This is a genomic window from Flavobacterium sp. C4GT6 (assembly GCF_036347315.1).
Classification (GTDB): Bacteria; Bacteroidota; Bacteroidia; order Flavobacteriales; family Flavobacteriaceae; genus Flavobacterium.
Map to the genome: position 1 here is coordinate 1 of NZ_JAZGZU010000009.1, position 57671 is coordinate 57671.

Genomic DNA, 57671 nt, shown 5'->3' on the forward strand with positions numbered 1-57671 from the left:
ACTACTGGTTTAGTGTAACCTACCGTGAACTGGTAAACGGAGAACCTGTAGAGAAAGAGTTTAAAGCTCACTTCTCACTGAAGAGATAATATTTTTAACAAACTATAAAACAGAAAAGGCAGCTATCGGCTGCCTTTTCTGTTAACATAAAATTAAGGTTTGATTAGTGATATATTGTTAAATTTGAGTTGAATCAAAAAATCAATATTGACATGGGAAAATTTGTTAAGAAAGTAGCCAAGAACGGAGACTTCTATTTTAACCTGAAAGCAGGTAATGGTGAAGTGATTTTATCAAGCGAAATGTATAAAAGCAAAGCGTCTTGTGATAACGGAATTTCATCTGTAAAAGAAAATTCACCAAGTGATGAAAGATATGACAGAAAAACGGCCAATAACGGTAAACATTATTTCAATCTAAAAGCCAGAAACGGACAGGTTATAGGGAGTAGTGAAATGTATGAATCGGCAGCCGGAAGAGATAAAGGTATAGAGTCTGTTAAAAAGAATGCTCCGGACGCTTCTGTAGTCGAAGAATAAGAAAATTTTTAAGACTTAAAAGCGGTGTTGTTTTGACTAAATAACACCGCTTTTTTTATTTAAATTTTAAATAAATTAAGTGTTTATAAAAGTAATCTTGTTAAAGTATTGTTAACATTTTTATTAACATATTTTGCTTGTTTTATTTAAAAAATAAATTTTTTATCTAGTTTTTTTCGTTAATTATTTAAAATATGTTTTTTAAGTAAATGTTAAATTTAAACTTTAACATAGTCGTATTGCGTCTAAAAAGTGTTTTTTATCGTATTTAATGAGTGTTTTGTCGATTTGTTTTTTTGATAAGAATTTGTTTACATAGGTTTATTCTTGAAAGTTGAAATTCGCCAAAAACATCAACTAGAAATGCACAACCCTTTTGTAAAAAAATATTTACTATTCTACTTTTTTGTAGTTTGGATAGGATTTGTTGGCTGCGCAAATGCGCAAATAACAATTTCTACTCCATCTATAGGGTTTACACAGGCATGTGCTTCGTCTACTTTTAATAGCTATAACTTTTCGTTTTCATTCTTCCCGGCTTCAAACCTTGGTGCCGGTAATCAGTTTATAGTAGAGCTTTCTGATAATGCCGGGAGTTTTACTTCTCCAACTACAATAGCTACATTAACCAATACCTCTTCTCCTGTTATAAGTAGTTTTGCATTACCTACAACAGCCTATGGCGAGGGTTACAGGATTAGGGTTAAAAGTACAAATCCGGTACAAATAAGTGCATCGAGTGCTGTTTTTGCAGCTTACTATGCTGTGCACAATCAACCATTTGCTATAAACAGTAATATAAGTACTGTTAGTTTGTGTGGTGGTGGTTCTTATGATTTAACTATTGATGATTTAGGTACGCCGGCCTCTCCGGTTTACTATCCTCAGTTAAATTATATATGGTATAAGGATTATGTTGAGATTCCTGGTGAAACAGGTTCGACTTTAACAGTGACCGAAGCCGGTTCATACTATGCAGTAACCGATTATGGGTCGTGTAATATGGATTCCTATTCTAATATTGTACAGGTTACGGTCCAGGAATTACTTACTCCAACCATACAATCGCAGGGAGGGCAAACAACAATATGTCCGCCCGGGGGTATAGATCTCACAAGTGTACTCCAGGATCCGGGGTATACATATAAATGGTTTAAAGACGACATAGAAATACCTGGAGAAACGGGGTCTGTTTACACTGCTACTGAAGGCGGTGTTTATCATTTAGTACTGACAAGTAACGGATGTGAATTTGAATCAAATGCTATAACACTTGATTCAAATGACTTTACACTTGATATAGATCCGTCTGTAACTACTTCAATCATACCGGGTGAAACATTAACTCTTACTGCAATTACCGATGCTAATTCGCCAACTGTACAGTGGTATAAGGATAATGTGCTGATTGCCGGAGAAACAGGACTTACACTTAATATCACTGAACCGGGAGAGTACAGAGTCTCGGTAAGCCAAACGTCGCCATGTTCAATTACTAAAGAAGCTACGGTTAATATTGAATACCCTACAAGCTTCAATTTGCTTATACAAACATCGGCTTACACCTCATGTGTAAGTACGTCGGTTACGCTTTCTATTTTCCAGTTTGATACCACTCTTTTAAACGGAGATGTAATTAATCTTATCGGTAATTCATACGGATACGGTTACCAGTGGTACAAAGATGGTGTTGCGGTAGCAGGTGCAACAGGTACAACACTTGCATTAAACGATCCGTCATTAAACGGTAGTTATGTGCTTAAAATTACTTTACCGGGATATGGTGTTTTGGTTTCAAACACTATCAATATAAACTTAGGAGTTCCAACTCCTGTTATTTCAGGAAATACTACACTATGTGAAGGTGGTACTGTTTTATTTACTTCGAGTATCAGCAGTGCAGGTTATACCTATCAGTGGTACAGAAACGGGACTGCTATTCCAGGTGCAACAGCTTCAACTTATACGGCAGATGCTGAAGGAGGTTACTATCTTAGGGTAACAGGAGGTTCATGTATGCAACAGTCCAATTCGTTATCATTGGTTCAGGATGTGATTACAGTGAGTAGTAATAACCCTGTTGTAGATGTAATCCTTCCGGGGGAAACAAAAGTACTCACGGTAACTACCGATGCTAATGGCCCTCAATACGACTGGACTCTTAATGGTAGCCCTATTGCGGGTACAACAGGAACAATCAATGCAACACAGGCAGGAGAGTATATAGTAACGGTAACACAATTGGCAGGTTGTACGGCAACAGCTCAATATACTTTTACACTAGAGGCTCCTACCAGTTATGATATTACTATTAATCCTGATGCAGGTTATATGGCCTGTACCAGCACATCGGTTACGCTTGATATAAGTAGCTTTACAGGAACAACCACTTCGGGTACAGTTGCCGTGATAGATTTTGGTTATACTTACCAGTGGTATAAAAATGGAGTTGCAGTTGCAGGTGCAAATACAACAAGTCTTATTTTAAACAGTGCTTCAGAAAACGGTAACTATTATTTAGTGGTTACCCTGCCGGGGTATGGTCCTGTAACTTCAAATACGGTAACGGTAAATTTAGCTGTGCAAACTGTTACCATTACAGGAGGAACTACTATATGTGAAGGATCTACTACTGTATTAACATCCAGCTTAACGGCACCAACGTATAGCTTCCAGTGGTATAAAGATAATGTTGCTATACCGGGAGCTACTGCATATACTCATACGGTAGATTCTGACGGTGATTACTATATAACCGTAGGTAACGGTACCTGTAATATGCAGTCTAACATAATGACAATAACAACTGAGGTTGTAAATATAACGAGTACCGATCCGGTTTTAGATGTAATAATACCGGGAGAGACAAAAACACTAACTGTTAATACTGATGCCAATGGTCCGCAATATTCATGGACCCGAAACGGAGCGCCGATTGCAGGCACTACTTCAACAATCAATGCAACGCAGGATGGTGAGTATGTTGTAACAGTAACGCAAACAGTAGGCTGTGCTGCTACGGCACAGTATACTTTTGTGCTGGAATACCCAACAAGTTTTAATGTTTCTATAGCTACGGGAGCAGGTTACATAGCCTGTACCAGTACATCGGTAGTACTTAATATAAGCAGTTTTACGGCTACAACCACTTCGGGTACTGTAGCTATAACTGATTTAGGGTATGCTTATCAATGGTATAAAAACGGAGTTGCCGTTGCAGGGGCTACATCACAAGTATTAACTATTAACAGTGCTTCAGAAAACGGAAACTACTACTTAGTGGTAACGCTACCGGATTATGGACCTGTAACTTCAAATACAGTAACTATTAACCTGGCAGTAGAAACAGTTACAGTAACGGGTGGAAATACTATTTGTGAGGGAGCAACTACTGTGCTTACATCAAATTTAACGGCGCCAACATACAGCTTCCAGTGGTACAAAGATAACGTTGCCATACCAGGAGCTACAACTTATAATTATACGGTTGATGCCGAAGGTGATTACTATGTAACTGTTGGTAATGGTACCTGTAACATGCAGTCTAATATTGTAAGTATAATAACAGAGGTTGTAAACATAACCAGTACCGATCCGGTTTTAGATATAATCATGCCGGGAGAGACAAAAACATTAACTGTTAGTACCGATGCCGACGGTCCGCAATACTCATGGACCCGAAACGGAGCACCGATTGCAGGCACTACTTCAACAATCAACGCAACGCAGGATGGCGAGTATGTAGTAACAGTAACACAAACGGTAGGCTGTGCTGCTACGGCACAGTATACTTTTGTGCTGGAATACCCAACAGGATTTAGTGTAACTATAAACCCTGATGCAGGCTATACGGCTTGTACCAGTACAATAGTAACGCTTGATATTACCAACTTTATAGCCATAACATCTGAAGGTAACGTGGCAGTAACAGATATGGGTTACGGATACCAATGGTATAAAAATGGTGTTGCTGTAGCGGGTGCTACTACACCAAGCCTAACATTAAACAGTGCATCACAAAATGGTAACTACCATTTAGTAGTAACATTACCTGATTATGGTCCGGTAACCTCAAATATAGTGGCTATAAATCTGGCATTGACATCTGTTACTATATCCGGCGGAAGTACTATTTGTACAGGTGGTACAACAGTGTTAACATCAAGCTTAACAGCTCCAAGTTATACTTATCAGTGGTATAAAGATAATGTGGCTATTCCAGGTGCAACAGCTTCAACTTATACTGCAAATGCCGAAGGTGATTATTATGTTACGGTAGGTAACGGTAGCTGTAACATACAGTCTAATGTTATGACTATTACTACCGAGTCTATCTCGGTAAACAGTACCAGCCCTGCGGTAGATGTTATATTACCGGGGCAACAAAAATATATTACGGTTACTACCGATGCTATGGGACCTCAGTACTCATGGACAAGAAATGGTGTGCCGCTTACAGAAAATACAGCTACATTAACCGCAACTCAGGATGGTGAGTATACGGTAACCGTTACACAAACCATAGGCTGTAACGCCACAGCACAAATGACATTTGTATTGGGCTACCCAACAGGATTTACCATTACAATAGCTCCTGATAATGCTTATTCGGCGTGTACAAGTGCATCAGTAACCTTGAGTGTATCAGATTTTACGGCAATCACTTCTGAAGGAAATATCGCTATGACTGATTTAGGTTATGCTTATCAATGGTTCCTTAACGGAGTAGCCATACCGGGAGCAACATCACAAACATTAACGGTTAATGATCCGGCTCAAAATGGTAATTATAGGCTACAGGTTATAATGCCGGGATTCTCTGCATTACTGTCAAATACAGTATCAATAACATTAAGTTTAGGTAATGTTACTTTATCTCCTAGTGGCTTATTGTGTCCGGATAACCCTCAGGTTGATTTAACCTGTAATATTTCAGATCCTACCTATACTTATGCATGGTATAAAGACAATGTACTTGTTTCTACTAATAATAACTCTGTTTATACAGCAACTGCCGAAGGTAATTACTATGTAGTGATCACAACTGCAAGCTGTTCGTTTACTTCAGATACACTTAACCTGGAACTTAATGACTTTAACCTTATTCCTGACACACCTTTACAGGATGTTATAATACCAGGAGAGAATAAAGTACTATCGGTAACTACTGATGCTCTTTCTCCGGTATTTACATGGTATAAAGATGGTATTGTTATACCGGGAGGCTCAATACCGTCTATTTATGCCAATACAGCAGGACAGTACAAAATAGTAGTTAAACAAACAGAAGAGTGTAATATCGTTAAAGAGTTGACCTTTACTCTTGTTTATCCTTCCGGATTTAATATCGAAATAGCTCCTGATGGTGATTTTGTTGAGTGTGCCGATACTGCCACAGCTTTAAACATTGTAACCTTTGATGCTTTAACACAGGGAGGACCTATTGATATTCTTAATAATAATTATGGTTACGGATACCAATGGTATATGGATGGAACTCCTATAACAGGTGCTACAGGTACTTCTATAATGGTGTCTGAAAGCGGAACTTATCAGCTACAGGTAACCATTCCTGATTTTGGACCGGTATCCAGTAATATCATTACAGTTAACCTTGGTTTTATAGCTGATGTTGTGATTGAAACCGAAGATGTATTTTGTGATGAAGGTGCAACAATTAATATAACTTCAAATGTTAATGATAGTACTTACAGCTATGCCTGGTATAAAGAGGGTAGTAGTATAGTAATAGGTACAGAAAGCTCTATAACGGTAGATGAATCGGGTAGTTACTTTATGGAAGTGAGCTTTGAAAATTGTACTATATCATCAAATATTATTGAAGTTATCCCTTATGATATGTCGCAAATAGCGGTGAGTACAGGTCCGTTTTACGACTTGCCTGAAGGCACGACATCTACCATTACTGCCAGTGGCGCCGAAAGTTATATTTGGTATCATAACGGGGTGATAGTTTCTTATGGACCGGATGTTGAAGTGACTGAAGCAGGGGTGTACACTGTTGTAGCTACTGTTGGTAACTGTGAAGATTCAAGAGATGTAACTGTATCACTTGTAGAAAATAATGTAATAGCTATACCAAATACAATAACGCCTAATAATGACGGATACAATGATAAATGGGCTTTACCTATTAAGTATGTAAATCAGGAGAATGTAGAAATTGTGATATATGCTGCTGACGGCAAAATTGTTTTCAGGGCATCAAATTATATGAATAACTGGCCGGAAAGTGATTTCACTTATGACACCAAGAGTTTGGTATATTATTATACCATTATGGAAGATAATGAGATTACAAAGCGAGGCTCTATAACTATTGTTGAATAACGGATGATTAAAAATTACTACTCCTTATTTTTCATATTAGTTTTTATTGCCGCTTTTACAAAGGTAAATGCGCAGGATGCGCCCGTAGTAACCTTTAATGTTCCGTACCAGAATAACTTAAAGTTTAACAGGTTCTTATACAATCCGGCTTTTTCTTTTGTAAGGGAAGATAATACATATGTTTCACTATACCACCGTAACCAGTGGGTTCAGTTTGACGATTCTCCTAAGGTATATATGCTTAGTTATACAGGAAGGTTTTCAAAAACATCGGGTCTTGGTTTTGGTATATATCAACAAAATGTTGGGGTAGTTACCAGCTTTGGCGGAGTAGCAAACTACTCATATAACATAAAGCTTAAGGAACGTATGAACCTTACATTAGGATTTAACGTAGCTTATTATAACAGCGGAGTTAATAAAACCAGAACTGTAACGGGTGAACCAGACCCTATTATTATGGAACTGAGAAACAACTCTCTTGTAAGCATTAAGCCCGGTATTAATTTTAATTATAAAGATTTTGATATAGGTGTTTATGCTGAAAACGTGGTAGACTACGATTTCAAATCAGATGAAATGTCAGAGAAGTATACCGATAAGGTGTATTCAGGTCATGTTATGTATACGCATAAAATGGTAGCCATGAGAGATCTTTTTAAAGACAGTGAGTTTAGTCTTGCCCTGAGAGGGAGAATGAGTGAACTGTATGGTTTTACCTTAAACGGTTCTTTACTGGTACACTTCCCAAAATTGGGGTGGTTACAAACATCGTTAGACGATTACTATGGGGTAGGTATAGGTGCCGGTTTTCATCTTACTAAGAGACTATCATTAGGTTATGTGTACGAAAGAACCGTGAAGGAAGGGTTGGTAAACCTTGGACCATCACACGAAATTATAATGTCTTTTAAGCTAAAGGATAAACTGAGTTTAAGAGAACAAAATAAAAAACAGGGAGAAAAAAAGCAGGCTAGTCTTGAAGAACAACTGGAAGAGTTAGAAGACGAGATGCTGGTAGAAGAGAAAGAAGGTCTTTATGAGACAGACGTGGAGAGGGATGCCGATATTGAAAAACTGAGAATGGAACTGGACGATGAGAGTCAGTACCTGTTAGATGCTCTGATTAAGGAAGACTCTATAGCTCAAATACACAAGGCAGAGTTTGATAAAAAGGTTAAAAACCTGCTTGATTATGCTAAAAGAGAGCAGGCAGCAAGGCTTGAAAGAGCAAAAACAGAAATGCTACTGATGAAGAGGGACGACCCGGGAGAGGATGCCGAAGAGAATCCGCAAACGCTGGAAGATCTTAAAAGAGCAAAAAGCGGTTACTATGTAGTTTCCACTCCGCCTGATGCAAGAACAGAAGATGAAGTGATCATTGAAAGATACGAGCGTTTTACCGAAGCAGCTAATGCGCTTGAAAGGAAAAAATCTGAAGGGATAGAGAAAAATCCTTACCTAATACATGTTCAGGATAGTTCGGAAGATGAAGTGGAGAACATCAAAAGGAGAGAAAGAAATAATGAGGTGACAGATGGTAGTGACTCAGGCCGAAGAAACAGTCGTGGTAATTCAAGGGAAACAAGGCAGCCGGCTACAGCTTCAAATTCAAGATCAGCAAACAATAATAGCAGGTCTAATAATAATCCTTCGGGTAATGGTGGCGGTATAAAACTTCCGTCTGTAGGAGTAACAGCAGGTGTGACAACAGGAGGTAGAGGTAACAATACTAATAACAGCAGCAATAATACCGATACAGCACAACAGCCTGCTAACAACGGTAACGAAAGATATAGTGATAATGATAATGTAAACGAAGGAGGATATGCAGATAGCGGAAACCAAAACCAAAATCAAATCAATAATCAGGGGGAGGATAATACAAATGCGACTCCGAATAACACGAATAATAACAATGCTCCCGCAGCACAGGCAGCTACACAACAGCCGCAGGCAAGCAGGGCATCAAATAATAATAACGGGCAAGCGGCAACTGCTCAAAAAACGAATACCAATGCTACAGGTAATAAGCCAACAGCAAACAATAATAGCCAGAATAAAAACACACACTTAACTAATACTAAAAACAATGCTAATGGACAGGGATCACAACAAACAGCGCAAGCGAAAAATGCATCAAAAGCTCCTTCTTCTAAATATGTCAGAAGAGAAGAAGACCTCAGTACAGAGGAGGAGATAAAGGATTACTATGCTGCCAAAACTGATTTAGTAAGGCAGGCACCAAAGAGAAGTGATATATTAACCGTACAGGATGTCGAGCCGGGGTATTATGTTATCGCAAATGTGTTTAGCGAACAGGAAAATACCAATAAGTTTATAAACAGATTGAAAGATAGAGGTATACAAGCCGAATACTTTATTAACCCACAAAATAATTTTAGGTACGTATATCTTAAAAAACATGATAGCTGGAGAGACGCTCTTATTTCATACTATTCAAATGTTAACAATACTTACTTTGATACAGTATGGCTAATGAGCATAAATGTAGATTAATAAGAAGAGACAACTGATTTAATTGTATAAAACCAACTAAAAAATAAACACCAATACAAACACAAATGCATTTAAGAATACACAATTTAAGGATAAAGATCCTGCTAGGATTTTTACTGTCGTGTTTTGCTATGCAGGCACAGTTAGAGGTACCTTTTACAATAAGGTATCAGGACAATATTAAGGGTGATATTACTCAAATCTCCAATAATATTGTTAACAGGGATACTAATTCATATGATCCTAATGATGCTTATCCGCAATGGTGGGAAAGCAGTGGTTATAATGATGATTATAACATGCGTTATATTGATATTGATGGTGATTCGTCTACCTTCAGTTCAAGTAGCGCAACTCTCTCCAGTATTACAGATGTAAGCTGTAGTACGGTAGTTTATGCTGCTATGTACTGGTCTGCAACTTATAGGTATAATAGTAGTTCAGGTAGTGGTAGTAGTACCAGGGTAACTAACTTTAATGAGGTAAAATTAAAGTTGCCGGGAGCTGCTAACTATAATGATATTACCGGGACTGTAATTTACGATGGCTTTGGGAGTGCTTCATTAAGCTCCAATAGTCCATACGTTTGTTATGCAGATATTACAACTCTTGTCTCCGGGCTGGCAGACCCTAATGGTACATATACAGCTGCTAACATACGTGCTACTCAGGGAAGTTTATCAGGAGGTGTTTCCGGAGGATGGACAATTTTTATTGTATATGAAAATCCCAATAAACCAGGTAAATATGTAACTTCTTACGACGGTTTTGCCGGAGTAAACAGCGGGCTGGGAAGTATTGATGTTAATTATACGGGCTTTACAACTGTACCTGCTCCGCTTCCGGTTCGAGCTAAGCTAATGGCATGTGCACTTGAAGGAGATAGGCTTATTACAGGAGACAGATTAAGATTCAAAGATGCTTCTGAAACAAACTATACTAATCTTTCTAACAATTTAAATCCGTCTGATAATTTCTTCAATAGTAATATAACTTACCTTGATGCAGGTGATGTTGAGCAAAATTTCACCAATAGGGTTCCAAATAGTAGTAATACACTTGGATATGATGCCGATATAATTAATATTAATCAGGGATTAATTCATAATAGTTCTACCGGTGCTAACCTGAGAATAACATCTACAGGAGATACTTACTTTATGTTCTTCAATGCGCTTAGTGTAGATATTATTGAACCGGATATCCAGTTGGTAAAAACAGTTGAAGACTTAGCCGGTAACGATATTGGTGGAGCCGATGTAAACCTTGGTGACTTTTTAGAATATGTAATCAGCTTCCAAAACTTAGGTAATGACGATACTACTTCGTTTACCATTACCGATATTCTTCCGAATAATACATACTTTCAGGGTGTAACGTTTAGTCCTGAAAGTGGTATGGATGACAGTAACTATAGTTATGATCCTGTAACAGAAACAATCACTTTCACTATTCCTGATGAACTTGTTGAAGAAAATGATCCTGCTTATGAAATACGCCTTTTAGTTAGAGTAGCAGAAAGCTGTAACGATCTTAAAGATGCCTGTTCCAATATTATCCAGAACAGTGCTTATGCTACATATCAGGGTGTGTTAAACAGTAATGTTATTTCAAACGACCCTAGTATTGCAGGGATTAACGGTTGTGGTCAACCTGTTACAGGACCGGCAAACTTCCTTGTAGATATAGACGATTGTAATTTTGAACGTACAGTAACGCTTTGTTCTACCTCTGTTGATGTTTCGGCACCAGACGGGTACGACAGTTATGAGTGGTATGATAGTGATGATAACTTAATTGGTACTACACAAACCATAACTATAACTGCAGAGGGTGAATACTATGTGATAAACACTGCAGCTGCTCCTTGTGTTTCTACTACAGAACACGTAACAGTAAACAGCTACAGTACTATTATACCAAACCCGGTTATACCATTTGCCGATGAAACACCTATGTGTGCAAATAACGGTAAGGTTATGCCGAATATCTTTTTATGTGGTGCAGATGATGAACGATTAATTCAAACAGGTATTACAGATGCTACAAGTATCAGCTGGCAAAAACTTGATGAGTCAGACTGTTTATCAGCTTGTAGTACGTGTGACGATTTACCATCAGACTGTCCTTGGGTAGGCTGTCCTAACAGTAGTTGGGTTGAAGTAAGCACAGGTCAGGATTATACTGCAGATACTTCAGGTCAATACCGATTAGTAGTAAACTACGACGGATGTTTTGGTACATTCTACTTTAATGTGTATAAAAATCTTCTTGATCCTCAATACACAAAAGAAAATATTGTTTGTGGTAGCGACGGAAATATTACCATTACAAACGTACCGGCAGGTTATGAATATCAGTTAGTAAATCAAAGTACAAATACTGTTATTTATGACTATACCGATGGTATGGGGCCATCATTTGATATTACCGCTTCAGGTATTTATACCGTTAATATAAGACAACAGGGCGTAAATGGCACACCGGGTAATACTTATTGTGAATTCTCGGTAGAAAATATAGGTATACAAAACAATGCTCTTACTGTTAATGTTATTACCGAAAACGCAACGTGTAACGGTTTAGGTAGCATTCGGCTGCAGGCATTAAATGTAGGTCCGCAATATTACTTTGAGATAACAGGCCCGTCAAGTGATTCACATGGTCCTGTAACCGATAATAACCACCTTTTTGAAGGTCTTAATCCGGGGACATATAGCTATTCTGTTACTACAGATGACGGATGTGTGCAAACAGGTTCGGTTACGATTATAGATGAAAGCGATCTTGATTTAGTAGCATCTGTTTCTCAGAATATTTCCTGTAAAGAGGGTAATATTCAAATGAATGCTTCCGGAGGTAAAACACCATACATCTATGCTGTTTACAGTCAAAACGGAGTACTTCAAAATCCTACTGCTTCTGATTTCCAAACCAGTGTGATTTTTGATGTTCTTATAGGTGATGAAGGAGACTATGTATTCATTGTAATGGATGGTAACGGATGTACCAGCCTTTCTAATGAAGTTACAATAATCATTGTTCCTGATGTTGAGTACACAACTTCTGTAAATATGGTGAGTTGTAACGGTGCTAACGACGGATCGATTGTTTATAATGTAACCAATACTAACGGTTACAATGTAGTGTTTGATCTTTTAGATGCTACAGATACTTTAATTACTACAAATAATTCGGGATCCTTCACCTCACTGCCACCTGGTGATTATACAGTAATTTTACGTGAGACTAAAGGTAACAGAACATGTGAATTCCCATTTGACTTTACTATTACTGAGCCAGACCCAATAACAGGAGGTACAGCAGCAGTTACACAGGAATTTGATTGTACTGTAGCAGGATCTTCAGGGGCTACCATAACAGTAGACACTTCTACAATAGCTGGTGGCACACCAACTTACGAATACAGTATTGACGGAATTACTTTTGGAACAGCAACGAGCTTTACCAATCTTACTGCAGGTACTTATACCGTTACAGTAAGAGATGCTAATAACTGTACTCATGTAATAGATACTATAGTGATTGATCCTGTAGTACCGCCGTCAGATCTTACTGTGAGTGCGACTACACCTAGCTGTCCGGCATTGACTTCAGATCTTACTCTTACAGTTACAGGAGGCGAGGCACCGTTTAATTACGAGATTACGGCTCCTGCAGCAGCAGTAACATATAACGGAACAAACAATGTATTTACAGGTCTTGCAGCAGGTACATATACATTTATGGTTACAGACAGTAAAGGATGTACTTACAGCGAAAACTATACAATACAACAATTAACTCCAATAGCGGTTAACGGTCAGCCGGTAAGTAATGTTACTTGTTTTGGCGCTACAGACGGAGCACTTAACTTTAATGTTTCTGGCTTCTCTACAAACTATACTTACGATGTGGTTAACGGAGCATCAACTTCTGTTTCCTCTTCTGCATCGGCTACAAATGCTACAATTGCCCTTACAGGACTTGAAGCAGATACATATACTATAACAGTTACAGATAATGTTACAGGTTGTACAGCAACTGCAACGGTTACTATTAGTGCGCCATCTGCAGCTTTAGCAATTACAACAACTGTTAACCCTATTACGTGTCTTGCAGACGGTAGCTTAAATGTTACTGCAACTGGAGGATGGGGTGGTTATGAGTATACCTTAACACAACCGGACTCCTCTACAGTAGGACCACAGTCGGGTTCATCATTTACAGGACTTACTCAAAACGGTACTTATACTATATCTGTAACAGATGCTAATAACTGTACTGTTACAGATACATTTACATTAACGACACCGGTACCGCCTACGGCTTCAATTTCAGGTTCTGATATTTGTTATGATGCTAATGGTGCTTCACTAACGGTATCGGTAACAGATGGTACGGCTCCGTTTACTTATTCTATTAACGGAAATCCTGGGCAGTCGTCAAATGTATTTGCGAGCTTAACACCTGGTAGTTATACTATAGTGGTTACCGATGCTTACGGATGTACTGATTCAGTTTCACAAACCATAGCACCAACACTTACAGCTATGGCTTCTTTTGTGAAAGGTTTAGATTGTACAGGTTCACCAGATGCACAAATAGATGTGACTATAAACGGAGGTACTGCACCTTATACTTATGAAGTTTCTTCAAACGGAGGTACTACTTACGGTGCTTCTTCGGCTGTAGCAGGATCTTCAATAAGCTTCCAAACAGCTACTGCAGGATCTTACAGGTTCCGTATTACAGATGCTAACGGATGTATTGTACAATCAAACATTATAAACATTGCACCGCTTACATTACCGTCAATTACTTCTGCAACACAGTCGCAGGCAGTATTATGTAACGGAGACAGCAGTGGTGCTATTACCGTTGTTGTGGATAACACAACAGGTACAGGGCCATTTACTATAAACATATATAACGATACTACAAGTACCGATTATGGTACACAAACTACAGGTTTACCTGCAGGCAGTTACACGGTAACTTTAACAGATGCTAACTCTTGTACAGACACAGCTACTGTTGTTATCACAGAACCGGATCCTATTGCATTTGATGTTACCATTATACCAATTCAGTGTAATAATCCAGGTGGTACAACCTATGGTGAAATTATAATTGAAAACACCGCTGGTGGTACCGCAGATTATACTTATTATTTAACAAACAACTACGATAGTTCTGTACAGCAGTATTCAACTACATCGGGTAATGAAGACCATACTTTCCAGGTACTTAACTTTGGTATCTATACCCTTTCGGTTGTAGATGCTAATGGTTGTACGGCTATAGATGATAATATTGTTATTGCTTCTCCACCAACAGATCTTGATATTAGTGTAACGCCTACACCACCTGCAGACTGTATCTCAGGAGGTACGGCATCAGTAACGGTACAGGCAGCAGTAGGTAGTGGTAGTTATGAGTTTGCTATTTTAGAGCAGCTTGACAGTCCTTATGTGGATGATGTTGCAAACGATTATCAGCCTGCTAACTCAGGTACTGATACTAGGATATTTACAGGTTTAATACCTGGTGTAGTATATACGTTTGTTGTACACGATTTGGTGACAGATTGTTACTACTTTAAATCGGCAGATATTGCTATACCACCATTATCTAACCTGACTTCTACTATAGATACAGTTAATAATGTAACCTGTACAGGTAATGCCGACGGTAATATTACCTTCACTATAGATAATTATGACAATGCTACTACTCAGGTAGGGTATGAGGTATGTTATGCACAAACTAATACACCGCTTTCACCGGCAGTAGGAGGTACTATACCGGTATCTGGCGGGCCGGAAACGGTTTCTAATGTAGGGGCTTTAGAGCCGGGTACTTATTATGTATTATTTACTGAGCTTGACGGAGGTTTAGCAGGATGTACTAATGCTTCTGCTCAATTTACAATAGTTCAGTCGGCAGAGCTTCTGGAAGTATCGGCTCAGGTTATAACAAACGATAACTGTAACACTAATGCAGGTGTTATATCGGCAACTGCACAGGGTGGTACAGCACCATACCAGTACTTAATCCAACCAAGTACAGATGCTGCTCCAACAGTAGGAAGTGCCGGGTGGAGTAGTGCTAACAGCTTTAATGTTGAAGGTGGTACTTACACAGTATATGCAATGGATGCTTACGGATGTATTCAGCCAATTGCTGCACCAATTACTCTTGATACAGATCCTTCTCCGGTTATTGCACTGTCTGTTGTTCAGCAATGTAATACTGCCGAAGGTAACTATTCAATTCAGGTAGACCTTACTACAGCAGGCATGCCTCCATATACTTACAGTTTTAACGGAGGTGGATATCAGGCACAGTCGGGCACTACATTTACTTACGACGGTCTTGCTTCAGGAACTTATACGGTAGAGGTTAGGGATGTTAACGGTTGTACTAACCTTCAAAATATTACTGTTTATCCTCCATTAAACCTGTCACCGGCAGTTACTGCACAGCCAACTTGTACAACTAACGATGGAGAGATTACGGTAACAGCATCAGGAGGTTCGGGTAACTATACTTACGAACTTCAGGATTCATCAAACGCTGTGATTGTTGCTGCAAATGCTTCAAATGTATTTACAGGTCAGACATTTGGTGATTACATCGTGGTTGTTACAGATACTACAACAGGATGTAGCGAAACGGCAACTGTTAGCCTTGAAGAGCCTACTCCGGTAGTGTTTACTTACGTTTCACAAAATGTAAGCTGTAACAGTGCAGATGACGGATCGATAGTAATAACTCTTGATGCTTCAAATGATAACCCTGTTTACACTTACACACTTGATGACGGAACTAATCCGCCGGTAGTGCAAAACTCTAATACATTTACAGGATTAGCTGCCGGAACATATGGTATAACAGTAACTTCAGGTAAAAACTGTATAGCTACCGAAACAGTGGTGATTACAGAGCCTTTAGTACTAACACTTAGCGCAGCGGCAACAGATTTTGCCTGTGATGCTACAAACACAGTTCAAACATCGGTAATTACTGCAACAGTAGGAGCAGGTACAGGTACAGCTCCTTACACTTACAGTATAGATGGTACGAACTTCTTTACAACAAATACTTTTGAAGTTGTAGATAACGGTGCTGTACAAAACATTACTGTTACTGTTAAAGACAGTAATAACTGTACAGAAACATTCCCGCTAACAATAAACCCGTTACCGGAAATAATAAGTGTTGTTCCTACACTTCAAACAGCTATAACATGTAATAATGACGAAACAGTTACTATTACAGTAACAGGTGGTTCGGGCGACTTTACTTTTGATCTGCTTCCGTTAGGTTCACAGGCTTCGGTAACACCGGGCCCTGGGGTATACACAACAACATTCGACCTTACGACACCGGGTAGTTATAACTTCCAGGTGACAGATAACGTAACAGGATGTTATGAAGTTACTTCAACACCATACGACATTGTTCCTTTTGATACTATTGCAGTAGAGGCTACAGCTTCTACTCAGGTTACCTGTTATGGTGATGCCGATGGTACTATCACTATAAACGTAACAGGTTATACAGGAAACTACGACTTTGTAGTGACCGATTCTTTAGGAGCTACAGTAGGCAGTGGTAGTAATGCTACAACTACAAACCCTTATACAATAACAGGTTTAGTAGCAGGTAACCATTATGTTACTATTACAGCTACAGACAGTCCTTTCTGTACTGCCGATTCTAATGTGATAACTATTGGTTCTCCATCAAATCCGTTAGTGTTAAATGCTTCTCAAACAGCAAGTGTTACCTGTACAAACGATCAGGGAGAAATTATCGCTACAGCTACAGGTGGTTGGGGTACTTACCAGTATGAACTGGTAAACAATACCACTTCAAGTACCGTTCAGGCTTATGCTTCAAACAGTACTTTTACCGGGTTAGCAGCAGGAAACTATACTGTTTCGGTACAGGATGCCGGAGGTTGTGTCGTTTCTCAAACTATTGATTTGGTACAGCCGGCACCTATTACGGCAAGTATTTCGGCTTCTGCAACAGCTCTTCTTTGTAACGGAGATAATACAGCTACTATAACAGCAACATCTGTTACAGGAGGTGAAGGAGTATATCAGTATATACTTAATACTTATGACGATGCGGGTACTACAATCGTTTACAGTTCAGATGCACAAATAAGTCCTTCGTTTGATAACTTAGGGGCTGGTATTTACAGCATAACAGTAACAGACGGTTGGAACTGTGATGTTACTACGGTAACAATTGAGATTACAGAACCAGACCCTATTCAGGCTTTCCTTAACCTTACAGATTCGTTAACCTGTACAACAGATGCAGAGATTACGGTTTCTGCAACAGGAGGTATAGCACCATACCAATATAGTTTAGATGGTGTTACTTATAGTACTAATACAGTATTTTCAGGCTTATCGGCAGGAACATATCAGGTATATGTAACAGATGCTAATAACTGTACGGCAGTACTTAGTAACGAAGTTACAATACTTGCAGTACCGCCATTAACAATAAACTTAGATCTTACCAATGCAGTGATTAACTGTTTTGGTGAAGCAACGGCTTCTATTACAGCAAACGTAACAGGAGGTTTAGGTAACTACAGTTATGAACTTCTTGATAGTGGAAGTAATATTATTGTAGGCCCGCAGCCTGAAAATACTTTTACAGGTCTTGCAACAGGTACGTACTACATTCATGTGATAAGCGGTGATTGTGAGGAAACTTCTCCGGCTATCAATATTACATCTCCACCGGAATTCATAGCATCAGTATTGCATACAGATGTATTGTGTTATAACGAGGAGAACGGTAGTATTACTGTAACAGCTTCGGGAGGTACAGGAACTGTTCAGTATGCAATCTCTCCAAACCTTGACCAGTTTGTAGATACTAATACATTTACTTCACTGGCAGCAGGTTTATATGATGTTATTGCTCAGGATCAGAACGGATGTTTTGAACTGTTCCAGGTTGAGATTTTAAACCCTGCACTTCTTGAGGCTTCAATAGATACTGCAAGCCTTTTAGATGAGGTTTGTTTAGGAGATTCAAATGCATCAATCACTGTTAATATAACAGGTGGTACGGGTACTTATGAAATCGCTATAGATGACCTTATGGATCCGTCAGACGATGTACTTGTTTATGTATCTGTAACGGGATCTCAGCATACATTCAGTAACCTTGCAGGTGGTACTGCTTATAGCATTCACGTAATGGATACTAACGGATGTGATATCAACCCTGCATTAGAACAGTACATGCCACCGGGAGTTGATATGACTCCGTCGGCTACTGTGGTTGATAACTGTACTAATAATGTACCGGGTAATGTGGTAACTGTTGATTATACTACAACTCAAAGTTTAAATGCAGCAGATATTACATATTCTGTAGACGGTACTAACTATCAGGCTTCAAATACGTTTACTGACTTGGCTCCGGGTACATATACAGCTTATGTACAACATACAAACGGATGTATCAAAACAGTAGACTTTACTATTGATAATCTATTACCTATAACAGCTACTGCAGCAGCTACGCTTGATGTTCTTTGTAAAGGAGATGCAACAGGTGAGATTACAGTTACTGCTTCAGGTGGTACAGGTACACTACAGTACGCTATTTCTCCTGCATTTGTATATGGTATTTCAAATGTATTTACAGGACTTGCAGCCGGTGATTATACCGTTAGGGTAACCGATGACCTGGGGTGTGAGCTTGAAATAACAACTGTAACTATTGATGAGCCAACAGATGCTCTTACAGCTACTATAGACGGTGTAACAAATGAGATATGTTTTAATGACGAAGACGGTACTGTTACTATTACTGTAGCAGGAGGTACTGCGCCATACTTTACAAGTCTGGATTCAAACAATCCGGCCGACTTTACTCAGGATCTGTTTACTTACACTAACCTGGCTCCGGGTACGCATACCATTTATGTAACCGATGCTAACGACTGTACAATCACTACACCACTTACTTTTGATGTGGAGGAAGGTGCAGATATGACTCCGTCAGCAACTGTAGTTGATAACTGTACAGGTAACGTACCGGGTAATGAAGTTACTATTAATGTAGCTTCTTCTCAAACACTAAATGCAGCCGATTTAACCTACTCTGTAGACGGTACTAACTATCAGGCATCAAACGTGTTCAATAATTTAGCCCCGGGTAACTACACTGTTTACGTGCAGCATGCTAACGGATGTATTAAAACAACAACATTTACAATTAATACATTACAGCCAATAGCAATTGATACAGCAACAGTAACTGCCGATGTATTATGTTTTGGTGATGCAACAGGTGAGATTACAGTAACCGCTTCGGGTGGTACAGGTACACTACAGTACGCTATTTCTCCTGCATTTGTATATGGCACTGATAACGTGTTTACAAATCTTACAGCAGGTGATTATACCGTTAGGGTAACAGATGCTCTTGGATGTGAGATTGAAACAACAACATTAACAGTAAACGAACCTACTGCAGCACTAACTGCTTCTGTAGATGGTGTTACCGATGAAATATGTTTTAATGATAGCGATGGTACTGTAACGGTTACAGTAGCAGGAAGTACAGCTCCATACTCAACAAGTTTGGATGGTGCTGCTTATGTTCAGGATCAGTTTGTATATACAGGTCTTGCAGCAGGTACACATACTATTAATGTTATGGATGCTAACGGATGTGTTATTGCTACACCGCTTACATTTACGGTTAATCCGGGTGTAAGCATCCAACCGGTAGCTGATACTTATCCTACTTGTACAAATAATGTACCGGGTAACGTAACCTTTATACTTACTAATGCGTCTATAGATCCTGCTGATCTTCAGTACTCTCTAGATGGTGTTACTTATCAGACAGATAATGTTTTCGCAGATTTAGCTGCAGGAAACTATACTGCTTATGTACAGCATACAAACGGGTGTATCCAAACAGTAAACTTCGTTATAGATGCACTACAGCCTATAGTTATAGATAATTATGCTGCTACTGCCGATGTATTGTGTTTTGGTGATGCTACAGGTGAAATTACTGTAACTGCTTCGGGTGGTACAGGTAGTTTGGTATATGCTATATCTACAGATGCAGCTAACTTTACTACTAACAATGTATTTACAGATCTTCCTGCTGGTACATATACTGTAACAGTAAGAGATGATATAGGTTGTGAAATCACAACAGGTAACATAGTAGTTGATGAGCCAACGGCTCCGTTAAGCTTAGATAATGCAGCTACTACTGATGAGGTATGTTATAATGCAGCCGATGGTACAGTAACTCTAACAATTAGTGGAGGTACGGCACCATACTATACAAGTGTGGATTCTAACAACCCTTCCGACTTTACTCAGGATCAGTTAGTATATACAGGCTTAACAGTTGGTAATCACACTATTTATGTGACCGATGATAACGGTTGTGCTATCACACCGTTTGAAATAACAATTAACGAAGGTGTTGATATGACACCATCGGCTACAGTAGTTGATAACTGTACGAATAACGTACCGGGTAACGAGGTTACAATTAATGTAACTTCATCACAAACCCTTGCCCCTGCAGATATGCAGTACTCTGTAGATGGTACTACTTACCAGTCGTCAAATGTATTCAATAACTTAGCTCCGGGTAACTACACTGCCTATGTGCAGCATGTTAACGGATGTATTGAAACAATAACATTTACAATTAATACACTACAGCCAATAACAATAAATACAGCAACAGTAACTGCTGATGTATTATGTTTTGGTGAGTCAACAGGTGAGATTACATTAACCGCTTCGGGTGGTACAGGTATGCTTCAGTACGCTATTTCTCCTGCATTTGTATATGGTACAGCTAACGTGTTCACAGGCTTACCTGCAGGTGATTACACTGTTAGGGTAACCGATGGTATAGGTTGTGAAGTTGAAACAGCTACTTTAACGATAACCGAGCCAACAGCTCCGTTAAGCTTAGGCAGTGCAGCTACTACCGATGAGGTATGTTACAATGCTGCCGATGGTACAGTAACTCTAACAATTAGCGGAGGTACAGCACCATACTATACAAGTGTGGATTCTAACAACCCTGCCGACTCTACTCAGGATCAGTTAGTGTACACGGGCTTAACAGCAGGTACACACACTATTTATGTGACAGATGCTCATGGTTGTGCTATCACACCGTTTGAAATAACAATTAACGAAGGTGTTGATATGACACCGTCGGCTACAGTAATTGATAACTGTACGAATAACGTACCGGGTAACGAGGTTACAATTAATGTAACTTCATCACAAACCCTTGCCCCTGCAGATATGCAGTACTCTGTAGATGGTACTACTTACCAGTCGTCAAATGTGTTCAATAACTTAGCTCCGGGTAACTACACTGCCTATGTGCAGCATGTTAACGGATGTATTGAAACAACAACATTTACAATTAATACACTACAACCTATTACAATAGATACAGAAGCAGTAACTGCCGATGTATCATGTAAAGGTGAGGCAACAGGTGAGATTATGGTAACTGCTTCAGGTGGTACTGGTACATTACAGTACGCAATTTCTCCTGACTTTGTTTACGGTTCATCAAATGTGTTCACTAACCTTGCGGCAGGTGATTACACAGTGAGAGTGACCGATGGTATAGGTTGTGAGGTTGAGACTGCTACATTAACTTTAGATGAGCCTGTAGACTTCTTAACGTCAGTAATCGATGTTGTAACAAACGAGATATGTTTCAATGCTCAGGATGGTACAGTTACTATCTCTGTAACAGGAGGTACTGCACCATACTACACAAGTCTTGATTCAAACAACCCTGCTGATTTTGTACAGGATGTGTTCTCTTACACAGGCCTTGCAGCAGGTACACACACTATTTATGTTACTGATGCTAACGGATGTAGTATTCCTGTTCCATTAACCTTTGATGTTGAGCCGGGAGCCGATATGAGTCCGAGTGCAAGTGTTGTTGACAACTGTACGAATAACGTACCGGGTAATGAGGTTACTATTAATGTAGCTTCTTCTCAAACACTTGACCCTGCCGATTTAACGTACTCGGTAGACGGTACTACTTATCAGGCGCCAAACGTATTCAATAACTTAGCACCGGGCAATTACACCGCTTATGTTCAGCATGCTAACGGATGTATAGAAACAACAACGTTTACTATCAATACGCTACAACCTATTACAATAGATACAGAAGCAGTAACTGCCGATGTATCATGTAAAGGTGAGGCAACAGGTGAGATTATGGTAACTGCTTCAGGTGGTACTGGTACATTACAGTACGCAATTTCTCCTGACTTTGTTTACGGTTCATCAAATGTATTCACTAACCTTGCAGCAGGTGATTACACAGTTAGAGTGACCGATGGTATAGGTTGTGAGGTTGAGACTGCTACATTAACTTTAGATGAGCCTGTAGACTTCTTAACGTCAGTAATCGATGTTGTAACAAACGAGATATGTTTCAATGCTCAGGATGGTACAGTTACTATCTCTGTAACAGGAGGTACTGCGCCATACTACACAAGTCTTGATTCAAACAACCCTGCTGATTTTGTACAGGATGTGTTCTCTTACACAGGCCTTGCAGCAGGTACACACACTATTTATGTTACTGATGCTAACGGATGTAGTATTCCTGTTCCATTAACCTTTGATGTTGAACCGGGAGCCGATATGACTCCGAGTGCAAGTGTTGTTGATAACTGTACGAATAACGTACCGGGTAATGAGGTTACAATTAGTTTAACTTCTTCTCAAACACTTAATCCTGCCGATTTAACGTACTCGGTAGATGGTGCTAATTATCAGGCGTCAAATGTATTCAATAACTTAACACCGGGCAATTACACCGCTTATGTTCAGCATGCTAACGGATGTATAGAGACAACAACGTTTAGTATTAATACGCTACAGCCTATTACAATTGATACAGCAACGGTAGTTAATAATGTACTATGTTTTGGTGAAGAGACAGGTGAGATTATGGTAACCGCTTCAGGTGGTACAGGTACGCTACAGTACGCAATTTCTCCTGACTTTGTTTACGGTTCATCAAATGTATTCACTAACCTTCCGGCAGGTGATTACACAGTTAGAGTGACCGATGGTATAGGTTGTGAGGTTGAATCTGCAACTTTAACAATAACTACTCCGGCAGAACCTCTAGCTGCAACTTATGTAGCTGTTGATGAAACTTGTGTTGGAGATGTAAACGGTTCGGTTACAATTTCTGTAACAGGAGGTACTGCACCATACTCAACAAGCTTAGATGGTTTAACCTTTGTTCAGGATCAGTTTACTTATACAGATCTTGCAGCAGGTACTCATACTATTTATGTAACAGACGACAGTGGTTGTACAATAACTCCTATTGATTTTGTTATACAACAGGGCGTTAATACTCAGCCAAATGTAGATGTTGTGGCAAACTGTATGAACAACATGCCGGGTAATGTAGTAACAATTAATATTGATGCACAATACTTAGGAGATGTTCAGTACTCTGTAGACGGAATTAACTATCAGGCTTCAAATACATTTATGGATCTTGCGGCAGGAACTCATACAGCTTATGTACAACACATAAACGGATGTATCCAAACGGTTGACTTTGATGTAGAAGATCATCAGCCTGTAAATGCTACGGCAACAGTTACCCAAAACGTAATTTGTTATGGTGATGATACAGGTGAGATTATAGTTACAGCAACAGGAGGTACAGGTCAGTTAGAATATGCTATTTCTCCTATATATACTTATTCAACTAACAACACATTCTCTTCACTAATTGCAGGTACATATACCATTAGGGTAAGAGATGAGTTAGGTTGTGTTCAGGTAATAAACAACGTTGTTATAACTCAGTCTGAAACTCAGATTATAGCATCTGCCGACTGGACAGGAGAGACTTGTTATAACGCTAACGATGGTAGTGTAACAGTAACAGTATCTGGTGGTACTGCGCCATATTCGACAAGTTTAGATGGTGTAACTTTTATCCAGGATCAGTTTACTTATACCAATCTAAGTGGTGGCCAGCATGTACTGTTCGTTCAGGATGCGGCAGGATGTCAAATTGTACCTATAGTATTTAATATAGAGCACGGTGTTGTACTTAATCCGGTAGTTGAGGTAACTCCGATTTGTACAAACAACATATCGTTAAGTATGCTTACGGTTACTAACATCAACCCTGCAATTGTTGATGATGTTATGTACTCTCTTGACGGAGTGAACTACCAGTCTTCAAATGTATTTACAGATCTTCCTGACGGAAGCTATGTGGTATACGTAATGCATGCTAACGGATGTATTACTACAAGAAACGTAATGGTTAGACATGAAAAACCAATTCTTGGAGTAATAACAGTTGTAGATGCGCTTTGTAATGGTGAGGATAACGGTACGATTACAGTAAACGGATCAGGAGGAGTAGGTGCACTTACCTATGGTATCTCTCCTGATTTTGATATGACCGAAAATAACGTGTTTAACGTTGCAGCAGGTCAATACACTGTGAGAGTACAGGATGAAACAGGATGTTATAAAGAATATACAGCGACTTTAAATGAGCCAACGTCGTTAGTACTTACTGAGGTTGAAGTATATCCTGAAATTTGTGAGAACGATGATAATGCAGCAATTCTTATTGATATAACAGGTGGTACTGCACCATACTCAACAAGTATGGATATGGACGAGCCGTTTGAAGTAGGTAAGGATATGTATACAGATCTTGATGGTGGACAAACCTATACCATTTATGTTAAGGATGCTAACGGATGTGTAGCCTCTATAGATGTATGGATTGATGCTCCAATAATGATTAACGCGCAACCGGAACTTGTTTACAACTGTGATGAAAATGTACTTACGGTAAATGTTGAGACAGCCGTACAGGGTGCAGTAACCTACTCATTAAACGGAGGTGCTCCTCAAACAAGTAATACGTTCACTAATCTTGCAGACGGAACTTATGTGGTAGATGTACTTCATGATTCAGGATGTATAGACAGTACTGAACCTGTAACAGTAACAAATACTACTGCACTGGTAATGATACTTGCTGAATCTGATATTAATGAGATTACGGCAACAACAACAGGAGGTTCAGGAGGTTATACTTATACCTTAAATGGTGAAGATATGGGGACTGATAACGTGTTTGAAATTTACTCAACAGGAACCTATGTGGTAACTGTAACCGACAGCAGAGGCTGTGTAGCCGAGAAATCATTATACTATGAGTTTGTAGATATTATCCTTCCGGATGTAATGTCACCAAATGATGATGGTATTAATGATACATGGGCACCTGGCCATGCAGAAAATTACCCTAACCTTGAGTTCTTTGTATTTGACAGGTATGGCCGTAAACTGGCTACACTAAGACAAGGACAGGAGTGGGATGGTAGATATAACGGACAGGAGTTGCCAACAGGAGATTATTGGTATATTGTAAAACTAAATAATCCTGAGGATGACAGAGAGTTTGTCGGACACTTTACTATTTTCAGATAATAAATTCATAAATAGCCATGGCTGCCCTTGCAGCCGTGGCTTGAATTAAATAACAAGGCCAAAATACACACACAATGAAAAAAACTTTTCTCCTACTAACTTTACTACTTACAGCATTTGTAATGCGTGCTCAGGAGTTAACAATACCAACACATACACAGTATCTGGCAGATAACCCTTATATTATTTCTCCTGCTTATGCAGGTATTGGTGACCATGTGAAAATAAGGCTTAACGGACTTACACAATGGGTAGGGATTAAAGATGCCCCTGATATGCAGTCACTGGCTGCAGATTTAAGGATAGCCGATAATACAGGTATTGGTATGTTTTTATATAATGACCGTAATGGTAATACCAGACAATATGGGGGTAAAGTATCTTTTGCTCACCATATTATATTAGATAAGTATACTAATCAGTTCCTTTCGTTTGGTATTTCATATAACCTTAACCAGTTTAAGGTAGATATAGAGAATATCTCAACACCCGATCCTTCTATAAACAACAATCGTTATGTTGTGAACCACAACTTTGATGTTGCATTACTATATAGAATAGGGGAGTTTTACATTAGTGCTACCGGTGCTAATATACTGAATAAGGATCTTGATATTTTTGCAATACAGGAACCAAACAGACTTAGAAACTATCAGTTTTATACAGGTTATACGTTTAAAGGAAGCGGTAATTGGGAGGTAGAACCATCTTCATTTGTTCAGTATTTTGAAAGTGACGGAAGATCTACTACCGATATTAACCTTAAATTCCGTTATATGGACGGTGATGACTACTATTGGATAGGCGGTAGCTACCGTTTTCTTAACGATCAATTAGGAAATCCAATAAATATTGGTCCAATGGTTGGATTAAACGTTTCAAATTTCTATTTTGCTTACTCATATCAGTTAACCACAAATGAGCTTCTTGCTTATAACAGTGGTACACATATGATAACTGTTGGTTTGGATATATTCCAGGGTATCAGTAACTGTCCTTGTACATGGCACTAAACACCTGCATCTGTTAATTGTTATGTTTGGGGGAATAACTAAAAATGCGCTAAAAGAAAAAGAAAAGAAAGCTTAATGTTTCACTTAAAAATCTATGATTATGTATCAGGTTTTATGTTATTCGTTTGGAGCCTTCTTTTTATTAGCATCGGGGAAGCTAATCCTGGCGGGGATAGACAGAAACAATGTACGCTTTAGGAGTATAGGTGTTTGTAACCTGTTTATCTCTGTAATCCTGCTTTTTGTAGGGGCTTATTACCTTTGTTAAGGAAAAACTGCTTAAAAAACAAAAAGAGCTGCCTTATGGCAGCTCTTTTTGTTTCTTTATAATAAATACTTATTGTTACTCTTTAGCATATATAAATAAGCCATCTTCACCTAGATTTACATGAAGTTTTTTGTCTTTCATGTAAAATTCTACATTGTCTCCGGTACCGTCAGCATAAATTATTTTAAGCTTTTGCATATCTTCTTCATTAACAATGCTATATACTCCAGTTTGCTCGTCACCCGGAATACTTTGTTTTATTTCATTTCCGTTTATAATCATTTTCATCTGTTTCAGCATATCTATTGTAGGCCCCATACTTTCTTTCGCCTGAGCAAGGGCTTCCGGTGGAGCCTGTGCTTCTGCTTCTTCCGAAAATTTTACGTCATTATTAGCAAGATCTAAATAAATTCCCTGAGAGCTTAATGCATCTAGAGCTACCAGATTCCATGTGCCCTGTAAGTCTTTATCGGTAATTTTTTGTGCAAACCCAACAGTTGTAGCCATACAAAATGCAAGGCATAGGTAAATTAAATTTTTCATAAATGTTTATTTTTCAGCGAATATAATTAAAAATAATTAGTATAGTGTTTTTGTATTTCACAAAAAAGCCTCACGCTAAGTGAGGCTCTCTCAAATTACAAAACTAACTCAACTTAACTTATTGTTTGTTCAACGATCTTAAATAATTACGGGTTTTAACACCACTTTCTTTCAAATCATTTTCTTTCCACTCACCTGTAGAGGAGGCCGATTTTTGTAGCATACTACAGGTTTCATCCTTGTCGGATATAGACCATGTTATCCAGCTTAACCCGCGCTCTTCCATCCAGTCAATCCATCGTTGCCATTCGTCATAGTTCATTGGTCCGTCACCACTGGCTTCCATACCTGCACTTTCAGATATAAATACCGGTAACCCCGATTCTATTGCCTTATCGGTACGGTCTCGTAGCTCTTGTTTGTGTGTGTCGGCATAAAAGTGAACGGTATACATTAGATTGTCAAAACCTTTAATAGGATCGGCAGCCGGAAGATTAATATCCTGATCCCAGTGTGGGCAACCTACCAGTATAATATTATCAGAATCATTTTTCCTGATAATCTTTATGATCTGTTCGCTGTAAGACTTAACGTCAGCCCAGCTTTCGTCGTCCGGTTCATTAAATACTTCATAAATCACGTTAGGATAATTGCCGTATTTTTTAGATATCTGATCAAAAAACAGTTTGGCTTCTTCAAGATTAATGTTGTGGCTATGCCAGTCTATTATTACATAAATATCGTTTGCAATAGCGCCTTCAACAACAGCCATTGTTTTCTCGGTAGCGAACTGTGGGTTTTGTATATAAGTATCATTACCTACTTCAATGCCCATAGCGGCACGTACTACATTTACTTTCCAATCATCTTTAAGCCATTTTACAGCATCCTGATTGTAAAAACGGGGCCAAAAGCTGTGCCAGCCAAAACTAACACCTCTCAGCATTATATGCTTACCTTTTTCATCTGTAAGTTTAGTGCCCTTTACACTTAACTGCCCGTGCATTGAAACCTGAGCAAAAGTAGTAAAACCACACAGCAGCAAAAAAGCTATATGTTTTATTCTGTTTGTCATTTTTTATTTTTTAGAAAGTCTAAGTACTACAATATCATGTGGAGCAACTTTATCTTTAAATGCTTTTTTTGTTGTACCTATTTTTTTATGATTCCATACATCATAAATATCGTAGGTGGCAGAATCAAATGATGTTTCTAAATTAAAGATGTCGTCTTTAATGATGTGTTCTTTCCAGTTAAAGTTAATGCTTTTGTTTTCTTCGCTTCTGTTAAGGAAAGCAACAGACCAGTCGCCATTTTCAAGTGGTTTAACCCATGTTTCAAGTCCGTTGTCATTTTTGTATCTAAAACCCTGTATACCCAGTTTATCCTGGTTAATGGCAATCATGTCTTTATTGGTAAGTATCTCTAGTGTTTCTTTACTCATACTTCTAAAGTCGTTACCTGCAATAAGAGGAGATGCTACCATGCACCAAATACTAAAATGCGATTTGTCTTCGGTATCGTTCATTTCGTTACCCACTTCCATCATGTCAAAATCATTCCAATGGTCTGGTCCCGAATATTTCCTGATGCCTTTTCTCATGTCAACAATTTTCATGAAACCCCATGAAGACCAGTTTTCAGGGTGTTTGAATTCGCAGTCAAAACAAGGATAGATGTCGCCCGATATTCTCCACATGTTACCCAGTGGTTCTCCCCATTTCCAAGGTTGGTTGTCACCCCATTCGCAAAGGCTGAAAAGTATAGGTCTTCCGGCAGTTTTAAGGGCATTGCTCATTGTTGTATATGCCTCTGTAGCGTTAATACCTTCCGTATTGCACCAATCGTATTTTAAAAAATCAATACCTAATGATGCATAAAAACGTGCATCCTGATATTCATACCCTCTGGTTCCAGGATAACCTGCACATGTTTTAGTGCCTGCACAGTTGTAAAGCCCAAATTTTAAACCTTTTGAATGAACATAATCTATCAGCGCTTTCATTCCGCCAGGGAATTTTTTAGGATCAGGTATTAAGTTTCCGTTTTCATCCCTTTCACGCGCCATCCAGCCATCGTCAAGCACTATGTAGGTATATCCGGCATCTCTCATGCCCGATGATACCATGATATCGGCCGTTTGTTTTACAAGATTTTCGTCAATATTGGTAGCAAAGGTATTCCATGAGTTCCATCCCATAGGTGGCGTCATGGCAAGGCCTTCAAATTTTGTAGGTTCCTGTTTGTAAACATTTCCCTGAGCAAAAGCCGTTACACTTAGTGCCAAACTTAAAATGCTGTAAATAATTTTTTTCATTCTTAAAGCTTTATGCGAGGTTGTACTATATATTAATTATGCGGTTTATTTAAGATGCCAAAAATGTTTGTTTTAAATACTGTTTACAGTATTATTATTTTATGGTTGGTATTCATGCGGGCTATAAATGATTAAAACATTCCCTGATTTATGATTTATAATCAGGGAATGTTTCACAAAAAACAAAATTACAATGTATGAGCTTATTAGTCTACGGTATAACCGAAGTTGTCAAAATAATAATTGTGGGTTGATCCTGTAAATTCCTGGAATGAGATGTTTTGAAGGGCTTCCGGCATTCCGCCAAGCTCTTCCCAAGTGAAACGAACGTCAATCCATTCTTCGGTAGTATCAAACGCAAAGTTTGCATCTCCCCAGTTATTACCATTAAAAATAAGTACCAGTTTACCTGCATCGTCAGAACGTACAGCAAAGTGGATCCCTGTGTACTGAGAGATTTGGTCATCCCAGTTCCAGTTACCCTGTATGTTATCCCATCCGGCAATTTCTTTTTTGATAAAAGTAGTTCCTTGGTATGCATCGGCCTCATTTGTTATGTATTCATGATTGTTCCATGCTTCAATATCCCAAGGGGCGTAGAAAGCATCATCATAAATAGCAGTACCAATGGCAGTATCCCACTCAGAAGAGCCCGAAATGGTCTCAACCTGTACATATTTTCCGTTAGAACCCGCAGGAACAATCGCAACAATCTGGTTAATACTACTTGAAACAATTTCTGCCTCAACGCCATCAATAGTAACTACCGGATCAAGGAAATACCTTCCGTATATGGTGATTTCTTCTCCTTCGGCAGCATTTATCGGCTGGAAGCTTTTTAAGGTTGGAGCAGGTGGCGCAACTACAAACGAATATATTGCCGTACCGCGAGGAGTAACTACCTTAAGTTCGTTAGAAGCATTTTCATAAGGAGTATCTTCATCAATAGTTACAAAAATAACTCCGTCTGTTACAAGAGTTGGATTGAAATAAGTATCAACGTCGTTAAAATATATTTTTTCTGTACCTGTAAAACCGGCACCACGCACTATGTACATGTTGTTAGCATAACCATACTCTACAAGAGAGTCGTTTTCTGCAAAGCTAACGCTTTCAATGCTCGGTTTCCCGGGTGTAATACTGTCGTCATCACTACATGAGACTACAAATAATATTGCGAATACAGAAAGTAAGCCCAATATATGTTTTAATCTAAAGTTCTTCATAACTCTGTTTTTTAATATTAGTCAAATGAATATGGTACCGGATCTTCTAATAGTAAAGGGTTTTTAGCCACTTCATTATCAGGGTAGTCCAGGTAGAAGTCTGATTCATCCGGAGTGAAATGTTCTTCAAGATCTTTATTACCTCTGTTTTGTGCTGCCATTATAGCAATAGCCTGAGATCTTGGTATTCTTCCAAGGTCAAACCAAAAATCACCTTCAAAACAAAGTTCACGTCTTCTTTCAAGGAAAAGTTCATCAAAAGTAAATGAGCTAACACTAGGTAAACCGGCCCTGTTTCTCACAGCATTGTATGAGCTTAGTGCACCAGCATCTGAAGTGCTTCCTGCTCCGCCAAGGGTGGCTTCAGCATGTATAAGTAACAAGTCAGCATACCTCATAAGGTAAGTGTTGTTTTCCATCATATTCCAGGCATCTATAGGGCCTGTAACATCACCATTAACAATACCTATACAGTATTTTTTAATGGCTGCACCGGCTCCCTGACCGCCTATTTGGTCTGCCTCAGGAACAATAAACCCTGTTTGTTCTTCGGTACCGCTGTTAATACGAACTTTTATGTTAGGGTATTCATCACCCGGCATCATGATAGTTTCTTTTCTTCTTACATCACCCGGCTCAGTGTATACATTGAAAATAGCATCCTGAGAAGGACCAAATACACCACCATAAGAAGCATTTGATGTAGTTATTGCTGCTGTACTGATACCAAACTGAGTATTACAGTTACTGGCAGAACCATAGTTGCCATCGGTTACCCACTGGATAGCAAAAATAGATTCTTCATTGTTGTTGTTAGGGTAAGTAAATAAATCACCAAAACTTTTATCAGGTAGCGATTCACCACCAAGTAGTTTAAACTCGCCGCTGTTGATTACTTCCTCAGCCATTGCTTTAGCATCAGAGTATCTTTGCTGATACAGGTAAACCTTAGCCAGCATTGATTTAGCAGATCCCTTAGATACACGTGCATTAGCAGTGTAGTTTGAAGATCTTGTTTTGTCGTATAGATTTTCAATAGCTGCCTGATAATCCATTTCGATTAAAGTGTAAACATCTTCAATCCTGTTTTTATTGATTACAGGGTTTGATGCAAAATCAAGGTTGTTTTCAATAATTGGCACATCACCCCAAAGTCTTACTAAATAAAAGTAAGCAGTAGCTCTCATGAAATAAGCTTCTCCAATAGTGTTTTGAAGTACTTCCGGACTTACACCAGGGCCAACACGCTCTGGTAAGAAATTAATAATAAGGTTCGCCTGAGCTATATTTGCCCATAAAGAGCTCCATCCGTTAACAAGTTCAGGGTCACTACCGTTTAGAGAAAAGGTTCTCATGGCATTAACGTCACTCGATCCTGTATACATATTACCCGAACCTACTTCGGTAACTGCAAAGAAAAACTTGTTGTGAAACTGGAACCAGGTTCTGGCATACATACCGTTTGTGGCCGATGTAACCTGTTCGTTTGTGCTGTAGTAGCTGTCTAGAGAGATGGTGTCTTCCGGCGGGCGGTTTGTAAACTCTTCGGCACAGGAGGCAAGCATTGTAAGTGCTAATGCCAAACTACATATTTTGTATAGATTAAAAAATCTTTTCATTTTCATTTTTTTTAAAATTCTACATTAACTCCTACAGAAAAAGTTCTTGGTGAAGGGTATCGTCCATTATCAATACCTGTTAGTAGCTGATTTTGGTTAAATGAACCAATTTCAGGATCATAACCTTTATATTTAGTAAAGGTATGAAGGTTTTGAACCGAGCCGTAAATACGTACTCTTGACATTTTTACTTTAGAAACGATGTCCTGAGGCAGAGAGTAACCTAAAGTAAGGTTTTGGATTCTGGCATAAGATCCGTCTTCAACATAACGGCTTGATATCTGTACGTTAGTGTTAGCATTACCGGGAACTATCCTTGGGATATTAGTATCAGTATTTTCAGGTGTCCAGTAATTAGCAGCATCGGTAAGTGCATTTTGGTATAGCTGTCCGTTTTGTGTTCCGTTTCTGTAAGTAAGGTTCATTACATCGTTGCCGTAAGATCCCTGTACAAAAACAGAAAGATCGAAGTTTTTGTATTTAAAAGTATTAGTAAAACCAAAAGTAAAGTCCGGGTGAGGGTTACCTATAAATGTTTTATCATTTGCATCTATAACACCATCTCCGTTAACGTCTTTGTACTGAACATCACCAAGCCATGTTTGACCAACGCCCTCTCCAACAGACTGGTCAAACTGTATAGGAGCATTGTTAAGCTGATCCATAGTTTGGAACAGGCCTACTACTTCATATCCGTAGAACATACCAATAGGAGAACCTACTTCGGTATTAGTTACAACTACAGGCTGGTAACCGTTAGTGTTTACTTCCTGAGTTAGTGATAAACCGTTAGACAGGCTTGTTAGCTCATTTTTATAGTGTGAGAATACAAGAGTTGAACTCCATGAAAAATCACCTGAGCCTTTTGTATTGTAGTTTAAGGTAATATCATAACCTCTGTTTTCCATTTCACCAAGGTTAGAGTATGGAGCATCAACACCACCATATTGGCCACCACCACCTGTTAGGTATAAAGGCCACGGCATTTGGAAAAGGAATCCGTCTGATTTTTTAATATAGTAGTCAAGGTTAGCCGATAGCCTACCGCCAAGTACTGTAAAGTCAAGACCAAAGTTTGTTTGTTGCATTGACTCCCAGGTTAAATCAGGATTAGGGAAGTTTGAAGGAAGGAAACCAGGACCAATGCCAGAGTTTTGCTGACCAAGATAAGCAGTATACCTGTTGTTAGGAATTTGCTGGTTACCTGTTTCACCATAACCTATCCTGAACTTAATGTTGTCTATATATTTACGTGTACCTTCCATGAACGACTCGTTAGAAAGCTTCCACGAAACAGCAACTGCAGGGAAGTAACCCCACTGGTTATCTGTAGTTGGGTCAAATTTAGACGAACGGTCTGCCCTCCATGAAGCCGAAAGTCCGTAGCGATCATTGAAGTCATAAATTAAACGTCCGAAAAATGAGTATAAAGCCTGGCTGCCTTTGTAGCTTGTTACTTTATTTTGTGCAGGATCACTAAGGTTTAAACCGTAAACATTGTTAGTTTGGAAACCTGTACCTGTTGCAACAAGACCTTCCCAGTGGCTGTCGTTAGCTTCCTGACCGGCAAGTAATGTGAAGTTATGTTTGCCTAAGCTTTTTGTATAAGTAAGCAGGTTTTTAATGTTAACCGAGTACCAGTTTTGTCTTCTTTCCATTAAGTCGGCACTTGGGTTAGTTTGTACACCCCAGCTGTAAGAAGGAGTAAAATCGGTATTTTCAGAGAATTCAGTATTAGCACCAACTTCAATTCTGTATTTTAGTCCGTCAATAATATCAGCTTCAGCAAAAACATTTCCAAGGAAATTTTTTCGTACCAGTTTGTTGTCTTTAACAAGCGCCTCAGCAACCGGGTTAAAGTAAGTAGAGTTAAGGTCGTTGCTTGTAGGTCCTGCAAAACTTCCGTCAGGATTTCTAACAGGGATATCAGGAGACTGTAGTAGCGTATTACTTATTATACCACCATAACTCTGGTTAATGGTAAGTTTTTCGTTAGTAATACCGGTGTTTGCATTTACACCTACTTTTAACCAGCTTTTAACCTGTGAGTCAAGGTTAACACGCATGGTGTATCTTTTGTATCCTGATCCTAAAAGTATACCTTCCTGGTCAAGGAAACCACCTGATATATAATATCTTGTAGCATCTTTAGCTCCAGAGAATGAAAGCTGATGGCTGTGTGAATATGCTGTTTGGTATACTTCATCCTGCCAGTCAGTACCTGATCCTAAAAGTTCAGGATGCTGGAATTCAGGACGGAAGTCTGATTCGTTAAAACCATAAGCCAGCCATAATGCTTTTTGCTGTCTGGCATAGCCCTGTAAGTCCAAAACGTCTAGTTTTTTGTAAATATTCTGGATAGAAGTGTAGCCTTCGTAAGCAATTTTACCTTCACCCTTTCTACCTGATTTTGTAGTAATAATGATTACACCGTTAGCTCCCCTTGAACCATAGATGGCTGTAGCCGAGGCATCTTTAAGGATGTCTATAGAGAGGATGTCGTTAGGGTTAATCATGGAAAGCGGACTCACAGCGTTGTTACCTGCGCCTCCGTTTGAAGAGAAATCACTGCCTGATATAGGTCTTCCACTGGTAGAAATATTAGTACCGTCACCTGAAATTGGCACACCGTCTATAATATATAAAGGCTCGTTAGTACCTGAAATTGATGTTGTACCACGAACCCTGATTGAAACAGCACTACCCGGCTGTCCGCTATTATTTGTTACTGAAACACCTGCTGCTTTACCCTGAATCATTTGGTCTACAGTGGTTTGTTTTAGGTTTTCAATGTCTTTCGTACGAATGCTGGATACCGCACTGTTTACATCATCTTTCTTTTGAGCACCGTAACCAATTATGACTACATCGTCAAGAAGTTGTGAGTTTTCCGCAAGGGTAACGTTAAGTACGTTACGACCTTTTACCGCTATTTCCTGGGTTTCATATCCTATAAAGGTATATACAAGAACAGCATTTTCAGGCGCTTCGATGGCATAATTTCCATCAATATCAGTAGCAATGGCTGTGTTACTACCCTTAACGCTAACATTGGCTCCCGGTATACCAAAGCCAGTGTTATCTGTCACGGTACCTGTAACAGTGGTTTGCGCCTGCAACGCACTAAAAGAGCAAAACAAAAGCAGGTACAATAATGTATTGCCGCGTTTTAGCCAATTAGTAAAATAAAGTAATGTAATCCCCATAATTAATTTGTGTTAGGTTAGTTACTAATTTCTAAATAAATAAACACTTTAATTTTGCTTTCGGTAATTTTAGAGTTCATTTATTGATAAAAACAAATTTATGGGAGATGTTAAGCGTTTGTTAATATTATTTTATCATTTAATGATAATATTTTCTCTAACGTTTGCGTAAATAATATATCATAAAAATATACTTACTTTTGTAAGGATAATTAATGTATTGAGTGTCAGTGGTTAAAATATCGTAAAGCAAAGGTTTTAAGGTGTATTTTTTAGTCAGCTTTAGCTTATAAAAAGCGTTTCATTCCATAAAATTCGTCCCTGTATTGGCTTGGAGTTGTGTTCTTTATGCTTTTAAATATGCGGTTAAAGTTGGCAATATTGTTAAAGCCCGACTTAAATGCAATTTCTGATATGCTCAAATCTTTTTCTATAAGCCATCTTGCAGCATAACCTACTCTTATATCATTAAGGTAGTTAACAAATGTTTTTCCGGTTCGTTTCTTTATAAAACGATTAAACGATACCGGGCTCATACTTGTAATATCAGACACTTCATCAAGTGTAATCTTGTTAGAGAAATTTTTTTGTATGTGCTCGTATACCAGTTTCATTTTATCATCATCTTCAAAAGTATCATGATCTACGGTGAAGGTGGAAAGTAGTCGCTGGTTTCTGGAATTAGCCATGTCATGAAGTATGGAGATAATTTCCAGAAAGTAATCCATTCCATCCAGTTTAGAAATGCTTATCAGTCTGTTAGCTAGTTCTTCGCCTGTTTTTTTAGAGAACAGTATACCGTGGTTAGATCGGTTAAACATGTCTTTAATAGGCATCATTATACGTCGTGATAATAACGAATCGCTAAACAGGTCGTTGTGAAACTGTATGGTTATTTCGTGTACTTTTTTGTTTTTACAGGTATTCATTTCCCATCCGTGATGCAGGTTTGGGCCAACCAGTACCAGTTCTACATCATCTATTTCCTCTATGTGATCTCCCACAATTCTTTTTACACCTTTACCATTAAGTATAAAGTTAATTTCATACTCAGGGTGATAATGTATAGGGAAGTCAAAACTATCTTTAATCCTGTCAAAAACTAGGAAACTATCACCTTTAGATAGTGGCGGAATTTCTCTGTGAAATTTTTGAGTGTTCATTTGTATGTTTTTATTTGCAATTATATGATATAATATTGATAAAATAATATTAACTTAAATTTAAGACTAAAATTATCTTTGACATTATCAAAAAAGTGCGTTTAAAATTGTGCTTTGTTAAATATTAAGGTCAATAAATTAAGAATTTATCAAGTTTAAAGCATTCTCTTTAAACCAACTACAAATTTAAATGAAAAATAAGATATCGATACTGTTACTTGCTTTAGCTGTAGTTTCCTGCGGGAAATCAGGCAGTAAGGAGGAAGTAACAGCCAGTCAGGAAGAAAAAGAGGTGGCTGTAGGTGTTTTGGCAGATAAAAATGCTACAGTACAAACAGTTACTTTGTATAAAAACCTTTTTAAATTAAGAGAAAAGGGATATATGTTCGGTCATCAGGACGACCTTGCTTATGGTGTGGAGTGGAAATATGAAGAGGGTAGAAGTGATGTTAAAGATGTTACCGGAGACTATCCTGCGGTATACGGTTGGGATATAGGAAGGATAGAGAATAATGTCGATAAAAACCTTGACGGAGTGCCTTTTGATAAAATGAGGCAGTTTATAAAGGAGGTGTACGACAGAGGAGGTGTAAACACCATAAGCTGGCACGTAAACAATCCGTTGAGCGGAGGAGATGCATGGGATAATCCTGAAGGTACGGTAGCATCAATACTTCCTGAAGGTTCTAAGCACGAAGTTTATAAAGATTGGCTGGATAATGCGGCTGCATTTTTCCTTTCCTTAAAAGGTAGTGACGGTAATTTGGTGCCAATTCTATACAGGCCTTACCATGAGTTTACAGGCGACTGGTTTTGGTGGTGTAAAAATACTACCAGTCCTGAGCAATTTAAACAGCTATGGAAATTTACGGTAGATTATTTTGAGCAAAAGGGAGTGCATAACCTTATATATGTATACAATACGTCAGATGCTAATGTGAAAACCAAAGCCGACTTTTTAGAATACTATCCTGGTGATGAATATGTAGATATGATGAGTTTTGATGCTTATCAAACCGGTGAAGGCGAAAAGCTTAAAGAGTATGCAGATAACGTACACAGTTTAATTGGTGTAATGCAACAGGCAGCCCAAGAACACGGCAAGCTTACCGCAATAGCAGAAACAGGTTATGAGGCTATACCTTATGAGAAATGGTGGACAGAAACCTTAACTAACGCAATAGGTGATTATAAAATATCATACGTGTTGTTATGGAGAAATCATGGGTGGAATGAGTACATGAATCCGCCAAGAATGCATTACTATGCACCATACAACGGGCATGTACACAAAGCTGATTTTGTAGAGTACTACAATCAGGACAGGGTGCTGTTCCAAAAAGAAGTGACTAAACAGAATTTATACCAATAAGCTAAAAGCTGTAATAGCAGCTATTTCTAAATATGAGATTAACAGCGATAGACTTAACAATAATAGCAGTGTATTTTTTAATGATGATTGTTATAGGAATCATTATGAAAAACCGTGCAAAAAAGAGTAAGGACAGTTACCTTATGGGGGGTAAAAAGCTCCCTTGGTACATGCTTGGGCTAAGTGATGCCAGTGATATGTTTGACATTAGTGGTACTATGCTTTTAGTGAGTATGGCCTTTTTATATGGTTTTAAAAGTGTCTGGATACCATGGATGTGGCCTGTTTTCAATCAGGTGTTTCTTATGGTTTTTCTGAGTAAATGGCTAAGGAGAAGTAATGCTACTACCGGAGCCGAATGGCTGGGCACCCGCTTCGGGCTTAGTGATAAAGGGGTAAAGCAAAGCCATGCTGTGGTAGTTGTTTTTGCACTTATGCTATGTGTGGGCTATATGGCTTATGCCTTTGTGGGTGTGGGTGAGTTCCTTGAGATATTTATTCCTTATGAAAGCGTAAAAGAGGTATTCCCGTTCCTGGATCAGCATGTAGATGCTTTCCAGGTTGGAACTCCGGCTTATGAAACAGCTCTGTATGAAGCAAAAGATCTTACGGCAAAATTCTATGGTGTAAGTATATGTCTTGTGGCTACATTCTATAGTATTGTAGGGGGTATGCACGGTATCGTTTTGGCCGATTTTATCAAGTACATGATTATGATTGTATGTTCGCTGTTTGTGGGTAGTATCGCTATGATGCACCTGGCCGATTCAGGAATTGCAATTAAAGATATGATGCCTGTAGGGTGGGATAGCCCTATGTTTGGCTGGGAATTGGGTCTTGAATGGCAAAATATCCTTGCTGATGCACAGGTGAAACTGGAAAAGGATGGGTACAAACTATTCTCGGCTATTGTTGGGATGATGTTCTTCTCGGGTGTGCTTAAAAGTTTAGCCGGACCTGCGCCAAACTACGATTGCCAGAAGATATTAAGTACCAAGTCTCCGGAAGAAGCGAGTAAGATGAGCGGATTCATTTCTATTATCCTGCTTCCTATCCGTTATTTTATGACAATGGGACTTTGTATACTGGGTATACTTTACTTTAAAGACTTAACCCTTGGACAAACTGCCGACGGAATTAACTTTGAAAGTATAATGCCGGCTGTAATTAATAAATACCTTCCTGTAGGGTTGGTAGGACTTGTACTGGCGGGTTTCCTTGGGGCATTTATGAGTAACTTCTCGGGGACGCTTAATGCAGGGCAGGCTTATTTAGTAAACGATATTTACCTGAAATTTATAAAACCCGATGCCGACAGGAAGAAAATTATCACAATGAGTTATCTGTCGGGTACGGTGATGGTTATACTGGGTGTTGGTTTAGGGCTTTTGATTAAAGATGTAAACATGATCTTTAATATTATTACTGCCGGACTTTATGGCGGGTTTGTATGTGCCAATGTACTTAAATGGTACTGGTGGCGCTTTAATGCAAACGGATTCTTTTGGGGTATGCTTGCGGGTATTATTGCCAGCGCCATCCCTCCGGCATTATCAGTAAGTGGTGTGACCGATTATTTTGACGGTACCCGTATGCTGTATTACTTCCCTGTGTTTATCATTATTCAGTTTGTGGCTTGTGTAGCAGGTTCTTATGCAGCACCTCCTACGAACCAGGAAACACTAATAGATTTCTATAAAACAGTAAGACCGTGGGGTTTCTGGAAGCCAATTAAAGAGGCGGCTCAGGCTCAGGATCCAACTATTGTGGAAAACAAAAACTTTGGTATCAATATGGCAAATGTAGCCATGGGGATTACCGGACAGATACTGTTAACATTACTCCCTATGTATTTTATTCTTTCAAAATGGACAGGGTTTGCCATAGTGCTGGTACTAATGATGATAATAGTGATGATAATGAAACGTACCTGGTGGAACAGGCTTACCGACTTCTAAAAGAATAAACAAAAACTTGAATTTAATATAGATTATTATATGGCTAGTGAGATGATTACAAATAACCAGGTAAGAATACCTAACTATGAATCCTTGGTTAAAAAACATCAGGAACTGATTGAAAGAAAAAATACCCCGGTAGAAGATACCAATGGTATTTATACAAGATATAAAAACCCTGTAGTTACGGCAGCCCATACTCCTGTAGAATGGAGGTATGACCTTAATGCGGCAACTAATCCGTTTGGCATGGAGCGCATTGGTATGAATGCTGCTTTTAATGCCGGAGCCATGAAATGGAACGGTAAGTATATTTTGGCTGTACGTACAGAAGGAGTAGACAGGAAGTCGTTTTTTGCAATTGCCGAAAGCCCTAACGGTGTAGATAACTTCAAATTTTGGGAAAAGCCGTGTGTAATCCCTCAGCTTGATGAACCGGATACCAATGTGTATGACATGAGGCTTATTGAGCACGAAGACGGATGGATTTATGGTATTTTCTGTACAGAAAGAAAAGACCTTAATGCTCCAAAAGGCGATACCAGTGCGGCAGTTGCTAATGCAGGTATTGTAAGGACTAAAGATTTGGTAAACTGGGAACGATTACCTGATTTGGTATCGAATACAGGACAGCAGCGTAATGTGGTTCTTCATCCGGAGTTTGTAAACGGGAAGTATGCATTATATACCCGTCCGCAGGATGGCTTTATTGATGTAGGTAGCGGAGGAGGAATAGGTCTTGGTTTTATTGACAATATGATAAATCCGGTTGTTAAGGACGAGAAAATTATTTGTGGTAAAGTATATCACACGGTATATGAGCTTAAAAACGGACTTGGACCTGCCCCTATAAAAACAGAAAAAGGCTGGTTGCATTTGGCACACGGTGTACGTAACACTGCTGCCGGACTGCGCTATACACTATATATGTTCATGACCGATCTTAACGATATCTCTAAAGTAACACATCAGCCGGCAGGTCATTTTATGGGGCCTGAAGGGGAAGAGAGAGTAGGTGACGTTTCTAACGTATTATTCTCTAACGGTTGGGTAGCAGATGAAAACGGTACTGTGTATATTTATTATGCTTCTTCAGATACACGTATGCACGTGGCAGTTTCTACAGTAAATAAGTTGGTGGATTATGTAATGAACACTCCGGAAGATACTTTTACATCGGCAGGGTCGGTAAATACAATTATTGCTCAGGTAGAAAACAACAAAAAGTTTTTGTAATGGAATTAAAGTCACAAATGCATAATGAGCTACGCTCAATTTTGGATTATTGGTTTAACAACGCAATAGACGAAAAGAACGGAGGCTTTATTGGAACCATTGACTATACAGAGACTAAACAATATAATGACCCAAAAGGTTCAGTACTAAATGCCCGTATTTTATGGGCATTTTCTGCTTCCTATCCCATCACTCAAAATAAGGAGCACCTGCAAATGGCCGAAAGGGCTTTTAATTATATTGCCCGTTATTTTTATGACAGGGAACATGGTGGTATTTTTTGGAGCCTAAATTATGACGGTACTCCAAACGATACCAAAAATCAAATCTATGCACTGGCGTTTACTATATATGGCTTGTCTGAATTTTATGCAGCTTCCGGAAATGAAGAGGCGCTTAAAATGGCAATAGCGCTGTATGAAAAAATAGAAGAACACAGCTTTGATTCGGTACATAAAGGCTACTTTGAAGCCTTTACAAGGGATTGGCAGCCTATAGATGATTTGCGCCTTAGTGATAAGGATGCTAATGAGAAAAAAACCATGAACACACATCTCCATATTGTAGAGGCTTATGCTAACCTTTACAGAGTATGGAAGGATGAAAAACTGAAACAGGTAACTATAGGTCTTCTGGAGACGATAGATAAGTACTTTATTAATACCGATACCAAACACCTAAGACTGTTCTTTAATGAGGAATGGGTAGAAAAGGAAGACGTTGTTTCTTACGGACATGATATTGAGGCAGCGTGGTTGCTGCAATGGTGTGCTGAAGCTATAGAGGATGAAAACCTTACTGCTATCTATAAAAAGCATGCTATGATACTTACCGAAGGTGCTCTTGAAGGATTGGATACTGACGGAGGTTTATGGTATGAGCTGGAAATGCACAACAACCATATGATTGAGGAAAAACACTGGTGGCCACAGTCAGAGTTATGGATTGGCTTAGTGAATGCATGGCAGCTAACAGGAGATAAAAAATACCTTGACCTTACCCAAAAGAACTGGGAATTCGTTCAGCAGTATATACTGGATAAAGCCAACGGTGAATGGGTTTGGGGTGTGAATAAAGATTATTCGCTTATTGAAAAAGATAAGGCCGGTTTTTGGAAATGTCCGTACCATAACTCAAGGGCATGTATCGAACTTATTAAAAGACTGCCTTAATTGAAGGAATAGTACACATTTTTGACAAAAAACAAGTAGTTCGAAAACGTTTGAAATCTTAATTTTCAAAAACCTAACACATTATAAAATTATTAGCTTTTTTGCCCTGAAAAACCAATGATTCCTAAACGAAACTACTATGAAATCGAATTACAGTTCAGCACTTGCCGCATTGTTTCTTTCATGTATAACTTTTACAGGTTGTTCGTTTGACAGCGACAATAACATTATAGAAGAAACAATTGATGAGCCCGTTGAAACCGTTGACGAACTTACCGTAGCCAATGTTCGCAGTTATATGGTGGATGCCAATGCTACTAATGAAACCGTAGCTTTATTCTACAATTTATACCACCTTTCAAAAACACAGTTTTTAGTAGGGCAACAGGATGCCTTTAATGGTTTTTATAATAATGATGCAGGAGATTCAGACATGAAGAAAGCTACGGGTAATGATCCGGCTTTACTAGGGTCTGATTTTATGTTTATTACCGATGATCAAAATAATGAGCAACCTGATAACTGGTTCTATCAGCAGGAAATCCTTATAACAGATGATGTTAAGGAAGCTTACAGTAAGGGTATGGTAAATATTTTCAGCTGGCATTTCAGGGAGCCTTTTGAAGGAGAGAGCTTTTATACCAGTGATATGACCGATTATCAAAAGTACAGTGCTTTCCCCAGTTTGCTGCCGGGAGGTTTATACCACGACTATTACAAAGCTAAACTGGATAAGGTAGCCAGTGTGCTTTCTAACCTAAAGGATAATAACGATAATTTAATACCTGTAATCTTCAGGCCGTTCCATGAGTTTGACGGAAACTGGTTTTGGTGGGGTAGTGCTTACTGTACTCCGGCGCAATATCAACACGTATGGCAATTTACGGTGGAGTATTTAAGGGATACAAAGCAGGTACATAATGTGATTTATGCCTTCTCTCCAGATAATTCATACACAACAGAGAGTCAGTATTTAAACCGTTACCCGGGTGATGCCTATGTGGATATGCTGGGTATGGATAACTATGGTGATTTCAACAATCAGGGTACGGCTGGAGTTGCTACAGCAAACGCTAAACTTAAAATGATTTCAGATTTAGCGAAGGAAAAGGTTAAAATCGCAGCAATGACAGAAACTGGCTTTCAGATAAATTCTTTAAATAGTCCTATTGACCATTTCTTTTCTGATTATATTTACAGCGCAATGACTAACAATGATGTGGAATTGGCGTTTGTAATGTTTTGGGTAAATTCACAAGATGGGTATTATGTTCCGCCGGCGGGACAAACAGATACTCAGGATTTTGTAACTTTTGCCAACAAAACGGGAAGCGTATTACAAAACGATATTCCTGATATGTATACTTTACCATAGGAATAAATGGATATAACAGACACAAAGATGCTTCCGGCATCGTTAGAACAGTTTATTAAAGAGACAAGTATCGTTTCTTTTGCTCCGGGCAGGATTAATCTTTTAGGTGAACATACCGATTATAATGACGGTTTTGTTATGCCTGCCTCTATAGACAAAAGAATGTATTTTGTACTTACACCAAGGCAGGATAGTACTATCAACCTGAAAAGCCTGGATATGAAACAGGATTTTTCAATAGCTATTGAAAACCTAACCAAAACAGACCACAAAATCTGGGCTAATTACATTTTAGGTGTAGTAGACGGTTTTATTAAAAAAGGTTTAAAGGTTAAAGGGTTCGATGCCGTTTTTACAGGCAATATTCCTATTGGGGCGGGGGTGTCATCTTCAGCTGCTTTAGAGTGTGCTGTTGCGGTAACTTTAAACGCCTATACCAATGCAGGTTTGGATAAAAGCACTTTAGCACAAATAGCCCAAAAGGCCGAACATAATTTTGCAGGAGTGCAGTGTGGTATAATGGATCAGTTTGCCAGTGTATTCGGTAAGAAGGATACCCTTATAAAACTGGATTGTCGTTCACTACAATACGAATACAAACCGTTAAAACTTGAAGGAGCAAATCTTTTGCTGTTTGATAGTAATGTTAAGCACTCTCTGGCATCTTCAGAATATAATGTGAGGAGAAAACAATGTGAAGAAGGCGTGGCTATGGTAAAAAAATATGTACCACTGGTAGACAGCCTTCGTGATGTATCTCTCGAAATGCTTGACAAATATGTATACCCTAATAATGCAGTTGTATATAACCGCTGCCGTTATGTGGTAGAAGAGAACCAGCGTGTACAGCAGGTAGCTGCTTTTCTTGAAGCAGGCAACCTTAAAGCTGTTGGACAAAAAATGTTTGAAACCCATGCCGGGTTAAGAGGCTTGTATGAGGTAAGCTGCAAAGAATTAGATTTTTTGGTTTCGGCAGTAAGTGATAATCCTAATGTTTTAGGTGCACGATTAATGGGAGGTGGCTTTGGTGGCTGTACCATTAACCTAATAAAAACAGATGCTGTTGATGAGGTAATCCAACAGGTAGGAGAAAGTTATCACAAACAATATAATAAAGAACTGAAAGTGTACCCTGTAAGTATAGGGGATGGCGCTACCGTAATACAAAATGGATAAGAATTTAAACGAATACCCACACAGGAGATATAATGCCTTAACCGGAGAATGGGTACTGGTTTCCCCACACAGGAGCAAACGCCCGTGGCAGGGACAGGTAGAGAAACATTCGGCAGAGGTAAGGCCTCAGTACGATCCGGGCTGTTATTTATGTCCGGGTAATTCCCGTTCGGGAGGAGAACAAAATCCGGATTATAAGGACGTGTATGTTTTTACTAACGACTTTTCTGCCCTATTAAAAGATTCACCTGATTTTGATGTTGTTGAAGACGATATTTTTAAAGCAGAATCAGAAAAAGGTATTTGCAGGGTAATATGTTTTTCGCCAGATCATAGCCTGACGGTTCCGCAAATGAAGGTAGAAGACATAAGGAAAGTAGTCGATTTATGGATTGAGGAATACCAAACACTTGGCAGTGACCCAGAGATTAATTACGTACAGATATTTGAGAATAAAGGCGAGATAATGGGATGTAGTAACCCGCATCCGCACGGACAGATATGGGCTTCCCAAAAACTTCCGGTCGAGCCTTCAAAAAAACAGCACTCCCAGCAGGAGTATTTCCAAAAACACGGGAGTACATTATTGTCAGACTATTTGCAAAAGGAACTTCAAAAAGACGAACGTGTAATTTTTGAAAACAACCATTTTGCTGCTGTAGTACCCTTTTGGGCAACATGGCCTTATGAGGCTATGATTATCCCTAAGCGCGCCATGGCAAGAATTACCGATATGACCAATGATGAGAAAACAGCTTTAGCCGAAACCTATAAAAGGCTAACCATGATATATGATAAAGTATTTGATGTTTCATTCCCGTATTCAGCAGGTATACATCAGGCACCTACAGATGGTAAGGAGCATAACGAATGGCACTGGCATATGGCTTTCTATCCGCCATTGTTACGTTCGGCTACGGTAAAAAAATTCATGGTAGGATACGAAATGCTGGCTACGCCGCAAAGGGATATAACGCCCGAATCGGCAGCACAAATACTTAAAAACCTAAACTAAACCATAATATGAATAAGTTACTGGCAGGCTTGCTTACGTTGCCTTTGTTGTTTTCATGCGGAGATAAAAAGGAAAAAACGGAAGATACAGTCACTACAATCGGGATTGTTACACCCGAAAGAATAACTGTTAAAGGGACTGAACTGTACAAAGGGGACAAGCCTTATCATTATATAGGAACCAATTACTGGTACGGTACACTGATTGCAGCTAAAGAAGGCGGAGACAGGGAGCGACTGGTAAAAGAACTGGATATGATGAAGGAGTACGGTATAGACAACCTTCGTGTTTTGGTAGGGGCAGAAGCCGGTACTCAGGATTTTACGGTTAGTCCGGCACTGCAGCCGGAACAGGGTCAATATGATAGTAATCTGTTAGACGGACTTGATTACTTACTTGCCGAAATGGCAAAACGCGATATGCATGCCGTATTATACCTTACCAATAACTGGGAATGGAGCGGTGGTATGGCGCAGTATCTTGAATGGAATGGTAAGGGAGAATTTCCTAACCCTAATGTTCCGCCTCACACATGGCCTGAATTTATGGACTATACCAAGCAGTTTCATAGCTGTGAACCTTGTATGGAAGCCTTTAAAAACCATATAAAATTCATATTAGGAAGATCTAACGCTTATAACGATAAGAAGTATACCGAAGACAATACTATTATGGCGTGGCAGGTAGCAAACGAGCCTAGGGTATTCACTGCAGATAATGAGGAGAAATTTACACTGTGGCTTAACGATGTGGTAAATCTTATAGATGAACTGGATCCTTATCATTTAATATGCACAGGTTCTGAAGGGAAGGCGGGCTCGGCAGATGATATAGCTATTTATGAGAGGACGCATAATAATCCTAAAATTGATTACCTTACAATGCATATATGGCCTAAAAACTGGGGATGGTTTAAGCATGAAAATGCCGAAGCAACCCTGCCTGTTGCCATTGCTAATGCCCAACAGTATATTAACGGCCATATCGCTGTGGCGCAAAAACTGAACAAGCCTATAGTGCTTGAGGAGTTTGGACTTCCGCGTGAAGGAGAGAGTCTTGATAAAAATGCATCTGTAGCAAACAGGGACACTTTTTATAAATCGGTTTTCGATAGATTAGAACAAAGCGTTACAGACAAGGAAGCTTTTGCCGGACTTAACTTTTGGGGTTTTGGCGGTATAGGTAAAAATAACCCTGAAAACGGTAAGTGGAATAAAGGAGATGATTTTACAACCGATCCTCCGCAGGAACCGCAGGGGCTTAACTCGGTATTTGCTACAGATACTACTACACTCAATCTTATAAAAGAATACAATAAAGCAGTACAGAAATAGCAAAAGGGCCTGAGCCCTTTTTTTAATGTATATTTGCAGCTTTAACTTAAAACACACCATGAAAAAAGCAACATTATTTATTGCCGCTTTCCTTATGGCAGGAGCCATGAAAGCACAGGATTCCGTAACACTTGATATACAGTTACTGCCAAGTAAAAAGTACGAGCAGGCATCTGTACAAAGTATTCAAATGGACATGGAATATGGAGGAAATGCCCAAAAAATGGACATGAAAATTTCTATTAACGGGGAAATTTCTACTAAAAAAGAAGCTAAAGGAATGATACCTGTTGTTATGACTACATCAATGTCTATGTCAATGGAAATGGAAGGTATGCCGGGAAATTCCAATGACGTAAAGATGGATATGTATGGTAAGGTTAAAAAAGGGGAATTTGTACCTGTTTTTGACTCTATCGTTGCACCGGATATGCCTTCACAGGCTAAACAGATGGCTCTTGAAGGTGTGAAAGATATGCTTACAAAAATCGATTACCCTAAAAAGACCCTTAAAATAGGAGAAACTTTTGTTCAGGATGTTCCTATTGATATGCCTATTGGTGGCGGAGCTATGAAAATGAATGATAAAATAACCTATACACTTAAGAAAGTTGAAAGTAAAAAGGCTTATTTTGATGTAGTGCATGATATTTCTATGGATGGAAGCCTTGCAGATGGTGCAAGTATGAAAGGCTCAGGTAAAGGAACCGGCGAAATGGTTTATGATATAGATACTAAATATCCTCTTGTTAATAATGGAGAAATGAGCATGGACTTAGATATGGAACAGGGAGGGATGCCAATGAAAATGAAGATGGTTACCAAGGTAAGTCAAACGACTCAGGTAAATAACACCAAATAATATTCAATAAATAATAAAAAGGGCTTCGGCCCTTTTTTTATTTTTGTACAAAATAAAAAATATGTCTTCAACAAATTGTCATTGTGGTTCGGGTAAGTTATTTGTTAACTGTTGTCAGCCTTTTATTATTGGTATCGAAAAAGCGCCAACAGCCGAAATGCTTATGCGTTCCCGTTATTCGGCTTATGTGGTGCAAAATGCGGATTATTTATGGTTAACTACTGCACCAAAGGAAAGAAGGCATCACAGCAAATCGGCTATGCTCGAATGGTCCAGGAGCAATCAGTGGATAAAGCTTGAAGTATTAAAAGCTACCGAAAATACCGTTGAGTTTAAAGCATATTACATTGATAGTAACCTTGAAGGACAAATACACCACGAAAAATCAAATTTTATAAAACAGGGAGATAGCTGGTTTTATGTAGATGGGGATTATTAATTTGCTTTTTATCGCTTTTTTATGCTGTTTATCAATTAAATAGGTTTTTTAAAAACAAAAAAACTAACTTTAAGATATAAATCCCACAGATTATGGAGCCCACACCCGAAATAATCAGGATTGTACAGCGTTACCTTACTTTTAAAAAACTTAATCCGGGAGCTATTGATGGCATTGCAGGTAAAAAAACCTATGCCGCACTGGATAAGCTTAAAGATCTTCCCAAAAGTTGGAAAGACGAAAGAAAACTGGTAGGTGCTATACAATTGTATGCAAAGCAGCAAGGACTTGACCCCGGACCAATAGACGGACTATGGGGACAACGTACCCAGTCGGCCTACGACCAGCTCAAATACATCCTTCTATATGGTGAAACTCCGCAACCCTGGAGGGCAGAAGACAGGGAGCCTGTAAACCCTAATAACTGGCCGGTACAAAGTCAGTTTGCATTAGAGGAGTTTTACGGTAAAGCCAAACCAACAGGAAATAAAAACCTTACTACGTTTGCCATACCCTATCCTATGGTACTGGCATGGGATACTTCAAAAAAAGTTACTAAAATCACAGCGCATGTCAAAGTTAAAGACAGTGTGCTACGTGTATTGAATAAAGTTCACGATTATTACGGGCTAACCGAAATAAAAAGACTTCGACTGGATTATTTCGGCGGATGCTTTAACTACCGTGTTATGAGAGGCGGTACATCATTAAGTACCCACTCATGGGGTATAGCCCTTGATTTCGACCCAATAAACAACCAGCTTCGCTGGGGTAGTGATAAAGCTGCCTTTGCCCGCCCGGAGTATAATAAATGGTGGGAATTTTGGGAAGAAGAAGGCTGGGTAAGCCTGGGGCGTGAACGTAATTACGACTGGATGCATGTCCAGGCAGCAAAATTGTTTTCATAAATTGTGTTTAAGTGTATAGTTACTAGTTATTGGGGGCGAAAGCCCCCTTTTCTTTTTCAGGCGGCAAATGTTTTTTAGTATTTTTACGCAAACCAATAATTCATAATATTTTAATGTACATAGTAGGGTTTCTTGTTAGTGCTGCAATTATATTTTTTGCGGGTAAAAAACTTTCTTTTTATGGCGATTTACTGGCCGATATGACCGGTATGGGTAAAGCCTTTATAGGTTTAATATTAATGTCTACCGTAACATCACTGCCTGAGCTTATGGTAGGTATAAGTTCGGTTTCCATAGTACAGTCGGCTGATTTGGCTATGGGTGATATATTGGGGAGCTGTGCCCTTAATCTTTGTCTGCTCTCGTTTATGGATGTTTTTACGTCAAAAAACAAGCCTCTTTTCTCTCAGGTTTCACAAAGCCATATACTGGCAGCTTCATTTGGTGTAATACTGCTGGCCTTTGTAGGGCTTGGGCTGTTTTTTGAGACCGATATACTGTTTTCACATTCAATAGGAATTACCAGCATCAGTTTTGCGGTGCTATATTTAATGTCGGTTCGTACCATATACAGATATCAAAAAGCAAATGCCAGTGATAGTATTGAAGTTACCGATAACGGACATACCGAGGTGTATACCTTGCGCGGAGTTATTTTGAGGTATTCTTTCTTTGCGTTAATTATTATTGTTGTTGCATTATCCCTGCCATTTTTTGCCGAGCATATTGCCGAACAGACAGGACTGGGCAAATCGTTTGTGGGTACACTGTTTTTAGCGGTATCTACATCACTGCCTGAGATTGCTGTTTCTGTAGCTGCCGTAAGAATGGGGTCTGCCGATATGGCTGTTGGTAATCTTTTAGGAAGCAACATCTTTAATATCTTCATACTGTTTATAGACGATATATTATATACCAAAGGACTTCTTTTAAAAGATGCTGCCGATATTAATGTAATGACGGTTTTTATTGTGCTGATGATGACAGCTGTGGCTATTATAGGTTTTATATTCCCGTACCAGAAGAAAAGGATATTTATGGCTTGGGATACACTGGTTATATTCCTGCTCTATGTGTTTAGCCTTGTACTGCTCTATAACTTAGGTTAGGGTGTAACAAATAGTGTATTTTGACAACTAATAATTAATCAAATCAAAAAACAATAAAGAAAATGACATCACACGAAATTGACTACCATATATATGGTGAAGAAATGCAATATGTAGAAATAGAGCTTGATCCGCAGGAAGCTGTAGTGGCAGAGGCAGGAAGCTTTATGATGATGGATACCGGTATACACATGGATACCATTTTTGGCGACGGTTCTAACCAAACACAGGGTGTTATGGGTAAGCTGTTCTCGGCAGGAAAAAGGCTGCTTACAGGGGAAAGCCTGTTCATGACTGTGTTTTTAAACCAATACCACGGTAAACGAAAAGTAAGCTTTGCCTCTCCTTATCCGGGTAAAATTGTACCCATAGACCTAAACAAATACGGCGGACGCTTTATCTGCCAAAAGGATGCTTTCCTTTGTGCGGCAAAAGGAGTGTCGGTAGGGATTGAGTTCTCCCGAAAACTGGGCAGAGGTCTGTTTGGAGGTGAAGGTTTCATTATGCAGAAACTCGAAGGTGACGGTATGGCATTTGTACACGCCGGAGGTACACTGGCACGCAAAGAATTACAGGCAGGCGAAGTACTTAAGGTAGATACAGGCTGTATTGTAGGTTTCACTAAAGATGTGCATTATGACATCGAATTTGTAGGCGGTATTAAAAACAGCATTTTTGGAGGAGAAGGATTGTTTTATGCAACACTTCGCGGTCCGGGTGTGGTATATATACAATCGTTACCGTTTAGCAGGCTGGCAGGCAGAATTTATGCATCGGCACCACAGGGTGGAGGTCAGCAAAGAGGTGAAGGAAGCATACTGGGCGGATTGGGTAATCTGCTTGACGGAGATAACAGGTTTTAATAATAATTATCATAATATACAAAAGGGCTTTTTAAGCCCTTTTTTTATTTTAACAGTGAGTGCTTTATTCACACCATAACTATATGTATATTTGATGCTGGCTTTAGGGGTATTCTGTAAAGAATTGAGAGAGTCCCTTTGAACCTGATTCGGTTTATACCGGCGTAGGGAAAAGCGTATCTGTATACACTTCTATATCCTGATTTCTTTTCGGGAAACTCTTAAGCCATATTTACGTACCATAAAAAACTTAAATATGAGAGAGTCCCTTTGGAAATCTGTTTTACAGCTAAGGCAAAATTCCCCTTTAGTACATAATATTACCAATTATGTGGTAATGAACAATACGGCAAATGCACTACTGGCAGCAGGAGCATCGCCTATTATGGCACATGCACATGCTGAGCTTGAAGAGATGGTGAGCATTTGCGGAGCTACGATTATAAATATAGGTACATTAGATGAATACTGGATAGAAAGCATGTATAAGGCAGCAGCCAAAGCTCAGCAATTGGGTAAACCCTGGGTGTTGGATCCTGTAGGGGCGGGGGCAAGTAATCTTCGTAATACTACGGTAGCTGAACTTTTAAAATACAGGCCGGCAGTAATCCGTGGTAATGCTTCAGAGATTATGGCACTGGCTAATGCCGGAGGACAAACAAAAGGGGTAGACAGTACACATCAGTCTGGAGAGGCTATAGCTTCTGCCAAATGGCTTAACGAAAATACAGGAGCAGTAGTTTGCATATCGGGTGCTACCGATGTGATTGTTTCCGCAAATCAAAAAATACTTATCGATAACGGACATGTAATGATGACAAAAGTAACCGGGCTTGGCTGTACTGCCACGGCTCTTATTGGTGCTTTTGTAGCTAGTGAACCTGATAATCCTGTTGTAGCTACAGCAGGAGCTATGGCATTACTGGGTATTGCAGGAGAGATTGCCGTACCACTGTCTCAAGGACCGGGTAGTTTGCAAATGCATCTGCTGGATAAGTTGTATAATATTACCGAAGATGAATTCAACACTCATCTAAAAGTAACTATTAAAAATGACTAAGCCGTTTCCATATAAGCTATATCTGGTAATAAGCCAAGAAGCCTGCTGTGGCAGGGATATGCTTTGGGTTGCCGAACAGGCAGTGAAAGGCGGAGTCGATTTGGTACAGATAAGGGAGAAGAACAAAAGTTATCCTGATTTTCTTGAAAGCAGCTTAAGGCTAAAGGAAATGCTGGACAGGTATCAGGTACCGCTTATTGTAAATGATAATCCTTTGGTAGCAGTAAACTGTACTGCTTATGGGGTTCATGTAGGAAATACTGATGTGCCTCCGTCTGAAATTAAAAAGAAATGGCCTGATTGTAATATGACGGGGTATTCGGTAGAGTATTTGGAACAGCTAACAGGAAAGGAAATTCAATATGCCGATTATCTTGGTGTAAGTCCGGTATTTATTACACCAACCAAAACCGATACCGTTACCGAATGGGGGCTGGAGGGGATTGCCAAAATAAAAAGTATTACAAATAAGCCACTTGTAGCAATAGGAGGAATTAATGAAACAAATGCTCAGGAGGTAATACAGGCAGGAGCCGATTGCCTTGCGGTGGTGTCGGCAATATGTGCGGCTGACAATCCTGCTATGGCTGCTCAGGCATTACGAAACTTAATAGAAACAGCATGAAAGAGAAATATACATACCCAATAGTATTAACCATAGCAGGTACCGATCCCAGCGGAGGAGCAGGGATTCAGGCCGATTTGAAAACATTTTCTGCATTGGGTTGTTATGGCATGTCGGTTATTACCGCACTGGTTGCACAAAATACCACAGGGGTAAGAGGTATACATAATGTTCCTGCACAATTTGTAGAGCAGCAGCTGGATGCCGTTATGGAAGACATACGCCCTGATGCCATAAAAATAGGAATGGTACATACCTCTCAGCTTGTTGAGGTAATTGCGGCTACCCTTAAAAAATACCCTGATATTCCGGTAGTGTTCGATCCGGTTATGGTGGCTACCAGTGGTGATAAGCTCATTGAAGATGCTACTATAGCGGTAATCGTTTCACAACTTTTTCCGTTGGTTACACTAATTACCCCAAATATGGATGAGGCTTCCTTATTGGCTAATATGCCTATTGAAACCGTAGCACAAATGCAGCAGGCAGGGCAGGTAATAAGCCGTACAGGTTGTAAGGCTCTTTTAATGAAAGGCGGACACCTGCAAACAGAGCAGCTTACCTCAATCCTTATGGATAAAAGCGGCATTGTGAATACCTATATTTCAGATAAGGTAGATACCAATAATGTACATGGTTCAGGTTGCACACTGTCATCTGCTATTGCATCTTATCTGACAAGGGGAGAGGAGTTGCAGGATGCAGTTGCCCTTGCGCAGGAGTATATTAACGGAGCCATATACCACGGAAGGGATGTGCTTACAGGTAACGGTAACGGACCTTTAAATCATTTTTATAACCCACAAACCATGATAAAAAATGAAATGGAGTGAAAAAGCATGGCAGGAAATAGTGCCTATTTATAATGATATTATCCAGATGCCTTTTATAACTGAACTGGCAAACGGAACACTGGACTTAGAAAAGTTTAAATACTACATGCAGCAGGATGCTCATTATCTGGAATATTTTGCACGAACACTGGCAGTGATTGGTGCTAAAGCCCAAAGTGTGGATGCCATGCTGGATTTTATCCGTTTTTCGGAAGGTGCCATAGTGGTCGAAAGAGCTTTACACGATTCTTACTTCAAACAGTTTAATGTAGGGGATAGGGTGCCGATGTCACCTACCTGTCATCATTATGTACATTATATGCAAAGTACGGTATATATGCAACAGGTTGAGGTAGGTATGGCTGCGGTATTACCTTGTTTTTGGATTTATAAAAAAGTAGGTGACTATATACTGGAAATACAAACAAAAGAGAATAACCCTTATGCCGACTGGATAAATACTTACGGAGGTGAGGAGTTTGGGCAACTTGTGGAGAAAGCTATCAGACTTTGTGATGAAGCGGCTAATAGTTGTACGGGTGCTCAAAGGGAACAGATGACATCGGCGTTTGTAGATGCAAGCCGTTTAGAATACCTGTTTTGGGATAGCGCCTATAAACTGGAAAAGTGGAAGAAGTAAATAAAAAAGCGTGGCTATTACCACGCTTTTTTATTATTGAAAGAAACTGAATTTTATTTCAGTTCAAATTCAGTTTCCTGATTGTCTGTAGAACTGGTGCCTACAAACACTTTAAATGTTCCCGGCTCTACCAGATATTTGCCTTCGTTATTAAAGAAACCAAGCTCTTTATCGGTTAGGGTAAAGTTAACTGTTTTTGTTTCGCCTTTTTTAAGCGGAACCAGCTCAAATCCTTTAAGTTCTTTTACAGGTCTTGATAGGCTTGCTGCTACATCCCTTATGTATAGCTGAACCACTTCCTTGCCGTTGTAGTCTCCTGTATTGGTAACTTCAACAGATACTTTTACAGGCTCACCTTTGGCATAGGTTTTCTTATCAAGCTTAATAGCTCCATATTTAAAGCTAGTGTAGCTTAACCCGTGGCCAAATGCGAATAACGGAGTTTTTTCTACATCGCTGTAGTGAGACCAGAAAACATTATTTTCGCTGTTAGTTGGCCTTCCTGTACTGTGCTGGTTATAATATATTGGCACCTGTCCTACATTGCGTGGGAAACTCATAGGCAATTTGCCACTAGGGTTATAATCACCATACAGTACCTGTGCTACCGCATTACCGGTTTCGGTACCTAAGTGCCATGCCTCAACTATGGTTGGGATGTTTTCGGCAGCCCACGGTAAAGCCAATGGGCGACCATTGTTAAGTACTAATACTATGTTGGGGTTTACTTTATAAATTTCCTCCAGTAATTCCTGTTGTAATCCCGGTAGGTCAAGGCTGGTACGGCTACGGCCTTCACCACTCTGAAAACCGTGCTCTCCAAGAACCATTACCACAACATCGGCTTCTTTAGCAGCTTTTTTAGCAGCTTCAAATCCGCTTCTGTCGGTAGTGTTGAAAACCAGTTCATCAAGGAAAGTGGTTTTACCAATGGTTAGATCGGTGCCTTTTTCGTACACTAATGTATTGCCTTTGTACTGTTGCATACCTTCCAGTACCGATACGGCTGTATTATCATCTGAAGCAATTCTCCAACTTCCAAGCGGACTCGTTTTATCGTTAGCAAGCGAACCGATAAGTGCAATTTTCTGACCTTTCTTTTTAAGAGGAAGCAGATTGCTTTCGTTCTTTAAAAGTACAATTGACTTTTTAGCCATATCCAGTACGGCTTCATGGTTTGCCTTACTGTATATAGTTTCTTTCTCGCGTTTTTCATCACAGTAACGGTATGGGTCGTCAAAAAGGCTAAGTTCAAATTTCACCCTTAAAATACGTCTAACCGCATCATCAATTATAGCCTCATCTACCTTGCCTTCTTCAACCAGTTTAACCAACTCGTAAACATACAGGTGAGATTCCATATCCATATCGGCACCTGCTTTAACTGCTTTTTCACTGGCTTCGGCACCATCCTGAGCAAATCCGTGGGCAATCATTTCCCTTATCGATGCCCAGTCGGTAATAACAAAACCGTCAAAACCCCATTTCCCTTTCAGTATATTCCTTTGCAGGAAGCTATTTCCTGTTGCAGGAACTCCGTTAAGAATGTTAAATGAGTTCATGTAAGTACGCACTCCGGCATCATTAGCCGCCTTGAACGGAGGTAGTACAGTGTTGTATAATGTAGCGTTGCCAATATCTACCGTATTGTAATCTCTACCGGCTTCCGCAAAGCCATAAGCAGCAAAGTGCTTGGCACAGGCTGCAATGGTAAGCGGGTTGGAAAGGTCGTCTCCCTGAAATCCTTTAACGCGGGCTATTGCAATCTGACTTCCAAGGAATGGATCTTCTCCGGCACCTTCCATAACACGCCCCCAGCGGGCATCACGTGAAATATCAACATTAGGGCCAAAGGTCCAGTTGATACCCGAAGCAGCTGCTTCAGAAGCAGCAGTTTTAGCCGAATTCTTTATAGCATCCATATCCCAGCTGGCAGCTTCGGCAAGTGGTATAGGGCTTAATGTTTTATAACCGTGTATTACATCAAAACCTATAATAAGCGGAATACCAAGACGGGTTTCCTCAACAGCGATTTTTTGTACAGCACGTACTTCCTTTACACCACGAACGGTGAGCATGGAGCCTACCCATCCTTTACGCAGGTGTTCGTATTTTGTGGCAGCGTTACCTTCTTTTGGTGACGGACCTGTTACATCCCAAAAGCCGTTATACTGATTCATTTGACCTACTTTTTCCTCAAGGGTCATTTTGGTCAGCAGTTCGTCAATTCTTTGTTCTATATCCTGTTTTTTATCCATTAATTTCTTTTTTTGAGCATTAGCGGTGCAAACAGTAAGCACGGCAAGCATCAATAAGGTTCGTTTCATAATTATTCACTTAAAAAAGATGAGGCCGGTA

At 39.3% G+C, this 57671-nt stretch carries 32 protein-coding genes and 1 riboswitch (1 of these 33 running past the window's edge); of the genes, 23 read left to right on the forward strand and 9 right to left on the reverse strand.

All coding sequences use genetic code 11. From position 1 onward, the window contains the following. Positions 1–212 precede the first annotated feature (212 nt). The 6 genes from V3Z67_RS11585 to V3Z67_RS11610 all read left to right on the forward strand — a co-directional run bounded on the left by V3Z67_RS11585 (position 213) and on the right by V3Z67_RS11610 (position 27262). Positions 213–539 (forward strand): YegP family protein, encoded by a 327-nt coding sequence (locus V3Z67_RS11585; RefSeq protein ID WP_035136217.1) that lies wholly within the window; start codon positions 213–215, stop codon positions 537–539. Between the two features lie 363 nt (positions 540–902). Further along, entirely contained in the window at positions 903–6890 is a 5988-nt protein-coding gene (locus tag V3Z67_RS11590) for a gliding motility-associated C-terminal domain-containing protein (protein ID WP_330443465.1), read from the forward strand. 3 nt (positions 6891–6893) lie between these two features. Continuing rightward, positions 6894–9410 (forward strand): PorP/SprF family type IX secretion system membrane protein, encoded by a 2517-nt coding sequence (locus tag V3Z67_RS11595; RefSeq protein WP_330443466.1) that lies wholly within the window; start codon positions 6894–6896, stop codon positions 9408–9410. A gap of 65 nt (positions 9411–9475) precedes the next feature. Continuing rightward, the gene (locus tag V3Z67_RS11600; protein WP_330443467.1) at positions 9476–25981 is read left to right on the forward strand and encodes a T9SS type B sorting domain-containing protein; all 16506 of its coding nucleotides are present in this window, start codon (positions 9476–9478) and stop codon (positions 25979–25981) included. 74 nt (positions 25982–26055) lie between these two features. Continuing rightward, positions 26056–26994 (forward strand): PorP/SprF family type IX secretion system membrane protein, encoded by a 939-nt coding sequence (locus V3Z67_RS11605; protein ID WP_330443468.1) that lies wholly within the window; start codon positions 26056–26058, stop codon positions 26992–26994. Positions 26995–27094: 100 nt separating this feature from the next. Beyond that, a complete protein-coding gene (locus V3Z67_RS11610) occupies positions 27095–27262 on the forward strand; it encodes a hypothetical protein (RefSeq protein WP_330443469.1) in 168 nt (55 codons plus the stop codon). A 75-nt stretch (positions 27263–27337) separates the two neighbouring features. Here V3Z67_RS11610 and V3Z67_RS11615 read toward each other — a convergent pair whose 3' ends face one another. The 7 genes from V3Z67_RS11615 to V3Z67_RS11645 form a co-directional block, all read right to left on the reverse strand. Further along, positions 27338–27805, reverse strand: a complete 468-nt coding sequence (locus V3Z67_RS11615; RefSeq protein ID WP_330443470.1) for a hypothetical protein — start codon at positions 27803–27805, stop codon at positions 27338–27340. Between the two features lie 118 nt (positions 27806–27923). Further along, on the reverse strand, positions 27924–28880 hold the full coding sequence (locus tag V3Z67_RS11620; RefSeq protein WP_330443471.1) for a glycoside hydrolase family 5 protein: 957 nt from the start codon (positions 28878–28880) through the stop codon (positions 27924–27926). A 3-nt stretch (positions 28881–28883) separates the two neighbouring features. Next, positions 28884–30122: a glycoside hydrolase family 27 protein gene (locus tag V3Z67_RS11625; protein WP_330443472.1), complete on the reverse strand. Its 1239-nt coding sequence runs from the start codon at positions 30120–30122 to the stop codon at positions 28884–28886. 206 nt (positions 30123–30328) lie between these two features. Next, positions 30329–31348, reverse strand: coding sequence for an IPT/TIG domain-containing protein (locus V3Z67_RS11630; RefSeq protein ID WP_330443473.1), 1020 nt, complete (start codon positions 31346–31348; stop codon positions 30329–30331). 17 nt (positions 31349–31365) lie between these two features. After that, complete coding sequence (locus V3Z67_RS11635) at positions 31366–32967, reverse strand: RagB/SusD family nutrient uptake outer membrane protein (RefSeq protein ID WP_330443474.1); 1602 nt, start codon at positions 32965–32967, stop codon at positions 31366–31368. An 11-nt stretch (positions 32968–32978) separates the two neighbouring features. After that, a complete protein-coding gene (locus tag V3Z67_RS11640) occupies positions 32979–36173 on the reverse strand; it encodes a SusC/RagA family TonB-linked outer membrane protein (protein WP_330443475.1) in 3195 nt (1064 codons plus the stop codon). Between the two features lie 287 nt (positions 36174–36460). Then, positions 36461–37336: an AraC family transcriptional regulator gene (locus V3Z67_RS11645; RefSeq protein WP_157481395.1), complete on the reverse strand. Its 876-nt coding sequence runs from the start codon at positions 37334–37336 to the stop codon at positions 36461–36463. Between the two features lie 190 nt (positions 37337–37526). Between V3Z67_RS11645 and V3Z67_RS11650 the strand changes: the two genes are divergently transcribed. From V3Z67_RS11650 to tenA, 17 genes are all read left to right on the forward strand, one after another. Beyond that, positions 37527–38708: a glycoside hydrolase family 26 protein gene (locus tag V3Z67_RS11650; protein ID WP_330443476.1), complete on the forward strand. Its 1182-nt coding sequence runs from the start codon at positions 37527–37529 to the stop codon at positions 38706–38708. Between the two features lie 32 nt (positions 38709–38740). After that, a complete protein-coding gene (locus V3Z67_RS11655) occupies positions 38741–40666 on the forward strand; it encodes a sodium:solute symporter family protein (RefSeq protein ID WP_330443477.1) in 1926 nt (641 codons plus the stop codon). 39 nt (positions 40667–40705) lie between these two features. Then, positions 40706–41902, forward strand: coding sequence for a glycoside hydrolase family 130 protein (locus tag V3Z67_RS11660; RefSeq protein ID WP_330443478.1), 1197 nt, complete (start codon positions 40706–40708; stop codon positions 41900–41902). Beyond that, positions 41902–43074, forward strand: a complete 1173-nt coding sequence (locus V3Z67_RS11665; protein WP_330443479.1) for an AGE family epimerase/isomerase — start codon at positions 41902–41904, stop codon at positions 43072–43074. Before V3Z67_RS11660 ends, V3Z67_RS11665 begins: the two co-directional genes overlap by 1 nt. Before the next feature lie 139 nt (positions 43075–43213). Continuing rightward, the gene (locus V3Z67_RS11670) at positions 43214–44449 is read left to right on the forward strand and encodes a glycoside hydrolase family 26 protein (RefSeq protein WP_330443480.1); all 1236 of its coding nucleotides are present in this window, start codon (positions 43214–43216) and stop codon (positions 44447–44449) included. A 6-nt stretch (positions 44450–44455) separates the two neighbouring features. Next, complete coding sequence (galK, locus tag V3Z67_RS11675; RefSeq protein ID WP_330443481.1) at positions 44456–45625, forward strand: galactokinase; 1170 nt, start codon at positions 44456–44458, stop codon at positions 45623–45625. Beyond that, positions 45618–46640, forward strand: coding sequence for a UDP-glucose--hexose-1-phosphate uridylyltransferase (locus tag V3Z67_RS11680; RefSeq protein WP_330443482.1), 1023 nt, complete (start codon positions 45618–45620; stop codon positions 46638–46640). Before galK ends, V3Z67_RS11680 begins: the two co-directional genes overlap by 8 nt. 8 nt (positions 46641–46648) lie before the next feature. Beyond that, the gene (locus tag V3Z67_RS11685; protein WP_330443483.1) at positions 46649–47974 is read left to right on the forward strand and encodes a glycoside hydrolase 5 family protein; all 1326 of its coding nucleotides are present in this window, start codon (positions 46649–46651) and stop codon (positions 47972–47974) included. Between the two features lie 58 nt (positions 47975–48032). Next, a complete protein-coding gene (locus V3Z67_RS11690; RefSeq protein ID WP_330443484.1) occupies positions 48033–48836 on the forward strand; it encodes a hypothetical protein in 804 nt (267 codons plus the stop codon). Positions 48837–48897: 61 nt separating this feature from the next. Then, complete coding sequence (locus V3Z67_RS11695) at positions 48898–49275, forward strand: YchJ family protein (RefSeq protein WP_330443485.1); 378 nt, start codon at positions 48898–48900, stop codon at positions 49273–49275. Between the two features lie 92 nt (positions 49276–49367). Next, entirely contained in the window at positions 49368–50183 is an 816-nt protein-coding gene (locus V3Z67_RS11700) for a M15 family metallopeptidase (protein WP_330443486.1), read from the forward strand. A gap of 113 nt (positions 50184–50296) precedes the next feature. Continuing rightward, the gene (locus V3Z67_RS11705) at positions 50297–51292 is read left to right on the forward strand and encodes a sodium:calcium antiporter (protein WP_035135411.1); all 996 of its coding nucleotides are present in this window, start codon (positions 50297–50299) and stop codon (positions 51290–51292) included. 62 nt (positions 51293–51354) lie between these two features. Beyond that, positions 51355–52155 carry a TIGR00266 family protein gene (locus tag V3Z67_RS11710; RefSeq protein ID WP_157481383.1) on the forward strand — a complete coding sequence of 267 codons (801 nt, stop codon included), beginning with the start codon at positions 51355–51357 and terminating at the stop codon, positions 52153–52155. Positions 52156–52250: 95 nt separating this feature from the next. Then, positions 52251–52343: riboswitch (TPP riboswitch) on the forward strand. Positions 52344–52411: 68 nt separating this feature from the next. Then, entirely contained in the window at positions 52412–53215 is an 804-nt protein-coding gene (gene thiM, locus V3Z67_RS11715) for a hydroxyethylthiazole kinase (protein WP_330443487.1), read from the forward strand. Continuing rightward, the gene (gene thiE / locus V3Z67_RS11720) at positions 53208–53840 is read left to right on the forward strand and encodes a thiamine phosphate synthase (protein WP_330443488.1); all 633 of its coding nucleotides are present in this window, start codon (positions 53208–53210) and stop codon (positions 53838–53840) included. Before thiM ends, thiE begins: the two co-directional genes overlap by 8 nt. Next, complete coding sequence (gene thiD / locus V3Z67_RS11725) at positions 53837–54673, forward strand: bifunctional hydroxymethylpyrimidine kinase/phosphomethylpyrimidine kinase (RefSeq protein ID WP_330443489.1); 837 nt, start codon at positions 53837–53839, stop codon at positions 54671–54673. The genes thiE and thiD overlap by 4 nt, the downstream gene beginning before the upstream one ends. After that, positions 54660–55313, forward strand: a complete 654-nt coding sequence (gene tenA, locus V3Z67_RS11730) for a thiaminase II (RefSeq protein WP_330443490.1) — start codon at positions 54660–54662, stop codon at positions 55311–55313. The genes thiD and tenA overlap by 14 nt, the downstream gene beginning before the upstream one ends. Before the next feature lie 53 nt (positions 55314–55366). Here tenA and bglX read toward each other — a convergent pair whose 3' ends face one another. Together bglX and V3Z67_RS11740 are read right to left on the reverse strand one after the other, a co-directional pair. Further along, positions 55367–57640, reverse strand: a complete 2274-nt coding sequence (gene bglX, locus V3Z67_RS11735; RefSeq protein WP_330443491.1) for a beta-glucosidase BglX — start codon at positions 57638–57640, stop codon at positions 55367–55369. Between the two features lie 2 nt (positions 57641–57642). After that, positions 57643–57671 carry the 3' end of a sialate O-acetylesterase gene (locus tag V3Z67_RS11740; RefSeq protein WP_330443492.1) on the reverse strand. It continues 1354 nt past the right edge of the window, so only the last 29 of its 1383 coding nucleotides appear in the window; its start codon lies off the right edge, out of view — the gene reads right to left on this strand; it ends in the stop codon at positions 57643–57645.

Excerpts from the sequence above, each read along its gene's own strand:
- V3Z67_RS11585 (WP_035136217.1), top strand. The coding sequence starts at position 213 with ATGGGAAAATTTGTTAAGAAAGTAGCCAAGAACGGAGACTTCTATTTT.
- V3Z67_RS11590 (WP_330443465.1), top strand. The coding sequence starts at position 903 with ATGCACAACCCTTTTGTAAAAAAATATTTACTATTCTACTTTTTTGTA.
- V3Z67_RS11595 (WP_330443466.1), top strand. The coding sequence starts at position 6,894 with ATGATTAAAAATTACTACTCCTTATTTTTCATATTAGTTTTTATTGCC.
- V3Z67_RS11600 (WP_330443467.1), top strand. The coding sequence starts at position 9,476 with ATGCATTTAAGAATACACAATTTAAGGATAAAGATCCTGCTAGGATTT.
- V3Z67_RS11605 (WP_330443468.1), top strand. The coding sequence starts at position 26,056 with ATGAAAAAAACTTTTCTCCTACTAACTTTACTACTTACAGCATTTGTA.
- V3Z67_RS11610 (WP_330443469.1), top strand. The coding sequence starts at position 27,095 with ATGTATCAGGTTTTATGTTATTCGTTTGGAGCCTTCTTTTTATTAGCA.
- V3Z67_RS11615 (WP_330443470.1), bottom strand. The coding sequence starts at position 27,805 with ATGAAAAATTTAATTTACCTATGCCTTGCATTTTGTATGGCTACAACT.
- V3Z67_RS11620 (WP_330443471.1), bottom strand. The coding sequence starts at position 28,880 with ATGACAAACAGAATAAAACATATAGCTTTTTTGCTGCTGTGTGGTTTT.
- V3Z67_RS11625 (WP_330443472.1), bottom strand. The coding sequence starts at position 30,122 with ATGAAAAAAATTATTTACAGCATTTTAAGTTTGGCACTAAGTGTAACG.
- V3Z67_RS11630 (WP_330443473.1), bottom strand. The coding sequence starts at position 31,348 with ATGAAGAACTTTAGATTAAAACATATATTGGGCTTACTTTCTGTATTC.
- V3Z67_RS11635 (WP_330443474.1), bottom strand. The coding sequence starts at position 32,967 with ATGAAAAGATTTTTTAATCTATACAAAATATGTAGTTTGGCATTAGCA.
- V3Z67_RS11640 (WP_330443475.1), bottom strand. The coding sequence starts at position 36,173 with ATGGGGATTACATTACTTTATTTTACTAATTGGCTAAAACGCGGCAAT.
- V3Z67_RS11645 (WP_157481395.1), bottom strand. The coding sequence starts at position 37,336 with ATGAACACTCAAAAATTTCACAGAGAAATTCCGCCACTATCTAAAGGT.
- V3Z67_RS11650 (WP_330443476.1), top strand. The coding sequence starts at position 37,527 with ATGAAAAATAAGATATCGATACTGTTACTTGCTTTAGCTGTAGTTTCC.
- V3Z67_RS11655 (WP_330443477.1), top strand. The coding sequence starts at position 38,741 with ATGAGATTAACAGCGATAGACTTAACAATAATAGCAGTGTATTTTTTA.
- V3Z67_RS11660 (WP_330443478.1), top strand. The coding sequence starts at position 40,706 with ATGGCTAGTGAGATGATTACAAATAACCAGGTAAGAATACCTAACTAT.
- V3Z67_RS11665 (WP_330443479.1), top strand. The coding sequence starts at position 41,902 with ATGGAATTAAAGTCACAAATGCATAATGAGCTACGCTCAATTTTGGAT.
- V3Z67_RS11670 (WP_330443480.1), top strand. The coding sequence starts at position 43,214 with ATGAAATCGAATTACAGTTCAGCACTTGCCGCATTGTTTCTTTCATGT.
- galK (WP_330443481.1), top strand. The coding sequence starts at position 44,456 with ATGGATATAACAGACACAAAGATGCTTCCGGCATCGTTAGAACAGTTT.
- V3Z67_RS11680 (WP_330443482.1), top strand. The coding sequence starts at position 45,618 with ATGGATAAGAATTTAAACGAATACCCACACAGGAGATATAATGCCTTA.
- V3Z67_RS11685 (WP_330443483.1), top strand. The coding sequence starts at position 46,649 with ATGAATAAGTTACTGGCAGGCTTGCTTACGTTGCCTTTGTTGTTTTCA.
- V3Z67_RS11690 (WP_330443484.1), top strand. The coding sequence starts at position 48,033 with ATGAAAAAAGCAACATTATTTATTGCCGCTTTCCTTATGGCAGGAGCC.
- V3Z67_RS11695 (WP_330443485.1), top strand. The coding sequence starts at position 48,898 with ATGTCTTCAACAAATTGTCATTGTGGTTCGGGTAAGTTATTTGTTAAC.
- V3Z67_RS11700 (WP_330443486.1), top strand. The coding sequence starts at position 49,368 with ATGGAGCCCACACCCGAAATAATCAGGATTGTACAGCGTTACCTTACT.
- V3Z67_RS11705 (WP_035135411.1), top strand. The coding sequence starts at position 50,297 with ATGTACATAGTAGGGTTTCTTGTTAGTGCTGCAATTATATTTTTTGCG.
- V3Z67_RS11710 (WP_157481383.1), top strand. The coding sequence starts at position 51,355 with ATGACATCACACGAAATTGACTACCATATATATGGTGAAGAAATGCAA.
- thiM (WP_330443487.1), top strand. The coding sequence starts at position 52,412 with ATGAGAGAGTCCCTTTGGAAATCTGTTTTACAGCTAAGGCAAAATTCC.
- thiE (WP_330443488.1), top strand. The coding sequence starts at position 53,208 with ATGACTAAGCCGTTTCCATATAAGCTATATCTGGTAATAAGCCAAGAA.
- thiD (WP_330443489.1), top strand. The coding sequence starts at position 53,837 with ATGAAAGAGAAATATACATACCCAATAGTATTAACCATAGCAGGTACC.
- tenA (WP_330443490.1), top strand. The coding sequence starts at position 54,660 with ATGAAATGGAGTGAAAAAGCATGGCAGGAAATAGTGCCTATTTATAAT.
- bglX (WP_330443491.1), bottom strand. The coding sequence starts at position 57,640 with ATGAAACGAACCTTATTGATGCTTGCCGTGCTTACTGTTTGCACCGCT.